This is a genomic window from Hymenobacter sp. FMD4 (assembly GCF_058932745.1).
In genome coordinates, this window is the sequence record NZ_JBZYWH010000003.1 from 57,672 (window position 1) to 113,500 (window position 55,829).

Here is a 55,829-nt window from a genome sequence, read left to right on the forward strand (position 1 = left end):
TAGTAGGGTCGGTGCGCTAATCAGCTACCAATAAAAAGCAGGACAGCTTTTCAGCGGTCCTGCTTTTTTTATTTTAATCAGGCAATTAGTCGCTTATCGCCGACGACGAAGTTGACGAACACCCAATGCACCGGCAGCAGCTAGTAGCAAGGAAGCACCGCCATCAATAGGAACTTCGGTAGGCGTGGTGGGCGTGCCTGGGGTGGGGCCACCGGTGCCAGGGTTGCCAGATCCTTGAGCCTGAGCTGATTGAGCTAGGGCAGTAAATGCGAGCAACGCAAGCAGGCAGAAGGTAGCCCGAGCAATTGAGTTAGAAAAATTCATACAAATTAAAAAGAGGAGACAACAACGGCAGCACTAAGGAAACAAGCCCAACGCGTTTGACCAAACGCGTGGGCTTATTTCTCTTCAGTTATTCTACTATCACGCGTTTGGTGACAGCACCTTCGGGCAGGTTAATGCGCAGCGAGTAAACACCCTTTGCCAAATTGGCCAGGGATAGTTGCTGGGCTTCGCTGCCGCGTCCGGCAGGCAAGGTACGGTGCAGTACCTGTTGGCCAAGAGAGTTGTAGAGCACTGCTTCCACCGCTTTATTGCTGGCCGGAATTGTCAGCCACAACTGCTCATGAGCTGGGTTCGGGTATACGTGTACCTGGGCGCTCAACTGCGCAGGAGCTGTAGCTAGTGCCCGAGCCGGATTCAGCACCAGTGTAAAGCGCGGACCACGCTGGGCAGCATCGGCAGTGAAAGTGTAGCTCGCTTGTGAGCGAAGATTAACCACGGCACCCGTTTGGGCATCATGAAGTTCTACTCCAACGCCCACTGGCAGGTTCAGCAGCTGATCGGCCTGCAGGGTGTAAGTGCCGGTACGGTCAACGGCTACCACCAGCGGCAAGGTGACGGTGGAGTTGCCGAGCAGCGGCAGGCCGTTGATGGACAATTGCTCGCCGGCATTGTCCAGAGCCAGTAGGAGGCCATGGCCAGCGGTTAGCTTGCCTGCGTCATATGCGCGGTCGAAGCCGGCGGTAGCGCCTTGCTGGAAGTACACGGCTACTTGGTCAGTCAGGCCATTGCCAGCTAGGCTGAGTTGAACCAACGGGCGCGTTTCCACGGTGCGATGCATCACTGCGTTGGTGTAGGAGGTAACACGGGCCGCATTGGTCAGGGCTAGGCTGCCGGTGGTTCCGGAGGAGCTGGTGCGCACGAAGAAGCCCTGAGCTACCGGAATGATATTCGAGCCGCCGTTGGTGCCCACGCCGTTCACGAAGCTGGCGTAGCCGCCTTGGTACTGGCCGCTCGATTTGTACACGTACACCGCATTTTCAAGGCCAGTAGCAGTTGCAAAGGCCTGGTTCCAATCCAGTGGGGCGGGGTATGGGTTGCCGATCAGGTGCCAGCCGGCTTGGGCTTGGGCGCTGCGGCCAAGGTTAGTAATGTTGATAGCCCCATTATTGAGTGTACCCACGAAGTCTACCACCTGGCCACCGGCCAGGTTCACGGTGTAGCCACGGCCGGGCGTCATGGTCTCCGCCGTGCTGGCGGGCGATACCCACCCTTGGTCGAAATTGGCGTTGGCATTGGCGCCACTAGCCGTTACCTGCGCCTGGTTGTAGAAGAAGATGTTCGGGAAAGGCGTTACCAGCGTCGGCGTCGGCGAGGTGTTGTAAGCCGGGTTTACCACCGGCGAGAAAGCCGCCGTGGTTAGGTCAGCCAGCGTGGTTGCCGTAACCGGGGAGGAGAAGTGACGATAACCAGCACCTGAGTTCAGGCTCGGATCAATAAAGCGTTGCACTGCCGAGGTGCCAGTAACGGCGGCGCTGCCGTTGTTTACCACCATGGCCGTGCCGCTGGCGTTGGAAATCAGCGTCAGGTTACCGTTCGAAGCCAGATTGCCATTAAGCGTAAGCAGGCGCGCCACAGCCAGCGGCTGGCTTAGTTGCAGTCCACTCGCCCCGACGGTCAAGTTGCTGATGCTTCCGCCGTTGGTACCGGCAAAGCTCTGGGCCGACGGTCCAGCCGTAAGCACAGTACCAGTTCCTGAGAAAGTACCGTTGTTAGTCAAGTTGCCATTGAGGCGCATGGTGCCGGCGGCAGCTACCCTCAGCGAGGCGCCACTAGCAATAGTGATGTTCCGGGCATCAGCATTATTGCTTAGCACCGGCATGTTCGGTACGCCACTTGGAATGACCACATCATCTGCAGCACCGGGCACTACGTTGTTGCTCCAGTTGCCCGGATTGATGTAGTCGCTGCTGATAGCGCCAGTCCACTGTCCGCCAGCTTGGCTGTTCACGACCACCGTAAGGGTAAAAGTCGCTTGGGCAGCGGGAGTACCGTTGTCGGTAGCGGTGAAAGTGATTTGGTTCGTGCCTACGTTGCAAGCTGCTCCCGTAATAGTGAGGTTAGCCTGAGCACGGTCGGTGCCATTCCCCAGCATGTTGACCGTGGTGTTGCACAGCCCACCGGTATTTGCCTGCACCGTTACCGTCTGGCCAGGTTCCGGACCGATAAACTCGGGAGCCGTTGCGCCAGCCAAGGTGATGGTTTGTCCTACGTTTAGCGTGATGGTGTTGCCAGCCGGGAAGTTGCTGACAGTGGGAGGGATATTGTTGCTGGTGCCCCCTACGGTAAAGCCCAAGCACTGGCCATCGAGCCAATCTACGCCACCCGGCGTAACGTTATTGACGCGTAGGGTACCAGGTTGATCAAAGCGACCGAACTGGATGAAGTTAGTCCCATTGCCTTTGTTGATGCCAACAGTAGCCGGAAAACCGCCAAACCCACCTACGCCGCCTGAGGCAGTGCCGGTGGTCCATTGCATATCGTCGTAGGCAAAGAGTACATCGTTGCCGGAAAAGCCCGGAGCGGTGTTGGCCCTGATAACGAGCTGAAACGTATTCTTTTTATCACTTGCGTTGCCTTGATTGAAGTAGCCTACCCGGCTCCATACAACCACCAACCGGTTGGGATAAAGCTTGTACCACGCACTGCCGCTATTGCTAGGCGCCGGGTCCAAATCGGCCCAGAAGGGGGCAATCATGGGAATAGAAATCGGGAACCCGTCCGGGTCAAATTGCCCCAGTGGATTGTCGAAAGTGACGTTGCCGTTGTTGTTGATGTACAGTGAGTTATACACCGTTCCGTACAGCGAGAAGTTGAAGCCCAGCTGTACTTCGCCGGTCGAGCTATCATCGATACGGGGCAATCGGACCCAACCTGAACCCGCAGTGGCAGTATCCCCGAAGGCTTCAAAGCAAGCTGGTAATGCTGCCGGGGCCGGCGGCGACACGATGTGAGCAAAGCGCGACGGCCGTGCTGCCTGCACGTGGGCCTGCGCCTTGGCCAACTTACGCGCATAGTATTGAGGGTCCGCAACGGAAGGGTCTGAGCCTCGAGTGGCCGGCACCCGGGTGTGCTGGGCCCAGGCCTGACTCATGACCAGCGTACCCAACAGCAGTGCCGTACCGGCACGCCTTAGTAATTGGGGAAAAGTGGGCATAGAAGTAGGGAAGAAGTAGATGAATTGAGGGTTTCCAAATGATGGTTCAGTACTCAGCAGGACAGGGCACGACAAAGGAACAGGCGAAAGTAGCAAGTGCTATCAGATCATCGATGATTACCACATCTATATGTGAGAGATGTAACCCAGGGCTAACATGGTCAGCAAGGGACCCAAACACCTGTTACTCGCGTCTTCAGAAGGTGCCTATCCCGGGACTAGAGCCCTAATAAGGCCATCCAAGCCGGCGGTACACGAAATGCAGCAGCCACAGAGGGCCGATGAGTAGGAACTGAACATCCTTCAGAAAGCTGGGCTTCTTGCCTTCCACCTTATGGCCCCAAAACTGACCAATCCACGCTAGGACAAAGATAATCAGGCTGATTCCCCAAAGCGGGAGCGAAGCCCGCTCATCCACAACCCGTAAAGCCAGAGCGATAAATGCGCTGACCAAGACCATACCGGCCGCCAATGGCACCGACAGGCGGAGGTAATAAAGCACTGCCAGCACCATCACGACTGTGGCCCAGTTCAGCCAGGGGCTAAGTTGGCGCAACGCTTCCGGAACGGGCGCCGACCACAGCAAGCCTAGCAAGGAGAACATGATGAGCGGTACACAAATCCAATGCACCAGCTTATTGGTGGGGTTTTGGTGACTTTCACCGTACTCCGCAAGCAATGATGATAGGGTAGCGGTGGGCATAAGGAACAGCGTTAGATCAAAGAGGAAGTATGGAGAAGCCAAGATACTTTAGGGCTTTTTGCTAACAAAAAAGCCGCCGCAACAAACGTTGCGGCGGCCTTACTTTGGCGAGGTTACCTATGACCTGAGCTTGAATTTTTTACGCAAATAACCCAGCGCCAAGGCATTAGCTTTGCCGGCTGCCGCAGCGTCGTATTGGGGGTTGCTGGGGTTGGCGAAGGCGTGTACCGCTTCAAAGTTGTGGATGGTAACCTTCTTGCCAGCCTGCTTCATATTGGCTTGAAACTGCTGTACCACTGCCGGGCTGATGCTCTGGTCCTGTGTGGCAAATATGCCAAGCACGTCGGTATTCAACGTTTTTAACCTGGCTACATCCTTTTCGGGCATGCCATAATAGATGACGCAGCCAGCAGCTTGCTTACCGGCCAGCAAGGCCGCCTGCAACGACCAACTGCCCCCAAAGCACCAGCCAATGGTGGCTACCTGCGCCGTGGGACCCGCGTGCTGCAGGGCTCCGCGAATGATGTTTGAAGCCCGGGTTTTGTCTACTCTTTGTACCAGGGTGCTGGCTTCCTGCGCGGTCGTAGCAAGTTTGCCGTCGTAGAGGTCGATGGCCAGCACGGTTACCCCTGGCAGAGCTGCCGCTAGGCGGTCGGTTTCGCGCTTGATGTAATCGTTGAGCCCCCACCATTCGTGAATCACGAAAAGGTATTTGCCGGAAGGCTGGGTAGGGCGTACTTCATAGCCGTAGCCGGTGCTGCTGTCGGGGGTGGTGAAGGTTATCGTTTGGCCGGCCGCTTGCTGCGTGTAATCAAAAGGCACAGGGGCTTCGTGGCCACGCATAAAGTCCGGGTCGGCCGCCAGATTGGCGAAAGCCAGAATAGCATCGGAGCTGGGCTTGACGCAGCAGGCCGCAGCTTTCTGGGCGTATGCTGCGGCGCTGGCCCACAAAAGAGCTACCAGCAGGGTAAAGGCGTTTTTCATGGATGTGTGAGTAGAAGCTACCCACCCTGAATCGTAAACCCATCCAATATGTTTCGGGCCTAGGCCTTGCAAACTTCAGTGCCCGGGCCCGAAACATTGATGGGAATATCAACCGTTCGCGCCAGTTTGAACCACGGCTTTCAGCTCTGTTAGCAGGGCATAGAGGCCTACGTAAGTGCGGTTCAGGTAAATAAAGTGCTCCGAACCACGAGGCTCACGCTGCTGTCGCAGCTCGGGCTGCTGCATCAGTTGGTCGCCGAGGGCGTAGAGGGCCTGCATAAAGGCCGGATTGCCGAAGTCAAAGGTCGGTTGGCGGAACGGCTGCCCCACCAGCGTTAGGGAATCGTGCAGGGTGCGCAGGTACAGCTGGCGCAGCATGGGTGGGTCGGAAGGGCGCAGCACGCCAGCTTCTTCCAGCAGCGCCAGCAGGCGGCCTTCGTCGTGCAGCGTTTCAGGAGCCAGCAGAGCAGTGAACAGACGGTGTACATCGGCCGGAATGTCTTTCACGCAGCCAAAATCCAGCACGCCTACCGTACCACCCGCTTCGGTGCTTAGCAGGAAGTTGCCCGGGTGCGGGTCGGCGTGCACCTGCCGCAACTCGTGCAGCTGAAACATGTAGAAGTCCCACAGGGCTTGGCCGAGCTGATTTCGAACCAGCTGGCTAGGCTCGGTCAGCAGGAATTCCTTCAGGTGCTGGCCGGGCAGCCAGTCCATGGTAAGCACCCGCGGGGCCGATAGCTCGGGGTAATAGCGCGCAAATTGCAGGTGCGGTAAGTGGGCACAGCGGCTGGCCATGGCTTCGCCGCGGCGAAGCTCCAGGGCGTAATCAGTTTCCTCGATCAGGCGTGTCTCTACCTCCTCCATGTATGGGCGGACCTGCTCTTCATCCAGGCCCAGCACGCGCAGTGCGATGGGCTTCACCAATCGGATGTCGGAACGAATGCTATCGGCCACGCCAGGATACTGCACTTTCACCGCCAGCGCGTGGCCACCGCGCCGGGCGTAGTGCACTTGCCCAATGCTGGCGGCCTGCCGGGCGGCCGAATCAAACTCATCAAACAATTCGTACGGCGACTTGCCAAAAGCATCGCGAAAGGCTTTGACCACCAGCGGCCCCGATAGCGGCGGCGTCTGATACTGGGCTTGAGCAAACTGCTCGGCGTAGGCCGCGGGCAGAATGTTCTTCTCCATGGCCAGCATCTGGGCCACTTTCAGCACCGAGCCCTTCATCTGGCTTAGTGTACCGTACAGCTCGGCGGCGTTGGCCGCGTGCAGATCTTCGGTGCTGACGTCGGCGCCGGCAGCGCGTTTGGCGTAGTGCTTTACGTAGTTGGCCCCTACTTTCAGGCCGGTCTTGGCAAAACGGGCCGCACGGGCCACTTTCGTAGTGGGCAGCGATACCTGCGACGGGCCAGCCACGGAATCCGCAGCGGAGCCATTGGGATGGTCATTCATTAGCGCGGGCGGGATTGGAACAGGAAGCGGGCCAGGTCCAGCGCCGAGTCCAGCGTATTAGGGCCAACTAAGTCAAAGCTCAGCCGTACCGCTTTTTCCACCGCGGCATCGGTGCGCTCAAAGTTTATGGAGTCGTCCTTGGCAAAGAAACCGAGTACGAACAGTGCCTGCTGCCAAAACAAGCGCGGATACTGATGCTGCAGTACCGGGCGCACCGCTATTTCATCCGTGTTTTGGCCGGCCCGTAAAATACCACCTACGAAAGCCTCAAAGTCTTGCCGAAAATCATCGAGCACGCGGGGCGTGAAGCCGGGTAGCTCAGGCATGTAGCGCCGCAACGACTGCAGGGCATAGCTGCGGTTTTGCTTTAAAATTTCGAGCAGAGTAAAGTAAAACCCGAGCAGCTTCTCCCGGGCGCTATACTCAGGCCATACCGGCTCTTTGCTAGCCTGCTCGCGGGCCTGACGGCCGAAATCAGCCCAGATTTCTCGGTCGATGGCCGCGAAGTTGGGGTAGAAGCGGTAGAACTCCGCCTCCGGAATGCCCAGCTTTTGGGTCAGCTTGAATACCGAGGCCGGCGGGGTGTTTTTTCGCAGCACGTAATCAAGGTACGCCTGCTTGATGCGGTCTTTCTCCATAGCAGTGAAATAACCACCGTCCGCATGGTTTAGTTACCTGCACTAGTAGTAGCATAAGCTCGTGCGGTAAAGCAAACGAAGCAAGACGATAAATTTGAATATTAGTTTAGTAGTATACTGTTAAGCGTTGGTATATTTGAACGATTCTGCCGCATTAGACATGATCCAATTTCTACCCGTGTTTCGCTTAATTTTATTTCTCTGTTTACTGCCTTTTGTTGATGCCGCTGCCCAGTCGGGGCGGGTCCGTATGAGCGGCAGCGTACAGTCCAATGACCACCACGTGGTAGCCAATGCTACGGTAACGGCCGTGCACGTGCCGAGCGGCACTCGCCGTAGTACGGTTAGTGACGCCGGCGGGAGCTTCGCCCTTACTAATCTGCCAGCCGGTGGTCCATACAATGTCCGTGTTGAACAGGAAGGCTATACTCCAAAGGCAGTGGAAGGCTTGACGCTTACGGCCGAGAAGCCTGCCGAATTCACCTTTATCTTAAATAAACCCGGGGCTACTGCGCCGGCTCCCAAGCCAGTAACGCCGCCGGCGGTGCGCCGTTCCTACGCGCCCTTGCGCGGTGGTGGAGCGCCAGAGTCGTCTTTTCCGGCCTCAGCCAGTGCAGCTCCAGTACCAGTAGCCACGGCTTACGCACCTAACCGCTATCCGCGTTACTACGCACATAAGCCAGCGGCAAAGGGAGCGGCGCCGGTAGTGGTGGGCCACTACGACCCCAAGAGCGGCAATTACATATACGAAACCGGAGCACCCACCACGCTGAAGCTGCCCAATGGGAGCCGCATCGAGGGTGTGGGCGTCAACTCTATAGAGAGCCACTTGCACCGGTTTCTGAGCGACCCAGCTGCGCAAGTGGATACTATCGACCTCACCCACGGCTGGTTGAATTTCGACCGCGTGTATTTCGATACCGGTAAGGCTACCCTCACCAAAGAATCGATGGCGCAGCTGCGCAACGTGGCTGCCCTGATGCGCGCCTTCCCGCAGGCCCGTGTGAAGCTGGGCGGCTACACCGACAGCCTCGGTACTTACAAAGTCAATAAGCAGCTAAGCGAGGCCCGCGCCCAGACGGCCTGGGCCATGCTCGTCGAAATGGGCATCAGCCCGCGCCGCATTGATGCGCGGGGCTATGGGCCGCGCTACGCTATTGCACCCAACACTACCGAGGAGGGCCGGGCTATGAACCGCCGCCTCAGCATCAAGGTGCTGGAAAAATAGAAAATTAGCTCAACGCAAAGCGCCGCCCTGTAATGGGCTTTACATGGGCGGCGCTTTGTCTTTTAGCCTTTTATACCGCAGCTTGATAGGCGGCCCGAAACGTAGCTATGGCCCGTTCACGGGCAAACTTATGGTCGACCATCGGGGCTGGGTAAGCCGGAGTGCCGTACTCCGGTACCCAGCGTCGCACGTATTCCAGCCTAGGGTCGTACTTCTGCAGCTGCGAGTCGGGGCTGAATACCCGAAACCACGGCGCCGCTACCACGCCGGTGCCCGCTACCCATTGCCAGTTGCCCACGTTCAGGGCCAAGTCGTAATCGAGGAGTTTTTCGCCAAAATACCGCTCGCCCCAGCGCCAGTCAATCAGCAAGTGCTTGGTCAGAAAGCTGGCCGTAGCAATGCGGGCCCGGTTGTGCAGAAAGCCCGTCTGGTTCAGCTCGCGCATGCCGGCATCGACCAAGGGGAAACCGGTTTGCCCCTCGCACCACCGCCGGAATTCATCTTCGTTGTTGCGAAAGGCTACGTGACGTAAGCGTGGGTTATAACTTTCTTCGGCTGTATCGGGGTAGTGCCAGAGCAACATCATGTAGTAGTCGCGCCACACCAGCTCGGCCAGCAGCTTCTCGTTGAACTCCTGGGCCTGCCGCATCAGCTCGCGTACGCTCAGGGTGCCAAAGCGCAGGTTTACCGAGCGGCGCGTGCTGCTGTTCACCAAGCCCAGCCGGTCGCGCGAGACGTGGTAATTGCGCACCAGCTCGGGTTCCGGCAGCTCGGCAACCGGGACGTACTGTTCATATCGTTCGAAACCCATGGCTGCCAGCGTCAGGCGCTCCGGCACCTCGGGCAACTTGCCCAAGCGCTCAGCCTTGACCAACGGGGCGGAAGGGTAGGAGCGCAACGATTCGGGCTTCAGCGCCGCCAGCCATGTGTCGCGGTACGGCCCGAAGCTTTTGTGGGTGGTGCCGGATTTGGTTAGGATTTCGTCCTTGGCGAAGATGACCTGATCTTTCACAGCCGTGAAGGTCACGCCAGCCTCTTGCAGAAAAGCTGCTATTTCCCCGTCGCGCCGCTTAGCGTAGGGCTCGTAGTCCTCGTTGGTAAATACCGCCCCGATGGCGAACTGGCTAAGCAACTGACGAAATACCTCGACCGGGCGGCCATAATATGCCAGAAAGGTGCCTCCAGCGGCTTCTGTCCGCTGAGCCAGGCGCTCTACTTCATCATATATGAAGGTGATGCGTGCATCGTGCGGCCGTGGCAAGTGGTCAAGAATATCGGTGTCGTAGATAAACAGCGGCACCACCGGCAGGCCACTTCGCAGGGCAGCCGCAAGGCCGGCGTTATCGTGCAGGCGCAGGTCGCGGCGGTGCCAGAACAGGGCTATGCTGCTAGACATGAGTTTCCAGGCAGGAGAAAGAAGTAAACAGCTTGATAGAAAACAGACCCAAAGGGTATAGTAGGTACAACAGGAGCGCTGAGGATATGAGGCTCGCAGCTCCTGCCTACCTGTTTTGCCACTTACTTCAGCGTAGAATAGCCTCCATCCACGCGAAGCACCTGCCCGGTCATGAAGCTGGCTGCATCGGAAAGCAGGAATGTGGCGGCTTCGGCAAGGTCGGTAGGTAAGCCTACGCGCTGCAATGGGTGGCGCTTGGCACCGGCCTCCTGCTTTTCGGGGGTATTGAGCAGGGCGGCGGCTAGGGGTGTGGCGGTAAGGGACGGCGCCAAAGCATTTACGCGCACACCACTGCCGGCATATTCGGCGGCTAAGGAGCGGGTAAGGCCCTCAACTGCGGCTTTGGCAGCGGCAATGCTGGCGTGAAAGGGCATACCGTTATAAGCAGCAACGGTGCTAAACAGCACTACCGAGGCTTGGTCGGCTTTTTTCAGGCGTTTGATGCAAGCTTGCAGCACCTGCACGGCGCCCACCACATTCACCTCGTAATCCTGCCGGAACTGCTCGGCGCCAAGGCGCTCAAACGGCCGAAGCAAAATGCTGCCGGGGCAGTAAACCACGCCGTGCAGCACCTCGGGCAGGGCTTCGAGGGCAGTAGCCTGAAATTGCGTGACATCCAAAGTAAAATGGGTGGCACCGAGGGCCTGCAGCTCATCGGTCTGCTGACGAGAGGCGGTAAAGAGTGTGGCGCCCTGCTTGTGCAGCAGGCGGGCCGTGGCCAGACCGATGCCCGACGAGGCACCAACGACCAGAATGGTTTTGCCGGAAAAATCCATGCCCTTGGGTTGAGTTGCGGAACGGGCAAACAACCCCGCCACTGCCGTAAGGTTTGTAGCGGCGTTAGAGGAGTAAAGGCGGGAAGAACCCTTTTGTTAATAAATATTTACTAGCGAGCGGCTTTGCTAGTCGATTTTGCAACAGGTGTCAGATTTTTTGATAGCATATAACTTGCTTTAAGTCAATATGCTCTTGCTTGATTAGTATATATTAAAGACGCAAAAATGGTGTGCGTGTCGAGGATCAAGCTCGACCTAAACACGGCCATTTCCGTAGCTTCGGACCAACCTGCCTCATTCCCCTCATTCCCACAACCGAGTTATGAACATCCGCAAACTACTCGTCGCCAACCGCGGTGAAATTGCGATTCGCGTGCTGCGCGCTGCCACCGAATTGGGCATCCAAACCGTCGCCATTTACACCTACGAGGACCGGTATTCGCTGCACCGCTACAAGGCCGACGAAGCCTATCAAGTGGGCCGTGACGAAGATCCGCTCAAGCCGTACCTGGACATCGAAGAAATTCTGCGGGTGGCCAAGGCCAACGGCATCGATGCTATTCACCCGGGCTATGGCTTTCTCTCGGAAAACGCCACGTTTGCCCGGCGCTGCGGCGAGGAAGGCATCACCTTCGTAGGCCCCCGCCCGGAGGTAATGGAAGCCCTCGGCGATAAAGTAGCGGCCAAGCGCGTAGCGGTGGAATGCAAAGTGCCCATCATCCAAAGCAGCGAGCAAGACCTGACGGATTTTGAAACGGCCCTGACCGAGGCGCACCGCATCGGCTACCCGGTGATGCTGAAGGCGGCCTCGGGCGGTGGCGGCCGCGGCATGCGCGTCATCCGCGACGATGAGCAGCTGGAAAAGGGATTTTTCGAGGCCCGGAATGAAGCCAAGAAGGCCTTCGGCGACGACACGGTATTTCTCGAAAAATTCGTGGAGCGGCCCAAGCATATCGAGGTGCAGATTGTGGCCGACATGCACGGCAGCATCGTGCACCTCTACGAGCGCGACTGTTCCGTGCAGCGGCGCTACCAAAAAGTGGTGGAAGTGGCCCCGTCGCTGAACCTGCCCAACCACATGCGGCACCTGCTTTACGACTATGCCTTGCGCATTTGCCGTGCCGTGAATTACAACAACGTGGGCACCGTGGAATTTCTCGTCAACCCCGAGGAAGACCGCATCTACTTTATCGAAGTAAATCCGCGCATTCAGGTAGAGCACACCGTAACCGAGATGATTACGGGGGTGGACCTGATCAAAACCCAGATCCACATTGCCGACGGCCGCAAGCTGTCCGACCCCGTAATCGGCATCGATAACGGCGAAAAGCCCCTGAAAGTCGGCTACGCCATTCAGTGCCGCATCACCACCGAAGACCCCGAAAACGACTTCAAGCCCGACTACGGCACCATCGTGGCGTACCGCTCGGCGGGTGGTTTCGGCATTCGTCTGGACCAGGGCTCGGTGTACCAGGGCGTGAAGATTTCGCCCTTCTTCGATTCGTTGCTGGTGAAAGTATCGGCGCACGCGCCCACGCTGGAAGGCGCCGCTCAGAAGATGCAGCGCACCCTGGATGAGTTCCGGGTGCGCGGGGTGCACACCAATATCCAGTTCCTGCAGAACATCATTTCTCACCCTGTATTCGTGGGCGGGGAGGCCAACGTGGACTTTATCAAAGACCACCAGGAATTGTTCCGCTTCAAGCCGCGCCTCGACCGCGGCACGCGTCTGCTGGAATTCCTCGGCGACTTGATCGTGAATGGCAATGTCGACGTGAAGGGCCTCGTTGATCCGAAACGGGAGCTGCCCAAGCCTACGCTGCCGCACTACGACCCCACCGGGCCCATGCCAGCCGGTACCAAGCAGAAGCTAACTGAGCTCGGGCCCGAGGGCTTTGCCCAGTGGCTGCGCGCCGACAAGCAGATTCACTATACCGATACCACGTTCCGCGACGCGCACCAGAGCCTGTTGGCTACCCGCATGCGCTCCTTCGACATGCTGAAGGTGGCCGACCGCTACGCCCGCATGCACCCCCAAACGTTCTCCATGGAGGTATGGGGTGGCGCCACGTTCGACGTGGCCATGCGCTTTTTGCACGAGGACCCCTGGGACCGACTGGCCAAAATCCGCGCCGCCGTGCCCAACATCCTGTTGCAGATGCTCATCCGTGGGGCCAACGGCGTAGGCTACAAAGCTTACCCCGACAACCTCACGGAGCGCTTTGTGCAACAAGCCTGGGAAACCGGCGTCGATGTGTTCCGCATTTTCGATTCGCTGAACTGGATGAAGGGCATGGAGTCCTGCATCAGTTTCGTGCGTAACAAAACCGAGGGCTTGGCCGAGGCTGCCATCTGCTACACGGGCGACATTCTGGATCCTAAACGCAACCAGAAGTACAACCTCGATTATTACCTGCGCTTGGCCAAGCAGATTGAGGAGGCCGGCGCGCACATTTTGTGCATCAAGGACATGGCCGGCCTGCTGAAGCCTTACGCCGCCACCGAACTGGTCACTGCCCTGCGCGACACCGTGGGCATTCCGATTCACCTGCACACCCACGACACGTCGTCGTTGCAGGCGGCTACTTACCTGAAGGCCGTAGAAGCGGGAGTTGATGTAATCGATGTGGCCCTGGGCTCATTGTCAGGCCTGACGTCGCAGCCCAATTTCAACTCCGTGGTAGAGATGCTGCGTGGCACCGAGCGCCACCGGGAGTACAACCAGGAGAGCCTAAACGAATTCTCAAACTACTTCGAGACCGTGCGGGATTACTACTACCCGTTTGAATCGGGCCTGAAGGCGGGCACTTCGGAGGTGTTTCAGCACGAGATTCCCGGCGGGCAGTACTCCAACCTTCGCCCGCAAGCCGCCGCGCTGGGCCTGCTCGATAAGTTCGAGCTGATCAAGAAGACCTTTGCCGACGTCAACGAGCTATTCGGTGACATCGTGAAGGTGACGCCTTCGTCGAAGGTAGTGGGCGACATGGCGCTGTTCCTCGTCTCCAACGGCCTAACTGCCCAAGACGTCCTGACCAAAGGCGACACCATCAGCTTCCCCGAATCGGTGCGCGACCTGCTGCGCGGCGACATCGGACAGCCCGAAGGCGGCTGGCCAGCAGAACTGCAGAAGGCTGTGCTCAAAGACGAGGCCCCCTTCACGGACCGTCCCAATGAGCATCTTGAGCCCATCGACTTTGAGAAGGAGTGGGAGCGGTTCCAGGAAAAGTTTGGCCCTGGCGCCCGCTTCACCGATCTGCTCTCGTGGCTGCTTTACCCGAAGGTATTTGAGCAGTACTGGAAGCACCTGCAGCAGTACGGGGATGTATCGGTGGTGCCTACGCGTGTATTCTTCTACGGCCTGAGACCCGGCGAAGAAACCATCATCGACATTGCCCGCGGCAAGAGCATCATCGTGCGCCTGCAGTCAGTGGGAACGGTGAATGACGATGGCTGCCGCACCATATTCTTCACGCTGAACGGGCAGACGCGCAACCTTGAAATCCGTGACCGGTCTGTGGAGGTAAAGACGGTATCAAACCCCAAAGTCGACAAGAACAACCCCCGGCAGATTGGAGCGCCGTTGCAAGGCTTGCTGTCCAAAGTGCTGGTAGAGAACGGTCAGAAGGTGAAGCGCAACATGCCTTTGTTTATCATCGAAGCCATGAAGATGGAAACAACCATTACGGCAACCGAAGATGCTAACGTGCTGGCTGTTAACTTAGGCGAGGGTACTTTGGTAAATACCGATGATTTGGTGTTGACTCTTAGTGAACTGGCTCCACAAAGTGTAAACTAACCTGCCGTTGTAGCGATGAAAACCGTCGGGCTCCTTGTACTGCTGCTGGGTACAGCACCGGCGCTGGCTCAGCAAACCGGCGCCCAGTCGGCTGTGCTTAGCAGTGGTCAGCCCGGGGCCGACAACCTGAGGTCATTGGGTAACCTAGGAAATTTCTCGACGGGCATGGCTTTCGACAACAGCTATGCCGAGCTCAAAGGAACTCCCTACACGGTGCCCCGTTGGCTCCCCGGCGTGGTGTACCTGCGCCGCGGCGTACAGGCCAACGATGCTTCGCTGAAGTATGATGCTTACGCGCAACGGCTGTTGGCTTTACGCTCCGCCAAGGACTCTATTATGGTGGACCTAAGTCAGGTAGACCGTTTTGTACTGATCGACACGCAACCGACAACCGGTGGTGGGACCACTCAGCGTGAACGGTTATACCAGCGCCTATCCGACGCTACTGTTGCCGTCAAAGAGGCTTTCGTGGAAGTGCTTTACACCCGTCCTGAAGGGAGCTATACATTGTATAAGCTACCGCGCAAGCGCCTGCTCAAAAAGCCTGCTACTCCGCGAGGTTTCGACACCGGTCGCAATTACGACGAGCTGATCGACGTATCGGAACTATACCTACGGGTGCCTGGGGGCAAGCTGGAGAAGGTGAAAGCCAATCAAAAAGCATTGGAGGCAGTATTGCCCTCCGCCGATGCGCAACGGCTGCAGCAGCTCAAGCTCAACATCAAAACGGAAAATGACCTGCGCGAAGCTATAGCAGCACTTGATGCTAAGCCGTGATAAAGCCACAGACGTTAGCCCCACAAAAGAACCGGCCACGTTGCTCACGTGGCCGGTTCTTTTGTGGAGTTAGCGCCAAGTGAGTGGCTGACTTCCTTGCTCACCGGGTTTGCAAAACGTTTGAATCTGGAATGGGCGGTGGCCGTGAGGTAGGCACCTAAAAGTTTGTATATAGGGCAACAGGTGCTAAGTTGCAGCGTTTCTCCATGCTATCAGGCCCTTACTCCAATGATTATTCCCTGCTCTGCTCGACTTACACTTTTGGTATCGGTGGGCTGTCTGCTACTAACCACCTCGGCCTTGGCTCAACAAGGCGGGCGAGTAGCACCTACTAATCCGGCTAACCTTAACAAGACCAACATCCACACCAACGAATTTCAAACTTTCTTCTCCTTTGACCACCGGTATGCGGGCGTGCAAGGCTCGCCATACCTTACTCAAGGCTGGACACCGGCCAACATTGTGCTGACGGACAAGCGCTACGTGGAGAACGTGCCGGCCCGCTACGATGTATACCGGCGTTACTTGATTATCCGGCCCAACGGAGGTAAAGATTCGCTGTGGCTGGATGCTACTCGGGTAACGGAATTTGTGCTGGCCCCCGCACTGCCCGGACAGGACAGCCGGGTGTTTCGTTTGTTTGTCGATGCGCCCGATGTTAGTCAACGCAGCGCATTTGTGGAGGTGCTACATCAAGGACCAAGCTACGCGTTGCTCAAACTGCCGCGCAAAAATTTGATTAAAGCCGATTATCAGGGCAGCTATTCCAGCGACCGTCGTTTCGATGAATTCGTGGACCGCTCGTCCTATTTCCTGCGCCGGCCGGATGGCAGCGTTGCCGAGCTGAAGCTTACCCGTAAAGGTTTGCTGTCGGCGGCTCCGGCTCTACAAGCTGAGCTTAGTTCGGTCAAGGGGGACGTCAAAACGGAGCAGGACGCAATTGATATGCTTCGTGCGGTTGATAAAGCGAAATAGCAGATTGCAAAAGCTTGCAATGAAAGCGCCGTTGCCGGGAGGTAGCGGCGCTTTTTAGTGTAGGTATACCGCTTGGAACCGGGCCACAACGCTGCCCTCCGTACTGCCAGAATAAAGTCGCAGGGTATCACCGCTTATTTGGAAATGACTGGCGCGGTTTAAGGCATCAAGGAAGCGGGTCTCCTGAGTCATTCGTGGACAAGCCATCCGCGTGGAAGCCAAGCCTGAAAAGCGAATTTGGGAAGGGCCCGATTGCTCAAAGGGGCCAAAAAAGCGGTTACAGCCTGCAAATCCTTCAACCCGGGTTTCATCGTTGCGCAGTAACAGAAACTGCTCCCGCTCATTGGCGGCGAGTGGGCTTACAGGCTCGTCGCCAAGTTGATGAAGCACCCAGCGCGTATTACGCAGAGGGGCATCGGGATACGCAGCCGTGGGTACCTGTTCGGGCGCCGAAGCAGAGCGGCAAGCACTGGCTAAGGCAAGCAGAAGCAAAGAAATACTCAGGCGCATGAGTTTAGGTAAGTTGAATTATTACCTGGCTAAACTCTGGCCATAAGCTTCGGGTTTGATTAAATCAGCTTTGTAATCATTCATAACGTGGTTATGGTACTGCTAGTATTGCTTCACCGCGTGCCGTGTCGTTGGGTGACCTTGTTGGACCAATACCCGCAACGATACGCTGCTTAACGGGGCCTACAGCTAATAACCACCAAACCGCTAAGAGTAGTAAGTATAACGTGGCTAGATGAGAGAGGGTATTCGGTCCAATCGGAAACCCTAAAAGCTGCCGGGCAGGGTGTGGGGAAGAGGAGTATCCTCGGGCTTGGCAGGTGCCGGCGGCACTACTGATTGGATCAGCTTCGATTCGTGCGAGTCCGTTCCCTGCTCCGAGGACTGAATGAATAACTTGCTGTACGCCTTAGCGAAGGACTGCGCTCGGGCCTCTGGCTCAGTGGCGCTTTGAGCCGCGGGGTAGCGCGGAGCCAATGGTTCAGGGTCGCCAAAGCCTGTTATGGTACGGCGGCTGATGGACGGAGCCGTTTGCGCATGTGCCGTGGCGTAACCTATCAGCAGGAGGGCAAATAACAGGGCAAAGCGAAGAAGAGTATAAGGCATGTAGCTGGATTAAGCTTTGTCGAGATGGGACAAAACTAGGTTTATTGTCTATTGCCCGTCAATCACACGATGATGTGAATTCGCTAAGGCCTCGTCAGAAGTCACCGAATTAGCGTGGCAAACGCATGCTGAATCCTGCGCCAAACGAATTGCCTCCAATACCGGATAGCGTGCGCCCAGCTGTTATATCCAGCCGCAGGCCAGGCATCGGAAGCCAATTTAGCCCCACGGCTGTGCCATGTGTGTAGGCCGAACGCCCTAAACCGTAACCCTCGGCAAAGAAGCCAAACCGTTTGCCTATTGGGCCATTGATGGCCAAGGTGTACAAAAACTGGCCTTGCTTGGTATCGGCAGCCCGAAAACCGCTCTGGCTGAAACCTAAATTACCCTCTAGGCCAAACCGCTGACCCAACTGCTGCGACACAAGCACGCGAGCTGCAGCTACAGGTTTGATGAGGTTCAAGGATTTGTCGCCGGTGTTAGGCAGTGTAAGCTCAGTAAGTGCTACCACTTGCGAGCGTGCATCCTGATTGGTAGAAGCTAGCCACTTGGCGCCCACAGTTAGGGGCATTAGCCCTGCCGGCATAGGTCGGTTGGCTTCGCCTACCGGGCGCGGCGAAGAGTGTTGGAAGGCCTGCGTGAGGCGCAGCTCCATGTGGTTGAAGAAGCCAATGCGCACTAAGCTGCTGGAGAGGGTGCGGGCTATACCGCTGGTGGGCAGTTGGCGTTGGGTGCCAAGCTCTACACCAAACTGTCCCGGCCGGAGCATGCTGGTGGTTATCGTCTGGCCGGGGCGGTCGGGCCGGATGTTGCGCACGAAGGGTGCGTCCTGATTGACGCTTGGGTCCGAGGTCTGAGCTAAAATGGGGCTAGTCCCGCCCGCTACAAGGGCACCGGTCAGCAAGAATGTGATGCGCATGCAGTTCCGACAGTAACTCCAGAGCTTCCGTTCAATAATAAGATCATCAAAAGGTTATTATTGTGATTCAAGTGATTAATGGTATTTATAATTGGTTTATTCAAAGAATATAGTTTGGGCTAGCAAGCTTTGCCGAGCTTTGGGCCGTGGCAAGCCTTTGTACTATTTGCCGCCCTCATCGCATGAAATCATTTTACTCGCTACTGGTAGCAGGCACGCTGTGGGCTGTGCTCATGCCGCCAGCCCAGGCACAAAGTGTCGCCGCTGATACGCTGTCCCCCTGGAAAACCAAGTTCAAAGCTTCGTTGAACGTCAGTCAGGCGCTGCTGTCAGATAACTGGAAGGGCGGAGGCGTCAGCTTCATTGGGCTGAACTCCTTGCTTAATAGCCAGGCCAACTACCGCTCCGGCCGCAACAGCTGGGACAATCAAGCCGATATGCTATTTGCCTTTGCCAACAACAAGGGTCAAGGCTACCGCAAAAACCAGGACCGAATCTTTCTCGACACGAAATACGGCTATGGCATTAGCTCCGACTGGAGTCTGTTTGCTTCGCTGAACCTGCTCACGCAGTTTGCGCCGGGGTACGAGTACGATAAAGACGCCGCTGGGAACGACCGGGCGCGCTTCGTGTCTTCTTGGTTTGCGCCGGCGTTTATCACTTCCGCTTACGGCTTCGAGTACCACCCCGCTACCTATTTCAAGCTGCGGCTAGCACCGTTTTCGCCGCGTATCACCATCGTCAACGACCCCGAACGATTCGTGGCGACGGTGGGCGAGAATCCCTATGGCGTGAGGCCGACTAGGCAAGTGCGCTACGAGATACTGGCGGCGCAGGTCTTGTCGGAATTAGATAAAGAAATCATGCAGAACGTCAACCTAAAAGCTCGCTACGTACTGTTTGCGAACTACGAAACGCTGGCATTTCGTAAAATAGACCACCGACTGGAGCTAGCCTTTACGGCTAAAGTCAACCGTTACGTGAACGTGGCTCTTACCGGCATAGGCCTGTACGACTACGACCAAGACCGAAAGATTCAGGCCAGCCAAGCGCTGTCGGTGGGCTTCCTCTATACTTTCCAAAACCACCCCGACGAAAAGAAATAAGCTAAAAAGGATAAAGAAAAGCGGCGTGCTCAGGTGCTTTTTACCTGGGCACGCCGCTGTGTTTCGTAGGGTATCGAAGCCCATAATGGGCCGGCTTCAAGGCATCGAAATGGTTCCGGTTTTGCCAGCGAAGCGTTGCAGGCTGAATTTGACGTCGGGGATATCTTTCTTGAAGCCGCATGGCAGTCTTGTCAAATGTGCAAGACGGTAAGATCGGAGCTGCTATTGCTAGTTGGCCGGGGCGAGCCGATAACTACTGATTTACTATGCTATGGCATTCGTGTAGGAGGGCGTATGCACCCAGCAACCGCCCGACTGGTGCGTTGGGCGGCTGCTGGGTGTCAGGCTAATCTAGCGGTAGCTGCGGTTGTGGCGGTCATCGTAATCGTTAGAGCCGCGGCCTTGGCCTTGATTGCGGTCGTCCTGGTCGTCGCGGTTGTCGTGGCCGCGGTTGGTGCGGTTACGGCTGTTGTCGTCGTAGAGCGAGCTGGAGTAGTCATTGCCGTAGCCAAACTCGCGGCGGCTGTTGCGCTGGTCCCGGTCGCCGCGACGATCATCCCGCTCTTGGTAACGCCGGTCGTCGCCTTGACGTCGGCGGTTTTGGTCTTCTTGATCGTAGCTGCCCTGGTACGGGTCGTGGCCGCGGTCAGAGTAGCCCCGTGAGTATTGGTCGCGGCCGCGGGAAGCTTCATGGCCGTGCACGCGGGCATCGTCGCGGTCATGGTCGCGCGGAGTGATGCCACCGGGGCGCTGGTGCTGGTAGTTGATGTAGCCCGGCGCGCTGTCGTCGCGGTAGGTAGCGTACTGGCGACGGTCGTTGTCGTCGGGGTAACCCCGAAACTGAGCGTTGTCGCGGCGGTAATACTCAAACTCGCCGGTTTGGGAGCGGCCACCACGGTTGCTGGCGTCGGCACCGGAATTGCCACGGTTGTCATTGTAGCTGCGGCGGTCCTGCTGGCCGTAGCGGTCCTCCTCGCGCGACTGGTGCGAACCGGGCCGGTGCTGGTTCAGGGCGCCGTGGCCGTCGTTTTGGCCGTAAGCCCCAATGCGGTCGGAAGCTGCGTACGTAGGGTGGCTTCGCTCACTGGGCTTGCTGCGCCCGTAGGTGCGCTCTTCGTACGATTCGTTAGTGTCGTCGCGGCGAATGTCGTGATGGTGCCGGTATTGGTTGCGGCCGCCTTCTTCGAAGTCGTCGGTGCGGAGTTTTTCGCGGTTGGGCATGGGAATATGGATTTTGGTTGATCCATTCTTTTACCCTGCTCCAAAGCCGTTTGTTACAGCTATCTGCAAGCTCGACAGCGCTTTAACTGAGTTGTGCCGGCATGGGTTGCGGTTCCAGGGCCAGTTGAATTTCAGCCGTAAACCGGGCGCGAAAAAGAGCATCGGCCGCCAGCTCAGGATGCTCTTGCAGGAAGGCATCGGCCAACAAATCAGCAATTTCATCGGCGGGCAACAGCTCCCACAGCACCGCCGGAAAACGCCGGGTCCAGCGTTCGGCGCCAGTAGCCCGGCAGCTCAGCGCTACCACCAAGTAGCCGGGCGCGGATTCGATGCAAACGGTAACGATGGAAGACGTCATGCGGCAGCAAATGAGCCACCAAGTAAGCAATTATATGGGAAGGTTGAGGGGCACGGTTTGAGCCCCGGCTTGGGGTAGCCGAAACAAAAAGCCCCCCGCGAAACGCGGAGGGTTTTCCTTCACTAACCAAACCAAAAATTATTAGGCCGTAGCCAGTTGTCGTTGTTGCGGCTCCAAGTCGTCAGATGGCGGGCCGTATTTGCTATGCTCGGCGCGGTAGGCGCGTTCGAAAATCAGAGGGAAGATGAACAGTGTGAGCAGAGTACCCGTGATAAGCCCGCCGATTACCACAATGGCCAGTGGCTTAGAGGTTTCGGACCCGATGCCGGTGCTCAGCGCTGCCGGTAATAGCCCAATGGTGGCCATAAGGGCCGTCATGACCACTGGCCGGATTCGGGTTTTCACTCCGTTGTAAAGGCTGTCGTCGAGGCTTGCCTTTTTCAACATGTTCTGCTTGAAAACCGAGATAAGAATCACGCCATTCTGAATACAGATACCAAACAAGGCGATGAAGCCAATGCCCGCCGAGATGCTGAAGTTGGTGTGCGTGATAAGCAGCGAGGCAATGCCGCCGATGATGGCAAAGGGAACGTTCAGCAGCACCAGCCCGGCGTCTTTTAGGTTGCCAAACAAGATGAAGAGGATGAAGAAGATCAGGCCGAGTGAGACGGGTACCACCTGCATGAGGCGCTGGGTGGCCCGGCGCTGGTTTTCAAAGTCCCCGGTCCACCTCATGGAGTAGCCCTTGGGCAGCGTTACTGCCTGCTCCACCTTTTTCTGGGCCTCTTCAATGGTCGAACCCATGTCACGGCCGCGTATTGAGAATTTCACGGCGGCGAAACGCTTGTTATCGTCGCGGTAGATAAGCGACGGACCGGTTACGGGTGACACGTGCGAGATTTCCGAAATAGGAATCGTTTTGCCCGCTTGCGTGGGCACCATCAGGCGGCTGATCTGGGCTGGCGTTTGGCGGTAGGGCGCTTCGTAGCGTACACGCACCGGGAATTTCCGCTCGCCCTCATACAGTTGGGTAGCTTGTTTGCCGCCCACGGCCATTTCCAGCACGGCGTTGGCGTCGGCTTTGCTCACACCGTAGCTGGCCATGCGCTGCTCATCCAGCTCCACGTGCAGCTCGGGCTGCCCGATGTTCCGCAGCAGGCCCAGATCGTCGATACCGGCTACGCTTTTTAGTACATTGTATACTTCTCGGGCCTTGCCCTCCATCAGCCCCAGATCAGTCCCGTAGATCTTTACCGCAATCGAGCCTTTTACGCCGGAAGCAGCCTCCTCCACGTTGTCCATGATGGGTTGGGAGAAGTTGAACACCACGCCCGGGTAGCGCGCCAACTTACGCTTCATGTCCTCGATGAGGGCCTCGCGGTAAGCGGCCTTCTTCATCTTGTTTTGAACTTCCTTGGTGTGCTTTATCTGCACCAGAAACTCATTGTTGTAAAAGCCCGTGGGGTCGGTGCCATCGTTGGGGCGGCCGGTTTGGCTGACCACGTCCGATACCTCGGGATAAGAAAGAAACACCCGGCGCATGTCGTTGCTGAGCTTGTTGGATTCGTCCAGCCCAATGCTCAAGGGCAGCTGCGCCCGCACGTAGATAGAGCCTTCGTTCAGCTCGGGCAGAAATTCGGAGCCTAGCAACTTAAAAGCACCTAAGCCTACCGCCACCACTATCGTCGCTACCAGAAGGCTCAGGGTTTTGTGACCATAAGTAAGCCGAAACATGCGTAAGGCGCCGCGGTTGATGCCGCGCACAAAGAAGTTCTCTTTTTCCACCACGTTTTTGCGCAGCAGAATACTGGTGAGCACCGGTACCAGCGTGAGGGTGAAGATGAGCGCGCCAAGCAGGGCGAAGCCCAGCGTCCAGGCCAGGGGCGAAAACATCTTGCCTTCCACCTTCTCGAAAGCGAAAATGGGCAGCAGAGCGGTGATGATGATGGCTTTGGAGAAGAAGATAGCCTTGCCCATCTCCCGGCCGGTCTTCTTGATGAGCCCCAGCTTGGCGACGTTGTTGAAGCGCTCCATGCCCATCTTATGAGCTTTGTGGTCGAGGGCCACGAAGAGGCCTTCCACCATCACCACGGCGCCGTCGATGATGATACCGAAGTCTATCGCCCCCATCGACAAGAGGTTGGCCGACATGCCCTTCAGGCGCAAGCAAATGAAGGCGAAGAGCAGGGCCAGCGGGATAATTACCGACACGATAACCGTGGTGCGCCAGTCGGCCATGAACAGAAACACAATCACTGTCACCAGCACAATGCCCTCGAGCAGGTTGTGAATCACCGTTTCGGTGGAGAAGTCGATGAGTTGCTGCCGGTCGTAGAAGGTCTTGATTTGCACACCGCGGGGCAGAATCTTTTCGTTAAGCTCCCGCACTTTCTCCTGCAGGCGGGCAATGACCTCCGAGGGGTTTTCGCCCTTGCGCATCACCACAATGCCTTCCACCTTGTCGTCCTCGAGGCCGCGACCCACCTTGCCTAGGCGGGGTAGGGCCGACTCTTGGACCCGGGCCACGTTCTGAATCAGAATGGGAGCCCCGTTCACGTTCTTGATGACGGTGTTGTTGATATCGGCAATGTTGTTTAGCAGGCCGATGCCGCGCACCACGAAATTTTGCTGACCGCTGTTGATGACGTCGCCGCCCACGTTGATATTAGACCGTTGGATGGCTTCGTACACTTCCAGCGGCGTAATGGCGTAAGTCTGCAGCCGGGTGGGGTCCACGCTGATTTCGTAGCTCTTCACCTCGCCGCCGAAGCTGTTCACATCGGCCACGCCGGGCACGGCCTTAAGGTTGCGCTCCACCACCCAATCCTGAATGGTTTTAAGCTCCCGCACGGTTTGCGTCTTGCTTTCCAGCGTGTAGCGGTAGATTTCGCCGGTAGGCCCGTAAGGAGGCTGCACCTCCGGGTCGATGCTATCCGGCAGGTCCACGGCCATCAGGAGGTTGTTTACCTGCTGACGGGCAAAGAAGTCTTCCACGCCATCGTCGAAAATGACCTTCACCACCGATAAGCCGAAAAGTGAAGTGGAGCGCACGCTCGACTTCTTCTGCACCGGGTTCAGTGCTATTTCGATGGGCGCCGTGACAAACTTCTCGATTTCTTCAGCGGAGCGTCCGGGCCACTGGGTAATGATGGTGATTTCCGTGTTGGTGACGTCCGGAAACGCCTCAATGGGCGTGTTGCGGTAGCTGACTACGCCGGCCACAATGGTCACCGCCGTCATCAGAAACACAAACCCGCGGTTTTTCAGAGAAAAGGCAATGATGCCTTGGATGAACTTATTCATGCTTTTCCGGCTGGCAAAGGCAGTGGGCGGGGTGTTTTAGCACCGGAGCAGGTTCGGTCGGCGACGAGGCTGGCAACGCAGCTTCGGCCGTGGCGGGCGCGGGGCTGGCAAGGCGCAAGCCCCATTCGGCCAGCGTAAAGGGGGCGGCCATTGCGGTGCTCAGGCGCAGTCCCCAGGCGTCCAAGTCTGAGCTAGTCATTCAACTCGTTGTAGACAAGCAACTGATTTTTGCTGATGATAACCTCGCCCTCCTTCACGCCCGACTCCACGTAGCTCGTGCCGGATACCGACTTGAGCACCTTCACCTCGCGCGTGTCCACGTGTTTCCGGTCGCGGTACACCATCAGGAAGTGGCGGTCCTTGTCGAAAAGGATGGCCTCGGCGGGCACCGCCAGCATGCGGCGGTTCTCGGTGTTGAGCACCTTTACCTGCGCGTACATCTGCGGCTTGAGCAGAAAATCGGGGTTCTTGAGCCGCACCCGCACTTTCATCACTTTCGCGTCGGGGTCGAGCACATTGAACACCTTGTCGATGTGGCCCTGGAAGTGCTTGTCGGGGTAGGCAAGGGTGGTCACGTCGGCGGTGTATCCCTCCTTGACCTTCGATATGTCCGATTCGAACACGTTGGCCATGATCCACACATCGTCCAGGTTGGCGATGGTGAAGAAGTGGTCCACGTTCTCGTTGGTATACTGCATGCTTTCGGTCACGTTTTTCTCCGTGATGAAGCCCGAGATGGGCGCCCGCACAGCGTATTTGCCATCAGCCGTCACGCCGTACACGCCCATCTGCTTGCGCGACTTGCCCACGTTGCTCTCGGCTTTCTGCAGCTCCTTCCGGGCCAGTACCACCTCGCGCTCCGAGGCTAAACCTGCCTGAAACTGATCCTCGGTGACGGCCAAGTTCTTGCGCGCAATGTCCAGGTCGGTTCCGGCGGTGCTGCTCTGGTTTTGCAGGTCGGCTATTTCGCCCGAACGCACGATGGCCAGCACCTGTCCCTTCTGCACGTAGTCGCCGAGCTCTACACGCAAGTCTTCCACCACACCGCCTACCAGTGGAAATACCTTGGCGGTACGGTCGCCGTTGGACAAGATCTGGCCCGAAAGCGTGAGTTCGGCGCGCACCGGCTGAGCGTGCACCGTGTCCAGCTTGATTTCGCGCAGCATGGTATCGGAAAGCGTGAAGCCTTCCTGAGATGCGGGCGCCGTGGCCCCGGAGTGGGTGCAGGCCGAGAAGCCCGTGAGCACACCGAGCAGCGCGACAGGGGAGAGGCAGGAAGCAAAGCGGTTCATGGTAGAGAAGTAGGTTGACACGGATGTCAATGGCGAAAAGCTGGTTTACTGGGCGGGTGTAAGCACCGGGCGGCCCACGGCGTAGTTCAGCTGCTCGTAGGCCCGGATGCGGTTGTTGGTGCGCTCGTTGCGCTGCAGCAGGTTTTCCTTGTAGCTCTCGTAGTAATCCAGAAACTCCGCGATGGTGATGTTGCGGCGGGCGTAGCTCTGCTCGATGCCCTCGATAAGGCGGTCGAAGTCGTTGACGCCCCGGTCAGTGCCCTCAGCCAGCTGCTCAGCCTGCCGGGCCAGTTCGTAAGCCTGCTGTACCTCGGCGCGCACCTGCAGCTGCTGTTGCTGGAGCTGCAGCTTGCTGCCTTCCAGCTGGGCTTGGGCGGTGCGCACGTTGCCCTGGTTGCGGTTGAAGATGGGCACGGCCACGCCCAGCGTCACGGCATTGTAGTTCTGGATGTAGGAGCCGGCGCGGTCATACACGTAGCCCAAGGCCAAATCGGGCGCAGCAAGGGCACGTTGCAGCCGTAGGTTCTCCTGCTGCTGCTGTTGATGGGCCTGGCGGGCGCGTACATCGGCCCGGAAAGCCTGAGCCGAGTCGGCCAGGGTGCTGATTTCTGGCGCCTGGCGCAGCGACAAGGCCCGGATGGCAGTTACTGACACCCGCGGCTGGTAGTAGGCAGCTGCGTTATCGGCCCGCAGCAGCACGTGCAGGTCGGTTTGGTCCTGGGCAATGTCGCGCAGCAGGTTTTGCCGTTCGGTTTCGAGGTCGAAAAGAAAGGCCTTCAGGCGCACCACGTCCTTTAGGGCAATGTTGCCCTTCTGGTGTTGCACTTCGTACAGGCCGACGGTGCGGCGGAAGGCCGCAATCTGCTGATCGTACACCCGCAACGACTGCTGCTTGAAGTACAGGTCGTAGAAAGTGGTGCGCAGCTGAAAGCGTAGTGTACGCAGCAGGTCCTGAAGCGTAAACTGCTCGGCCAGTGCCGCTTGTTGCGCCACGCGGGCGGCCGCTTTGCGCCGACCTGCAATGGCAAATAGCTGCTGCACCTGCACGATGCTCTGGCCGGTTTTGGTTACGTCGAAACGCTTGCCGGTCTGCGGGTTGTAGGTGTTCTGCTCCAGTGAAATCACCGGGTTGTCCCACAGCCGAGCCTGCAGAATCTGGGCTTCAGCCGCCGATACATTGTAGCGCTGGGCCAGCAACGTAAAGTTCTGATCGATGAACTGGCGCTCGGCCTGAGCTAACTCGAGCTGGACGGTATCGACCGGAGCGGCGGCGCGGGCCGTAGTGACCATCAGCAGCAGGCCCGCAGCTAATGAAAAGATGCGGAAAGGAGCGAAATGCATGCGTCGGAGAAATAGACGCTACAAGTCTAAGCCTACGCTATTAGGAGCGAATTAGAGTTGGATTAGAACACGATTAGAATCGGAAGTATTCTCAAAAAAGGCCCTTCGCAGCTGAAAAACAGGCTTGGGTTTGACTTCCTGTTATTGGCAAGAATCAATAAATGAAAAGTGCTATTGACTTGTCTGGTTGAATATTATCTCGGCCTGCGTGCCCCCGCCCGGTCTTGGCCGGAGCTCCAGACCACCGCCGTGCCGTTGCACGATGTTGCGGGCCAGTGGTAAGCCCACGCCGTGGCCAACTACATTGCGCGCATTATCACCGCGGAAAAACGGCTGAAACAGCCGGGCGTAATCCTTCTCTGTGATGCCAATGCCACGGTCGAGTACCCGCAGGTGCATGGCCCCTAATTCGTAATCAAACTGCAGTTGGACTGGCTCCTCGAGAGGCGAGTATTTCAAGGCATTCTCCACAAGATTGCTGATGGCTCGCAGCAGTAGCGGCCGGCTGCCGCGCACCACCAGCTGTTCAGCCTCGGCTGGCAGCTGACCCATGTGTACCTGCACCCGGGGGCGCTGGTCGGCGGGGAGGGCGTCGCGCACTTCCCATAGCAGCTCATCCACGCGCACTTCCTCCGCACTTGGTACATCCATGGTATCGGTTTGGGCGAGTTCCAGCAAGTTGTTAACCAGCACCCGAAACTGTTGAAGCTCCGTCAGCACCGAGGCCAGGGCCTCTCGGTACGCCGGGGCATCCCGCTCGCGGGCCATCAGTACTTGCAGCTCACCGATGGTGGCCGTGAGCGGTGTCCGTAGCTCGTGGGAAGCATTGCGCACGAAAGTGCCCTGGCTTTCAAAACGGTCTTCGAGCCGCTCCAGCATGCGGTTGAAGGTGCGGGCCAGGCGGGCTATTTCGTCGGGTTTGTCGGTGGTGCCTTCCTGCAGGCGCAGGTGCAGGTCGCGGGCCGTAATACGGTCCACATTGTCGTTGAGGTCGGCGATGGGAGCGAGGGCGCGACCGGCAAAGAATCGGCCGGCGGCGTACGTGATAATCAGCCCGATAACAAATAACGTAGCCAGCGAATACGCCATGTACCTCATACGGGCCTTGCCGAAGCCATTTTCAGCTGCCGCCACGATGATATAATCGCCTTGGTTGTCGCTGTAAAATAGGCCCACGGCCTGGCGAGAGCCGATGGTGAAAAACACCTCCTTCTCAGCCAGAATCTGAGCCAGAATCTTTTCTGACAACTGTATGCGGCGGTCTTCCTGCAAAAATCGGGGCTGCAGCCGGGCGTCGTAAACCTGCAGCACTTCGGTGGGCAAAGTCTGCAGGAAACGCTTTTCGAAGTCCCGAAAGGCACTGGCTCGCATTTCGTCGCGCTCCAGAAATATATAGCCAGTAATGTTGGCCCGGTCGCGCAGGCGCAGGTTGAATTGATCGTGCGTGTACTGCGCATGCAGCACCAGCGTGGCCGACAAGGTGCCCAGCAGAATGATAGCTACCAAGCCTAGGAACTGCCACGTGAGGCGGTTGCGAATGGTCAAGACGAAGGAGGCTGTGTGGATTCAAAAACACCAAGCCCGAGCCGCGAGAAGAAAAGCCGCAGGCAGGCGCGAGTAACTAAAGCTCGGAATTTCGGCCCAAAGGATGGCCTGTGCAGCGCTTATTTCAGGGCTCTTCCCGCATCACATAGCCCATGCCCACCACCGTGTGAATGAGCTTTTGATCGAAAGGCTTATCGACTTTGTTGCGCAAGTAGTTGACGTAGACGTCGATAATGTTTGAACCCGAGTCGAATGATTCTTCCCACGTATGCTCCGCAATTTCGGCCCGGCTCAGTACCCGGCCTTTGTTGCGTAAGAGCAGTTCCAACAGGTTGAATTCCCGCGCCGTAAGTTTCACGGGCTTCCCGGCTCGGCTTACGGTTTTGGCAGCGGTATCCATCGCCAGATCGGCCAGTTCCAGCGTGGCGCCTTTGGTTACTTGGCTGCGGCGCCGGGTTAGGGCACGTACCCGGGCCAGCAGTTCCGGAAAGTCAAACGGCTTGACTAGGTAATCGTCGGCGCCGGCATCAAAGCCCTCGAGCTTGTCGGTAGTGGTGCCCAAAGCAGTGAGCATCAGTACTGGAATGTGCTGATCGTGCGTCCTGATGGCCTTAAGTACCTCAAAGCCGCTCATGCCCGGCAAAATGACGTCGAGAATAATCAAATCATAGGCGTTTGCCAAAGCTAGTCGCCGCCCAAAGTTGCCATCGTAGGCAACTTCTACTTCGAAATGCTCTTCTTCCAACCCTTTGCGTATGAAAGCCGACACCTTCGGCTCGTCTTCGACGAGGAGAATTTTCATAAAGGAAATGAAGCGGGCTGAAGAAGCGTGATTGACTAAGCTCGGTGTGTTTTCTGGGCAAACAGCTCCTTAGCCGATGCACAAAATTGGCAAAGCTGTGGTTTATGGTGGCTCAACGAGTTCTGTCTGCTGACCGCCGAAGAGCTTGCCAACTGGTGTTGAATCCTGTCAAGGCCATTTCCATTTACGACGCGCCGTTGTGGCAGGCTTGCCGGTGATGCTTAGGGGGCATAGTGCCAAAGCTGCCGTAAAAGTGGCGTGCCAACAGTTTGGCTCGCTCGTTGTTAAAACTTTGCAAGCAACACGACCTTTCCTGCTTGCTTGATCCACAAGAAAAGGCCAGCACTAACGGCTAGCCTTTTCCACGCTATTGCAACTTCAGACGTAGCGTGACCGTTTAGTCGTCCTCGTAGTCCAATCCTAACAGCTGGTTTAGTGCCTGCTGCAACTCAGACGCCGCGTGCATCTGGCCGGCACGGCGCGCCACGGTGAGGCCCGAACGGAATATTTGTTCGGCTTCAGCAGCCTGCCCCAGTTCCTGCTGGAGCTTACCGGCGTGGTAATACGTTCCCACGTAGTCGGGGTGCACGGTGAGCAGCTGCTGGTAGTAGTGCCAAGCCTTTTCCCGGTCGCCAGCCGAGCGGTATTCCGTGGCAATGGCGTAAACCGTAAACGGGTCGTTAGGGTCTTCTTCGTAGAAGGCCAGCAGTTGTTGGAGGCGGCTAGGCGAGGTTTCCATCGGCAGGATTTTCCAGTATCTTCGGCCCGAAATTAGGGGCTTTCCCACATCTTTTGACCTATAAGCAGACCTGATGAAGTTCCTCGTTTGCATCAGCAACGTTCCCGACACGACAACTAAAATCACTTTCACGCCTGACAACAAAGAGTTGAACAAGGCGGGAGTGCAGTTCGTGATTAACCCGTGGGACGAATATGCGCTGACCCGCGCCATTGAGCTCAAAGAACAACTCGGCGGCACCGTAACGGTTCTGAACGTTGGCGAAGCCGACACCGAACCCAATATTCGCAAGGCACTAGCCATTGGCGCCGACGACGCCATCCGCGTCAACGCCAAGCCGACCGACGCTTTCTTCGTGGCGCAGCAAATCGCGGCCGTGGCCAAAGACGGCGGCTACGACCTCATTCTGATGGGCAAGGAAAGCATTGATTACAATGGTTTCCAAGTACACGGCATGGTGGGCGAACTGCTCGGCATTCCAACGGTGGCACCGGCCATGAAGCTGGATGTGAACGGCAACACCGCTACGCTGGAGCGCGAAATCGAAGGCGGCAAAGAAATCGTAGAGGTGCAGACGCCCTTCGTCGTTTCGTGCCAGGAGCCCATGTGCGAGCCCCGCATCCCGAACATGCGCGGCATCATGACGGCCCGCACCAAGCCTTTGAAAGTGGTGGAAGCCGCTGGCCAGGGTGCTGCTACAGAAGTTACGGAGTACGCTCTGCCGCCCAAAAAGCAAGGCGTGAAGCTTATCCCGGCCGAAAGTGCCGGCGACCTGATCAAGCTGCTCCGCAACGAAGCCAAGGTAATCTAACTCAGAACCGAGATTGTAGAGCTTAGAACTTAGCGCTTTGTCGCTAGTTCTTATTAAGCAGCTGAATAAGCCGGTTTTATCCTCCTTTCAGCTCCGAGCTCTTACTTCTAACCTCTCCGAAAATGTCCGTACTCGTAGTAGTAGAATGCGATAAAGGCGAAGTAAAAAAGTCTTCGCTGGAAGTGGCCTCTTACGGGGCACAAGTAGCTCAGGCCATGGGCACCACCGCCACGGCTATTGCCGTTGGCGAAGGCTCGGAGGCCAGCCTGGCTCAGCTAGGCGAGCAAGGCATCAGCAAAGTGCTGTATGACAACGATGCCCGCCTGAAAGATTTTGTAAACGGTGCTTACACCAAGCTCATCGCCGCGGCAGCTGAGCAGGAACAAGCTCAGGTGATTGTACTAGCCAACTCCAACGTAGGTACTTCGGTAGGCTCGCGCCTAGCCGTGCGCCTGCAGGCTTCGTTGGCCACCAACGTAGTGGATTTGCCCCGCATCGAGGGTGGCAAGTTCATTGTGAAGCGCGGTGCTTACTCCGGCAAAGCCTTCTCTGATGTAGTGCTGCTTAACGACCGGAAGATCATCGCGCTGAAGAAGAACAGCCTGGAAGCCACCGCCAATGGCGGTCAGACCGCTCAGGTACAATCTTTCTCAGCTCAGCTGACCGATCAGGACTTTGCCGACGCGCCGAAGCAGGTAATCATGCAGGAGCAAACCGGCGGTGTGCCCCTGCCCGAAGCTGATAAGGTCGTATCTGGTGGCCGAGGCATGAAAGGCCCCGAAAACTGGCACCTCATCGAGGAGCTGGCTAAGGCACTGGGCGCGGCTACGGCCTGCTCAAAGCCGGTGTCGGACGTAGATTGGCGCCCTCACCACGAGCACGTAGGCCAGACGGGCATCACCGTATCGCCGAACCTGTACATCGCCTGCGGTATCTCGGGTGCCATTCAGCACCTGGCCGGGGTTAACTCGTCGAAGGTAATCGTGGTCATCAACAAAGACCCGGAAGCGCCTTTCTTCAAAGCGGCCGACTACGGCATCGTGGGCGACGTATTCGAAGTACTGCCCAAGCTGACCCAAGCCGTCAAGGAATTGGGCTAAGGACCAACGGAAGCAGGGTCTTAGAAATCGGTTTGTTTGCAAACTGATTTTTAAGACCCTGCTTCTTTTCTTTCATTTTCGTGCCACTAGCTTGAAGCCTTTGCTTTCTTTGCACGTAGTACGACTAGTTTGAGTCCTCCAAAACCAACACGCAGGTCCGCGTAAGCTTAGTCCCCCCTGACCCTTGAAAAAAATCCAGCTCGAAATACTGGGCTTGTCATCCAGCCAGTCGCAGTCAGGCTCGTTTGCCCTGATTTTGGGCGAGCGGCATGGGAATCGGCGCCTGCCCATCATCATCGGCATGTTCGAAGCCCAGAGCATTGCTATTCAAATCGAGAAGATAAATCCGAATCGGCCCTTGACACACGACTTGTTCAAGTCGTTTGCCGAGCAGGTGCACGTCACCATTCTGGAAGTGCTCATCTCTGATCTGAAAGAAGGCGTTTTCTATTCCAAAATCATCTGCTCGGACGGGGCTACCACGTTTGAGCTTGATTCGCGGCCTTCCGATGCCATTGCCATTGGTCTGCGTTTTGGCGTGCCGATTTATACAGTGGAAAGCGTCATGAGCGAAGCCGGCATCATTCTTTCCGACCTTGATGAAGGTGCGGAAGCCGATGATGAAGATGATGAAGACGAGGACGAAGATACCCCGCGCACCAAGCCTGAGGCCACCGAGCCCCGGGACCCCAGTGGGCAAGTTTCGCTCGATGAGCTAACGAAAATGCTGGCTCAAGCCCTGGAGCGTGAAGACTACGAGAAAGCCGCCAAAATCCGCGACGAACTCAACAAGCGCAACAACAAAGAGTAGAAGTTCAGGCTGGGTCTCGTACGCTTAAACGAGGTTACCACTAACTTACTTGACACTACGGCCCGTTTCCAATGCTTTGGGAACGGGCCGTTCTGTTTTGAGCTGGGCTGGAATGGACCGAACCTCGGTTTTGGTTACTTGCGAGGAAGCTACCGGTCGTGACTCCACGTACCGATGGTCAAAGAAACGGCCTAGGCCAAGTGTAAATAGCACGATGCCATAAAGTGCATGTTCCAGCCACACTAGGCGCAGGGAGCGGGTGCGGGCGTACGTTTGGGCGAAAAACCATCCTCCGATAAAGGTCAGCAGTACGGCCACCCAGTTTTGGTACACGAGGTGGAGCAAGGCAAACATGGCAGCGCTAACCCATACGCGTAGCTGCTTGGAAGGAAAAAGGCAGCGGTAGCGACTGAAGAAGAAGGCCCGGTAAATCAGTTCCTGTGGATATACTGACAATAAGGGATACAGCAGCAGAAGCAGCAGCCACGTCCATGGCTGTTGGCGGGGCAAATCGAGCCAATACTCGGGGTAGCGCAGTAGCACTAGCCCAGCCAGTAGCAGTAGGCAAGGCAGGAAACGACGCAGTAACCGACGAAGCTGTTTTTTTTCGCGTCGCACATTGGTAGGGCGCCAAAAAGCCAACTGACCGAATTTGCGGTGCCGCAGCAGCCACCACGTCGCGGCTACCGTGACGAGTAGGAGCAGGGCAGCCAGTACCGTGGGCTGCCACCAGATAACCAAGGCAATAGGCGCCAATACAAACAGTACGGTCCATTCAATCCAGAGAAGCAGCGTACTGGGCGCGGCTGAAAGAGCACTCATCAATGTAGGACTATGGACAGCGCCGCCGCGTCGGGCGTACCGGCGAGGTTCTGCCCCTACGTGGCCGTAATTCAGTAGACTTGTACCATTGCTTACGTAGCCTTTTGCCCCACGTTCTATGCCTACTTCCGAAAACTCCGCTCCCGACTACGACCTGCGTTACCCCATCGGCCACTACACCTTGCCCGAGCAACCGCTTACGACTGAAGAGCGGCATGGCTATATTCAGCAACTGATGGCGCTGCCTACGGAGCTGCGCCAGGCACTGGATGGCCTTAATGCCTTGCAGTTTGATGCTGCTTACCGACCCGGCGGCTGGACGGTACGTCAGGTGCTGCATCATCTGCCCGATTCGCACCTGAATTCCTATACGCGCTTCCGCTTGGCCCTCACCGAGGATAACCCCACCATCAAGCCCTACGAAGAAGCCGCCTGGGCCGAACTGCCCGACATTGCCATCGTCCCGCCCGATGTGTCGCTTATTCTGCTCGACGCCCTGCACGCCCGCTGGGTGGTGCTGCTAAGCCAGCTTACCGACGAGCAGTGGCAGCGTACCTTCTTTCACCCCGGCATGCAGCAGGCTTTCCGGTTGGATCAGGCGTTGGTGATGTATGCCTGGCATGGGCGTCACCACGTGGCCCAAATTACCAGCCTACGCCAGCGCATGGGCTGGTAATTTGAGTAGTTCCCAACGCAACAGGGCCCGCGGCTGTAGTAGCTGCGGGCCCTGTTGCGTTGGAAGCCAGCGTAAAAACTATTCGCTTCCCGAAATCGGTTCGCCGATTGACGTATCAATCGTACCGCCTTCCTGTTCCACTTTTTTGGCTGCCCGCACCAGGCTGCTGCTGAAGATAAATTCTTTCAGCTCGGGCACCTGGGCGTTCAGGATTTCGTCTTTGGTGCCGTCCCAGAGCTTCTGTCCCTTGTGCAAGTACACGATATGGTCGCCGATTTCAACTACGGAGTTCATGTCGTGGGTGATGATAACGGTGGTGATGTTATACTCGTGGGTGATTTCGTAAATGAGTTCGTCGATCTTGATGCTAGTCAGCGGATCAAGGCCGGAGTTGGGCTCGTCGCAAAAGAGGTAGGTACAGTTCGGCGCAATGGCGCGCGCAATGCCCACGCGCTTTTTCATGCCACCCGATATTTCGGAAGGCATTTTGGGGCCGGCATTTTCCAAGCCTACGCGCTTTAAGCAGAACTCCACCCGGTCGCGGCGTTCCTCACGGGTCATTTCGGGCGTGAGCATACGCAGTGGGAATTCCACGTTCTCGAACACGTTCAGGCTGTCGAACAGCGCCGAAGCCTGAAACAGCATTCCGATCTGCTTCCGGATTTCCTGCCGGATTTCAATCTTGTTGTTGGTGAAGATGGTGCCATCGAAAGTGATGGAGCCGATATCGGGCTTCAGCAGCCCTACAATGCACTTGAGAAGCACCGATTTGCCGGTGCCGGAGCCGCCTAAAACCAGATTGCACTTTCCGGTTTCAAACACGCAGTTGATGCCCTTGAGCACCGGCGCATCGCCGAAGGACTTATGAATATTGTGGATTTCAATCATGGCACAAGTGGAGAAATTGTGAATTTGTGAGGTGATGAAAGCCGCATCGATGCGGGCCCATGTCGGAATTCACCACTTCACAATTTCGCCTTTACAAAAGGGTGTATGCCAGCACGAAGTCGCCTACCAAGATGGCAATGATGGAGTGGGTTACTGCAGTGGTGCTGCTGGCGCCCACTTCCAAAGCTCCACCTTCGGTGAAGTAGCCGCGGTAGGAGGAGATGGCCGACACAAGGAAGGCAAACACCACCGACTTGATAAGGGCAAACAGGATGTTGTAGGGCACAAAGTCAGAACGGATGCCCTCAATGTATTCTTGCCCCGTCATGGCGTTGGAAAGCGTACCTGCGAGGTAGCCACCCAAAATAGAAAGTACCATGGCCAGAATCACCAGCAGCGGAAAGGTGATGATGGCACCCAGGATGCGTGGCAGGACCAAGTAGTTGGCTGAATTGATGCCCATAACTTCCAACGCATCAACCTGCTCGGTGATGCGCATGGTGCCGAGCCCGCCCGCAATGCTGGAGCCTACTTTGCCGGCCAACACAATACTGGTGATGGTAGGGGCGAGTTCCAGAATGGTCATTTCGCGCACCATAAAGCCAATAGTAGAATTGGGGATGAGCGGGTTCGTCAGATTATAAGCAATTTGCACGCAGGTTACGGCCCCGATAAAAGCCGCCACAATGCTGACGATAAACACCGAATCGGTACCGATGAGCACGGCTTCATCGATGGTACGATTCCAGAGCACCCGAGGGCGCTCGGAGCGGACTAACATGCTCTGCATGAACAGCAGGAACTGGCCGAAAACTTGGACCATAGAATAGGTTGTCGAGAGAGAAAACAAGGCGGGGCCAGCGGCGGACAGACCCTCACCGGCACACATACGTACGAACCGGCAAACAATCTTACGGCTTATGAAGAAAACAATCGTGGTAACGGGCGGCACAAAAGGAATTGGCCGGGCTATTTTGGAGCGTTTTGCGCAAGACGACTTTCAACTAGTAACCTGTGCCCGCTCCGCCGACGACCTGGAAGCGATGCGCAAGGCCTTAGCAGAACAGCATCCACAAGTGGCGTTTCAGGCCTTGCCCGCTGATTTGAGCAAGCCCAACGAGTGCCGCCGCTTCGTTGATTTCGTGCTTGGGCTGGAGTGCCCCGTAGATGTGCTCGTGAACAATACCGGTTCCTTTATTCCCGGACGCCTGCAGGATGATGCTGCCGACGGCTCCACGCTGCGCGACATGCTGGCCGTAAATCTGCTTAGCGCCTACGACGTGACTCGGGGCTTGTTACCCCAGATTATTGAACAGCCGGCGGCCCATATTTTCAACATGTGCTCCACGGCTAGCATAACGGCCTATCCAAATGGCGGGGCTTACGGCGTGGCCAAATTTGCTTTGTACGGCTTCACCAAGAACCTGCGCGAGGAGCTAAAGCACACCAATGTGCGCGTAACTGCCGTGATTCCCGGCGCTACGCTCACAGCCAGCTGGGAAGGAGTGGAGCTACCCGCTGCTCGCTTTATGAAACCCGAAGACGTAGCCGAAGCCGTGTACGGCACTTGGCACCTGTCGCCGCAGACGGTAGTGGAAGAAATATTGCTTCGGCCGCAGCTGGGCGACATTTAGCTACTGCCGGTTGCGCTAAGGCAAAACGGCCCGCCGGCGCAGATACGTTACGTAGAAGAAATCCAGCAGCATGGCCCAAAAGGCCACGGTAACCAGCGCGGCCAAATAACGCGTGCCCGGCCAGTAAAAAGCCAGCCAAAATAAAGTGAAGGCTATGGCCGCTAGCCAGATCAGCTTCAGCCAGTCTAGTAGCTTTTTGGATGATTTGCGCACAAACCACACGGCATACGAGCCGCCCAGCAGCACCCCTGCCACCGCCAGCAGCAGGGTGCTGCCGGGCCAGTGCATTACACGGAACAGCACACCCGCGTTGGTGAGCAGCAAAGCTGCCAACACTGGTAAACTAAACAGCAGGCTGCGTCGCAGGCGGCTATGCATGAACAGTAACACGATTCCAACAGCACCAAGCGCCGGCAGCACCAGCTGGATGGGCTGGGATACAAACAGGTCGAAATCCATAACGGGCAGTGATTAGCAGCGGCCGCAGCGGCGCGCTACTCAGCTACGGCCCGACCCCTTCCGCCTATACGGATATCCCGCACGGCGGGTGCGCCGCTGTAATACAAGGTGCCAGCTCCATCCACGTCGGCTCCCAGAAAGTCGCTGACCCACACACGAGCATTGCCGTCGCCGAGGCGGTCCAGATGGAGATAGGCTTGCTCAGCCCGCATTTCCTGCGCGTATAGGCTGCCTAGGTCACCCACTACTGCCCGAAATTCTTTGGTGCGGCCGGAGAGGCGCATGTCACCCAGTTCGTACTGATCTACGCTGAGGTACTTACTGTCGACGTTGAACTCAATATCACCGGCGCGGGAGAGGTGCAGAAAGATCGTGTCTTGCCGAAATACGCCTTCGGTACGCAGGGTTTTCTCACCGATGTGGAAGACATCGGTAATGCGTGGCACGTGCAACGTTACCTGCCGCGGTACTTTGTAGCTACGCACCCAGTTGCAGCGGCTGCTGTTCCGGATGGTGAGCGTACCGTCTTCTACCTCCAGTTTCAGATCCTCCTGCAGGTTTCGGCCGGTACGCACTTCGGCATACGTCTCAGAGTCCTGCACGATGGTCACTTCCACATTATCGTAGAGGTAGAGCACGTGAAAGGGGGCTAGTTCGCGCCGCTCGGTTTCTACTTTGCCGCTGCTCTTAAAGCAATCCAGCTCTTGGTCTTTGCGGCAGCCAAGTAATGACAAGGCGCTGGCCAACAGCAGGACGTGGGCTGCGTATGCCCTTAGCTGCGGCCGTCGATTAGTTTGCGCGCCGTTAAAAAACCGGTTCATCAACACGTTTTCCACCAAGAAGCTATGGATCTGAACGGCAAGGTAGCCATTGTCACGGGCGTCAGCAAAGGAATCGGGCTAGCCACGGCCCAGTTGCTCATCGAACATGGAGCAATTGTAGCCGGGTGGGGCCGGCGCGCGCCCGAACAATTCAAGCACGAACGGTTTCAGTTTTTCGAGTGTGATGTTCGGGATGAAGTATCGGTGAAAGAAGCCTTTATCAACACCCAGCGCGAGCTAGGAAAAGAAGTGCATGTGCTCGTCAACAACGCTGGTCTGGGCATTGCGGGCGCCGTGGATGGCTTTAGCTCCGACGACTGGCACACCATGTTCGACACCAACGTGCACGGGCTGTTCTATTGCACCAAAGCCGTGTTGCCACAGATGCGCCGGCAGCAGCTTGGGCACATCATCAATATCTCATCCATTGCGGGCCTAAACGGCGTCGAAATGATGGCTGGCTACTGTGCCACTAAGTATGCTGTGCGCGGTTTTTCGCATTCTTTGTTCAAGGAAGTGCGCCAGCACGGTATCAAGGTTACCTGCATTTACCCCGGCTCCACGCAGACTAACTTCTTCGACGACATCCCCGGTACCAATGCCAACGAGCATATGATGCAGCCGCAGGATATAGCCAGCTCCATTCTGCACGCCATCCAGACGCCGTTCAACTACCACGTCGTTGACATCGAAATGCGGCCTTTGCAGCCCAAGAAAGGCTAAACGTCGATGCTGTGGATTTGGCTCACTTCCGTGCCGCTGCTGTGGTACACGCTCCGGCAGTGGCGGCTGGCCCGCCCGGCACGAAGGCGGGTGAAGGCACTGTTTGTGCTGCTGGCAGCGGCGTGGATGGTGCTACTGGGATTATGGGTAATCGTGCCGCTGGTGGCATCATGGATAGGGGAGGCTACCCTGCACCAGAAGTAACTCCCGAAAAGCTCGTGCATGCAATGCGCAACTAACGCCGTATTTTCGCCCCCTCTATGGTTGAAATCCAACATTTAACCAAGCTCTACGGCCCACAGGCCGCCGTCAACGACATCAGCTTCACGGCTGGTCGGGGCGAAATTCTGGGCTTCCTGGGCCCGAACGGCGCCGGCAAATCGACCACCATGAAAATAGCTACCGGCTACCTGCCGCCCAGCAGCGGCTCGGTGCGCGTGGCTGATTTCGACGTAGTGGATCATCCCCTGGAAGTACGCCGGCGCGTGGGCTACCTGCCTGAGCACAACCCGCTCTACCTCGATATGTACGTGCACGAATACCTTGATTTTATCGGGCGGGTGCATGGGTTGTCGGGTGGCACGCTGCGGCAGCGGGTAAAGGAGCTGGTCGGGCGTGTGGGCCTTACACGGGAGCAAAACAAGCAAATCGGGGCGCTTTCCAAAGGTTACCGCCAGCGCGTAGGACTGGCGCAGGCGTTGGTGCACGATCCGCAGGTGCTCATCCTCGACGAGCCTACCACTGGCCTTGACCCGAACCAGATCGGCGAAATCCGCACGCTCATCCGCGAGCTGGGGCAGGACAAAACGGTCATCTTCAGTACTCACATCCTGCCAGAGGTGCAGGCTCTCTGCGACCGGGTGGTAATCATCAGCCGCGGGCAGCTCGTAGCCGATTCACCGGTGCGTGAACTGGGTGCGTTGGCTAAAGGAGAGACGATTGTTCGGGCCGAGTTTGAAGGTCAGATCGATCCGGCGCCGCTGCGGCAGCTGCCCGGCGTGAAGTCGGTGGAGCAGGGTGCAGGTGGCGTTTGGCTGATTCGCACCGAGGCCAAAGGCGACCAGCGCCGTGCCATTTCGCAGTTGGCAGCTCAGCAAGGCTGGCTGCTGCTGGGGCTAAGGCAGGAAGAACAGTCTCTGGAGCAAGTGTTTCAGCAGCTGACGACGTCCAAAAAAGCAGAGAAATAAGAACGTCATGCTGAGCTTGTCGAAGCATCTCTACCGCTTCTCCGGTAAAGGTGCTTCGACAAGCTCAGCATGACGGCCTCAATTGATACGCGCAAGCAACAAATCAGCGGTTCATGTTCGCCGTCCTTCGCAAAGAATTTAACGCCTTCCTGAACTCGCCGGTAGCCTACGTGGTGCTGGGCGTTTTTTTGGTAGCCGCAGGCCTGTTCGTATGGGTCTTCCCCGACAGCTCGGTGCTCGACTACGGTTTTGCCGACCTGCAGACGCTGTTTAACCTCGCGCCGTGGATTTTCCTGTTCCTGATTCCGGCCATCACCATGCGCACGTTTGCGGAGGAGAAAAAGGCCGGCACCATCGAGTTGCTGCTCACCCGCCCGCTCACCGACGGACAGTTGGTGGGAGGGAAGTATCTGGCGTGTCTGCTGCTGGCCTTGCTGGCGTTGGTGCCCACGCTGCTCTACTACTATTCCGTGTACCAGCTGGGTAGCCCGGTCGGCAACATTGATTCTGCGGCTTTTGCCGGCTCGCTCATCGGCCTGGCTTTGCTGGCGGCGGTGTTTGCCGCCATTGGTGTGCTGGCCTCGGCCCTCACCCGCGACCAGATTATTGCTTTCCTCGTGGCGGTGGTCGGCTGCTTTCTGGTGTATTCCGGCTTCGATTCACTGGCCTCGCTTTTTGAAGGCGGCTTGGCTTACTACATCAGCCAACTGGGTATTGCGGCACACTACCGCGACCTGAGCAAAGGGCTCGTCGACTCGCGCGACCTGCTGTATTTCTTTTCCGTGGTAGCGGGCATGTTGCTCGCCACCCGCCTCGTGCTCCAAAGCCGCAACTGGTAATCCGGACCTCCTGACGCATGGAAACTACTCCCGCCGCCACGCCCGCCCCCGTTGCTCCCGCCGCTGCCCCTGCCTCGCGCAAGCAGCGCGATTTGCTGCGCTTTGGCCTCGTCATTCTCGGCCTCATCGTCCTGAACTTTGTTGCCCAGCAGTTCTTTTTTCGCCTTGATCTGACCGAAGACAAGCGCTACAGCATGTCGCCGGCTACCAAGCAGCTGCTCTCGACCATGCCCGAACCAGTAACGGTGACGGTGTACCTGGCCGGCGACTTTCCGCCCGCCTTCCGGCGGCTGTCGCAGGCTACCCGCGAGACGCTGGATGAAATGCAGATTCACGCTGGTTCCAAGCTGCGCTACGTGTTCGTCGACCCCTCGGCGGCTAGCTCCGAAGCCGACCGCAACAAGGAGTACCAGCGCCTGATCCAGAAAGGCCTGCGCCCCACTAACCTTGGCGCCAACGAGCAAGGCAAGCGGGTAGAGAAAATAATCTTCCCCTGGGCCACGATTACCGTGGGTAATCGTGAGGAAAATGTGCTGCTGCTGCGCGGCAACCAAGCCGCCCCGCCCGATGTGCGCCTCAACCAAAGCATCGAAGGGCTGGAGTACGAGCTGGCCAGCACCATTCGCCGGCTAGAGCCCACCAAGCGCCAGCTCATCGGCATCGTGGAAGGGCATAATGAACCCGACAACCTGCGCATCGCTGACCTGATCGGCACGCTGCAGCGCGACCACAACGTGTACCGCATCGACCTGAACAAGGTCACCGACCAGAACATGAAAGCCCTGTCGGCGGTCATCGTGGCAAAGCCTGAACGGGCCTACACGGAGGACGAGAAGTATAAGCTGGACAAGTTCATCACCGAAGGCGGTCGGGCACTGTTTTTTGTGGATGCCATGCGCGTCAATCTTGACAGCGCCAACCGCGGCGGCATGCTCTCATTTCCCGTCGATCTGAACCTGACGGACCTGCTGTTCACCTACGGCGCCCGCGTCAACGGTGACCTGATTCTGGATATCAACTCGGGTCTGATTCCGCTCGTGACCGGCGTCACTGGCAACAAGCCCACGGTTGAGCCTATGCCCTGGCAGTTTTATCCCATCGTGAACAGCTTCAGCCCGCACCCGATTACGCGCAACCTCGATGCGGTGTACCTGAAATTTGTCAGCACCATCGATACAGTGAAGGCCCAGGGCATCCGCAAAACGCCGCTGATGTTTACCTCGCGCTACACCCGCGTGCTGCCCGCCCCGGTACCCATCAACCTGAACGATGCGCGTTTGCCACCAGACCCCAAGCTCTACACCAGCGGCCCCCGGCCTGTAGGCTACCTGCTAGAGGGACAGTTCCGCTCGTTATTTGCCAACCGCACCAAGCCCGGCACCAACCAGTTTCAACCCGCCCAAAGCCCGCAGGCCCGGCCCAGCAAGGTTCTGGTCATTTCCGATGGGGACTTTATCCGCAACGACGTCGATCCGAAAACCAACCGCCCCCTGCGCTTGGGCTACGACCGCCTCGCCACCACCGAGTTTGCCAACCGTGAACTGGTGCAGAACGCCGTCGATTATTTGTTGGATGAAACTGGCCTGATAGCCGTGCGCGGCAAGCAAATCACGCTGCGCCCGCTCGATAAGGTGAAGATCAACGCCGAAAAGCGCCAGTGGCAACTGTTGAACATCGGCGTTCCGTTGGTACTGCTGGCCGCATTTGGGCTGGTACGTGCTTGGATGCGGAAACGCAAGTACGCGTCGTTCACTGTAGAATAGTAACATGAAAAAGCCCCTCATACGAGGGGCTTTTCCTTTTATATGGGTGCGATTAGGGGGAGGGTAGTCGTCATTATGACCCTGACTTCTGAGCCTCTGCTTTCTTGCGAGCATAAAGTTTAATAATGCTGGGAAGCTGCTCGTACAGCCCGATATTGATAGGGTTGGCAACATATTGACGCACTTCTTCCACGTCTTGGATCAGCGGCAGCAGGATTCCTCGAACGGTTTCCACGTTAGTACCTTGGATTAAGGGTTGAAAGGCTTTATCGCTAGTTCGGCGTAACAGGTAATACGATGTATAGTCAGTGCCACCTCCGGCCATGGTCATTTCACCGGAAGCATAAGTACGCATATGGGTGGGACTATCACTCCCTGACACGTATTGGTAAAGGTCTAGCCCTTCGCCTTGGGCACATACTTTAACAAATGCTTCCGCCACACGTTGCGGGCCATACAGGTTGAAGTCACTAAGCACCACAAATGAGTCGCGCCCTGCGACAAAATACTTGACCTGAGATGGTTCGTAGGTTTCAGTTTTGCCGGATGCATCCAAACGTACCTTTACTTTCGAACCTTCTTTGCAAGCAATTTTGCCCAACTGTACAGGGCCATCGAGTAACTGAATTCTGCCGGGCTTGAATTGTTGTGCAGAACTGGGCACTGATAGGAAGAGACCCAGCAAACCGAATATACTAATGGGGATGCCGACGCGTAGGCGCATAATACAGGAATAGGAGAGTGACGTGGAAAAGAGCTTCTTGCAGGTCAAAACCACTAACTATCCACCGAGATAAATAGCTGGGATGTTGAGGCCTCAAAGATAAGCGGCCAACGGGTGGCACCCAGAGGCCTCAGTTAGCAAAACGTTGCTCATTCAGCTTGCATGGCTAACACCGGGGCGGGGGTACTGTCTGATATGCACAAGTTTAGCGCGACGCGATTTGTGCGTAGCCATAATGTAGAAGTGGCGCCTAGGCCACCACCCTGGAAGAATGGCCGTGCCACCTTATTCAAACGGCCGAGCTGCTCTCCCTAAACCGCGCATAATTCCCCAGCAGCGCCTGGATATTCTCCGCCCCCACGGGATTAGCCGAGTGCACGTTGAAGCGCTTTACCAATATCTCCTGCTCCACCAACCACTTGGCGCAGTCGTAGCCGCTTTTTCGCTCGCAGTTGTAGGCTTCGTCCCAACCCAGGTCGTGGTCGAAGGAGATTTCCTCTGGCATGCCTAGCTGCTCGATGGTGGCCACAAACTCCTCGAAGCTGCGCACAACCACCCAGCCGCTACTGCGGGGCGTACGCAAGTCGTCGAGGTAAAGCTTGTAAGGAAGTGACATGTGGAAGGAGCTTAGAAGCTTCTAAGGTACGGTCGGTGGCTATTGGGCTACTGGTCCAACAAACTCCTTCAGCACTTGGCCTTCCTTTCGAGTTCTGCAATACGGCCCCTACCGCACCTGTTGTGAGTCGGAACGGAATTGTAATGGAGTGCCAAGCACGCGTCGTTCGCCTTTAAAGCGGGTGGGCATAAAGCGCAATCCAGCCTCTTGGTAAAGCTTTTTGCTCCTGCCAAGACGCTGAATTTTGAAAGAGGGCTTGCAGGTTATAAGCGAATAGGCTCGGTGCGCACAAAAGTGCTTAGCATAGCGTGCATCGATTCGTTGCTGTTTTCCGAATAGGTTCGCAAATAGTCAGGACTCAACGGATTTAGGTAACCAGTCAGGTGCTGATAATCGTCGGGATTGATAGCAATGAAGCCCATTGACCAATCCGAGAAGTTGCGTTCCTCAATGGCACCGTCAGCTAGCTTGGTGACGTTTTTGTGCCGACAATCCTGCTTGATGCGGGCAAAGATGTACTGCACTTCGTCGGTAGAGCCTTCGAGTACTTGCAGGATGTCGCCATCACTATAAAGGAGTACTCCGGTGAGGCCGTGTCTGGAGTTCCAGTCGCGGGATTGGGCGAGCAATGCTTGCAGTTCCTGTTCGCTTAGTGGATGGGTCACCGAACTCTGGTACACCAAATGGTAGAGAGAGGAGCGAATCATTGAAGAAGGAAAGAGAAGGAAAAAAGCACGCGGCAACGCTTATACGAGTATAGAAAAAAAAGTATACAGTTGATTAAATAAATTCTATGCTTGGCCGTTGCCGGTGTTTAACTGGTGGAAAGGTCAAATGCTTCTTGCTGAGCTAAGCCAGGGAAAGCCATGCTTCGTAACAACGGAACTGCTTTTTTGGAAGCCTGCTCAATCCTACGAGGTCAGCAGGTGCCACCTTGAAACACGTAGCTGCGTAGAAAAGGGCTTTTTGCGACGCTAGAAACTCCCGCCCGGCTTCCTATCTTTGCTTTCTACAGAAAGCCCTACTTCCCAACCCGTCTTTATGAAGTTCATCGTTTCGTCTTCGGCGCTGCTCAAGCAGCTCCAGAGCATCAACGGCGTCGTCACGAACAATCCCGTGGTGCCCATTCTCGAGAACTTTCTCTTCGAAATTGAGAACGGGAAACTGACCATCACGGCTTCCGATCTGGAAACCAGCATGATTACGGAGCTGCCAGTGGAAGCCCGCGAAAGCGGCCGCATTGCCGCTCCGGCCCGCATCCTGCTCGATACACTTAAGAACCTGCCCGATCAGCCCGTCACCTTCACTATCGACGAGGAAACGTACGGCATCGAAATCAGCTCGGCCAACGGCCGCTACAAGCTCGCCGGCGAAAACGCTACCGACTTTCCCCGCGTGCCGGTGGTGAAAGGTTCGGCTCCGGTCGAGATTCCATCTTCGTCGCTGCAGCGTGCTATCAACAAGACCATCTTCGCGGTGAGCACCGACGAGCTGCGCCCCGCCATGACCGGTATTCTGGTGCAGCTGGCTGATAACCAAGCGACCTTCGTGGCTACCGACGGGCACCGCCTGCTGCGCTACCGCCGTCAGGACGTAGCCGCCGGCCAAACCGCTAACCTGATCATCCCGCGCAAAGCCTTCAATCTGCTGAAAGGCGCGTTGCCATCTGAGGCCACGCCGGTACGCATGGAGTTCAACCAGTCGAACGCCTTCTTCTCGTTTAACCAGATGCGCCTCGTGTGCCGCCTCATCGATGAGCGGTACCCCGACTATGAGAACGTAATTCCGGTATCGAACCCGAACAAGCTCATCATCGACCGCGGTCAGCTGCTGAATTCGGTGAAGCGCATCGCCATCTATTCCAACAAGACCACGCACCAGGTGCGCTTGCGCTTGGCTGGTTCCGAACTGACCATTTCGGCTGAAGACCTGGACTTCTCCAACGAAGCCAACGAGAAGCTGCCGTGCCAGTACGACGGCGAAGACATGGAAATTGGCTTCAACGCCCGCTTCCTGATCGAGATGCTCTCTAACATCGACTCGGAGGAAATCACGCTGGAACTGAGCACCCCCAATCGGGCTGGTCTACTGATGCCCACGCTGGCCGAGGACAACGAGAACATCCTTATGCTGGTAATGCCAGTGATGCTCAATAACTACGTCTAAATTGCCTGATGGCTAAAGGGTTAAATGGCTGGTCGTTCACGCGGCCGGCCATTTCGCTTATTTATCCATCGACTTTTGGGTTGGACGGACCTGAAGGGTCAGCCATCCAGCCAGTCAACCACTTGACCATTCAAACCGATGAAAAAATCCGAAATCCGCTTCAGCATCGCCCTCGATGATCAAAAAATTCCCGAGGCTATCAGCTGGAGCGCAACCGATGCCGGCGCCGATATCCACTTCGCCAAGGCCATGAACATCAGCATTTGGGACCGGGAACAAACCGGCACCATGAAGATTGACCTGTGGACTAAGGACATGCCCGTAGACGAGATGAAGCGCTTTTACGTGGACATGATTGGCTCTTTGGCCGAGAGCATAGTGGCCGCTACCAACGATGAATTCATGGGCGCGAAGCTTCGCGCCGTGGGGCGGGAACTAGCCCAGCACGTGGAACAGGAAGAAAAAAACCAAAAGTAAGCTGCCACTAAGGCTAACGTACAAAAAAGCCTGCCCAGCAATTGCTAGGCAGGCTTTTTTATGTTGAATATGCCAGGCTATCGGGTACCCGATGAAGGCTTGTTATCCTCTTTGGTCTGAGTGATGGTAGCGCCTTTGGAACTAGCCGGCAGCGGGTTCTGCACCGACTTTACGAGCATGATGTTGGAGGCTTGCGCGGCGTAGTCCTTATCGAACTTATAATAAGCCGTGCGCCGGCCGTAATAGTCGCTGTACTGATCGGTGGTCAGGATGGTACGCAGTTCCTGGTCACGCTCGCGGCACACCCCTACGCATTGTTCATCGATGAGCTTATCGTTGCCAGCGTACTGGCTTTCGATGGCGGCCATTTTGGCCACTTTGTCCTCATTGATGGAGCGCAGTCGGGTCGTCTGAAAGTTATTCAAGCGCAACTCTCTGGCCATCTGATCGGAAAGCCGAGCAGCGCGTTGTTGAACTACAGGGTTCTTCTTATCAACGGAAGCTTGTTGCTTGGCGGCTGGTTGTTGTGCGTAAGCACCCAGGGCCACTCCCGTCGCCAGCACAGCCGTTGCAATTTTCTTTTTCATTGTCATGGCAAGTATCGTTGAGGGCCGAAGCCACTGAAACAAAATCGAAGTTGCTGAAGCAACCAACGTGCTATGTTAACGAAAAAGTATGCCAAGCAGTTCGACTAAATTAGCTGAAGGCAAGAAGCGAGCAAGTGGCTGCTGGTAGACGAAAAAGCCTACTCAAATCTCGAGCTTTCAGCCAATTAGAATTTATTCATCCACATCATCGATTCCACTGGCTTGTCGGTGCGGGCGTTGTACTTCGCGTTGGGCTTGCGGTTGTAGTAGTTCTGAATGGCACCTTCCACTGTGAAGTAGATGAGCTGTCCGATGGGCATTCCGCGGTAGATGCGCACGGGTTGGGTAACGGAAATTTCCAGCGTCCAGGTGTTAGAGAAGCCTACATCGCCTTTGCCAGCAGTGGCGTGAATATCAATGCCCAAGCGACCCACGGAGCTTTTGCCTTCCAGAAAGGGCACGTGGGCGTGGGTCTCGGTGTATTCTTCCGTCACGCCGAGATATAGAGTCTCAGGAGTCAGCACGAAGCCCTCCTCGGGTATTTCAAACACGTCGATTTCGTTGTGTTTGCGGGCGTCGAGGATATGGTCGCGGTAGGTGGCCAGGTAGCGGCCCAAGTGCACGTCGTAGGAATTGGTGCCGAGGCAGGCGCGGTTGTACGGCTCTATTACGATGGTGCCGCGTTCCATCTCGGCAAGAATTTGCTCGTCGGTGAGAATCATGAAAAAAAGCTAAGGGCCGCCGGAGGGCGGCCCGTTGGGGAGCATTAAAAGGAGTTAGACTTCTTCTTCGTCGTCTTCGTAGCGGTCGGCGGGCAGGGCCGCAGTGGCGCGTCGTTTGGGAGCCGGCGTTATTTCTTCCTCCTCGCTGATTTCCGCTTCGGCGGTTAAAGCTTCTATCTGAGCGCGCAGGCTGGGAATGACGGACATCGTTAGGTAAAGCACCAACAGCAGCGAAAAAACCGAAGAAAATACCGTGACATAGTCGACCCAGTCGTGGCGCGGGGCACTGTATTCACCAATGGGGCGCGGCCGCAAGCTACCGGATGGTGAAGCGGTTATGACTTCGGTCTGCGGTTCGGGGTCTTCCAACGGCTTGGCGATGGGCTCTTCAGCTTGGGCGTCTACGTCGGCGGGCGGCACATTGGCAGCATCAGCCAGCAACTCCTCAGGCTGGGGGTCTTCCGAAGCATTAAACTGCGCGCTGGCCTGCTTGATGTAGCGCTGCAGCGAGCGAATCAGGGCCACGCGTTCGTCGCGCGGCAGTACCCGAATAAAGAACTCGAAGTTGCGGTCAACGAGTATACCGCTCAACTGCTTATCGAACTCAACCAGATCGGTACGGCCCTGGCCGTATCGATTTTTGTAGCGTTCGGCCACGCCGTTGTAGTTGTGAAAGAGCGTTTTGATATCGTCGCGGCCAGAAAAGTCGTCGAACTCTTTGCGGGCTTTGGCCGTGCGCAAAGTCACGGGGAACTTGCGGCGAGTAAACGTCTTGTCATAGACGGTTTCCATGGTGCGAAAATTGATTTCGTCCACGGCACGGTCGAAGAGCTGCTTGTTTTGCGCGGCGGTCTTTTGGGGCTGAGCAAGCAAACCCAACGGCACAACCAACAGCACAATCAACAGGCTCCAAAACCCAAAACGGTAGCGGTAAGGCATAACGGGCAGGCAAACAGTTTGGACAAAGGTAAACCGCTGATTCTATTGATGACACTGATTTCGTGGATTGATTGCGGGCTCGGTTGGTTTCAAAAGTCAAAGCCGCTGCGAAAGTTGAGCTATTCCAAGATGAATGAGGGCTAATAGGTATAGAAGCAGAACGCCCGACTCATCTGAGCCGGGCGTTTTGTGAAGATTCGAAGACTGGCACTTTACAGGCTGTGGGCCTCGCGCATTGATTCGCGGCAGGCGCTGAGGTACAAATCAACCAAATCGGCGGTAACAGCCGTGCTAACAAACAAGGCCTCGTACTGCGACGGAGCAAGATAGATGCCGCGGTTGAGCATGGCGCGGAAGTAACGGCCGAAAGCCTCCAAGTCCGAGGTCTTGGCCGATGCCAGGTCCGTAACGGGCTGCTGGGTGAAGAACACGCTCCACATCGAACCGACGCGATTGACGGTGTAATTCAGGCCTAACTCGGCGGCAATTTCATAAGTGCCTTCGGCGAGGCGGGCGCTGGTTTGTTCGAGCTGCTCGTATACTTCAGGGTGCTCGTTCAGGTAGCGCAGCTGGGCCATACCGGCCGCAGTGGCAACGGGGTTGCCAGATAGCGTACCGGCTTGGTACACCTTGCCTGCGGGGGCCACGTTGTCCATGATGTCGGCCCGACCGCCGTAAGCGCCTACGGGCATACCACCACCAATGATTTTACCTAGCGTAGTCATGTCGGGCGTGATGCCGTAGAGCTCCTGCGCACCGCCGCGAGCAAGGCGGAAGCCAGTCATCACCTCATCAAAAATGAGTACGATGCCGTGCTGGGTGCACAACTCGCGCAGGCCTTGGAGGAAGCCTTCAGCTGGCGGCACCAGACCAATGTTGCCTACTACAGGCTCCAGAATAATGGCCGCAATCTGCTTTGGGTTGGCTTCGATGGCTTGACGTACGGCGTCGAGGTTGTTGAAAGGCACCGTGAGCGTGTCCTTAGCTACACCTTCGGTGACGCCGGGCGAGTCAGGCGTGCCAAGGGTAAGGGCACCTGAGCCGGCCGAAATCAGGAACGAGTCGCCGTGGCCGTGGTAGCAGCCCTCAAACTTCAGCACTTTGTCGCGGCCGGTATAGCCGCGCGCCACCCGAATAGCCGACATCGTGGCCTCGGTGCCTGAATTCACCAGCCGTACCTTTTCGATGCTGGGTACCATCTGACAGATCAGCTCGGCCATCTCCACCTCGCGGCGGGTAGGAGCCCCAAACGAAAGGGAATCGGGCAAAGCCTTCTGTACTGCCTCCAACACGATCTGCGGGGCATGACCCAGGATCATGGGCCCCCAGGAGTTGATAAAGTCCAAATAACGGTTGCCGTCCACGTCGGTCAGCCAGGCACCCTCCGCCGATTTCATGAACACGGGGTGGCCGCCCACGGCGCGAAAGGCGCGAACGGGCGAGTTTACACCGCCGGGAATCAAGTCTTTGGCGCGAGTGAATAGCTGGTCGCTGGTGGCGAGGTTGAGGTCAGTTACAGAAGTCTGTTGCATGTTTTTGTAACAATGGAAGGGGGCATTTTGTCCCGGCAGAACGTGGCAAAGATAGCCCTCAGATGGCGGCAGATTGCGTTAGCTGTACCATGGCTGGCTATTTAGGCCGATGCTTAAAAGCCTTTCGGCAGGTCAATGCCTTTGATGGTGCGGAACAGGCTAAGGGCATTTTGATCGGTGAGCGAACCAACATAGTCCGTCAGCAAAATGATTTGCTCGTAGGCCGACAGTCCGGCTTGCCGCTCAATGGCACGGAACTGCGGCGGCACCAGATCGAGCAGCTTGCTGGAGCGTGAACTAGCCGCCGGATCGAAGGTAGCGTGCAGGAAGGCGTCGAGCAGGCCGGCCAGCACTTCGAAGCCGGCTGCTTCGATCTGCAGCACCGGGCGGCTGCGGTACAGGTTGGTTACGGAGAGCTTCTGGACTTCCTGCAGTGCCTGCCAGCAGCTCAGCTCTTTGATCAGGCAGGCATCGTACTCACCCAGGAGCATGGCAGGAGCATGTTCTGCGAATAGCTGGGCGGTTTCGGCCACCAGCTTTCCGATCAGGCGGGCCCGTAAGTAACCGAGTTCCTCGCGCCAGTCGTACCACTGCACGCTACGGGGGCGGTCGGCGGGGTCGGCGAGCATCTCTCGTAGCAACCCCAGGCCCAACTCTTGCGGAATCAGGCCCAGCTTGAGTGCGTCTTCAAAATCAATAATACGGTAGCAAATATCGTCGGCGGCTTCTACCAAAAATGCCAGAGGGTGGCGGTGGTAAAAGCCGCTCTCGTCAGCCTTGGGCAGCAGGCCCAGATCATGCGCAACGTGCCGGAAGCGGGCTGCTTCGGTTTGGAAGTGGCCGTACTTTTTCTCGCTGGCGCCGCCCGTTTTAAGGCTTTCCTCCACCACCGAAGGACGTGGATACTTGGTAAAGGCACCGAGTACCGCGTAGGTAAGGCCCAGGCCAGCCGAGCCGGAGCTATGAGCCGCGTAGGTATGCGTAAGGACGCGGAAGCCGGCTGCATTGCCTTCGAAACGTTGCAGATCGGCGCGCTGGGCGCTGGTGAGCATGCGCACAAACGGTTCGGCGGTGGGACTGGCGAAATAAGCCGAAATAGCGTCCTCGCCGGAGTGCCCAAACGGCGGATTGCCGATGTCGTGGGCCAGGCAGGCCGCCGCCACGATGTCGCCGCAATCGGCATCGAAATAGGGGAGCTGCGCAGTCAGGTCCTCGTCCTGCTCCATTAGCAAGCGCCCGCCTAAGCGGCCCAGGGAGCGACCTACACAAGCCGTTTCGAGGGAGTGCGTAAGGCGGGTGTGCACGAAGTCGGTTTCGGGCAGCGGCATTACCTGGGTTTTGCGCTGCAGGCGGCGAAACGCGGAGCTGAACACCACGCGGTCGTAATCAGCCACAAAAGCGCCGCGCACGGGCGCCGCATCGGAGACGACGTGCAGCTGAGGTTGCTCGGGGTAGCGGCGGCGCGAGAGCAGTCGCGGCCAAGTCATGGGGGTGGGGGAGGAGGCGAGCTTCATGCAGCGGGCAAGATAAGGAAGCAGAGTCTTACCCCATGGGGAACAACTTATTCTGCTACCTGCAGCCGGCCCAAGGCGCGTAATGTTAGGTAACCCAGCAGCAAAAAGGCTCCAAAAAGCAGCGTCATGCCCCAAGCCCGTGGGTGTGCCGTGGGATGCAGTAACCGGTCGGCAATATCGTAAGCGAGGCTGAAGGGATTGGTGACGATGTCCCAGCTGTTCCAGCGCAAAAACCGGCCGAGGTAAATGCCAAAGGCACTCAGCCACAGCGCCACCACGCTAAATATCCAGCCTCCACCGCTGCCCAGACGCTCTTGCACAAAGCGTTGCATGTCAAACAAAGAAGCATATCCGAGCATTAAGCCGGTCCAGCCGGCGCTCAGGATCATGGCTAGGTCGTACCACAACGGCACGCCGGCGTACTTGCCGAGGTGCAGCAGATCGGTCAGGATGTAGGGTGCATTAGGAAAGAACAGCAGCCACAGCATACCGACCGGCAGCAGCAGGCGCTGGCGCCGGACCGGGGTCATAAGGCTCAGCATCAGCGAAAGGCCTAGCGGGATACCAGCCAAAAACAGATTCCACAGCAGAAACACGAACGTAATCTGGTGCGTCCAGAAGACACGAAACACCACCAACACTGTGCTCAGGGCTAGGGAGGCACCCAGCACTAGCACAAGGCTGAAACGTTGGCGCAGGGCCTCGGGAGTGGCGGCAGGTAAGCTTAGCATAGCAGAGGTAAATAGAGCGAAGCGGCTTAACGCACACGGACTGGACCTTCGTATATAATTAGCTGGATAAAGGCCGCGCAAAGCAGCAGCTGTATGCGCCTTTCGGACAAGCAAAGGCTGAATTTTACGGCGGCTATGCATCGACAATCCTTATAATAGTGGAGTGCTACCTACGCTCATTAACTGACAGCGGAGGTAAAACGAAGCGCCGCCAACCTGAAGGTTGGCGGCGCTCGGTAGAACGTACATCTTGGTTGCCCAAAGGCCAGGGCGCTTAATCCGCGTTAGGCGCGCTGCCAGCCGCGAAGCGCAGGCCGGCCAGCGTCTGAGCATATTTGGCTTGCAGCTCCGCCAGCTTGGTACGAGCCGATAGCAACGACGCGTCACGGGAGTTGAGCAGGAAAACGGAGCTTTCGCCGTTTTCGAACCGAATTTGCTCGCCGTTGCGCAAGCGTTCAGCGTTTTGCACCACTTGCTCCTGCACGCGCAGCTGCTCGCTGAGGGCGCGTTGGTCGTTGGCGGTAGCGCGTACGGCCGTGGCAATGTCGCGCGAGGTCTGATCCAAGCCGAGGTTGGTTTCCCGAATCTTGAGTTGCGTGACCTGTAGCTTTCCGCGCTCCTGGCGCAGGAAAAGCGGGTAGGCAAAGCTTACGCCCAGCTTGTAGTTATTGGAGTACAGCGGATCGGGGCCGTAGCCGGTTTCGGCATTGAAGGGCTGGCCGGTCAAGAGTAGGTTGTAGTCAACAGAAAGCTTGGGTAGCAGCTTGTTTTGGTACAGCCGGCGCTCCACGCCCAGCTGCTCCAACTTGGCGCGGGCCTTGAGCAGATCGGGGTGCTGCTGACGGGCCTGCTCCACCAATTGCTCCAGCGGTACGGACGGGGCAGCCGTCCAGGCCGAGGCGGCGGGCAGGGGCTGCGGGCGCACCGTGGTGGGCAACTCGCGGGGGCGTTGCTGCTCGTCCCAGAGGAAGTTGCTAAGGATGAGCGTGGCGTTTTGCCACTCCACTTCGCCTTGAATAAGCTGGGCGCGGCGGTTTTGCAACTCTGTCAGGGCTTCCACTGAATCGATGGCGGCCAGGTCACCAAGGCGTACCCGCTCACGTACGGCGCGGTACCGGATGTCGGCCAGTTCAAAATTACCCTGCAGCAGGCGCCGCCGTTCATAGGCCAGCGTCCAGTTCCAGTATTCTTTCACGGCCGAGAGCAGCAGTTTGTTTAGTGCCGCGATGCGCTCGGCTTCCGCTAGCGTCACCATGGCCTGAGCCGAGCGCACAGCGGCGCGGCGCTCATCCATCAGCAAGCCCTGGCCCAGCGGTAGCGAAAGACCTACATAGGTAAGGCCGGCGCCCGGCGTAGCATCTTGCTCGCTGATGCGCGGCCCTACGTTACGCTCGTAGCCGAGACGTACATCGGGGCCGTACCACGTAGGTACACGCAACGTATTGTCCCAGAGGTTCCAGTAATCCTTGCCTCCGAATTCCTTGCGGTAAAACTTGCTGGTAGCTAGCGGATCGAACATGCCGCGCGCCTGCCGTACTTCCTGGCGGGCACGTTCGGGCTGAATGGCAGCCTGCCGGGCCACCGGGTGCTGCTCGCCCACGATGGTGAGCAAGTCGCCGAGGGAGAATGTGGGTACTGAATCCTGTGGGGCGCGGTAAGCCTCCGACACCGGCGGCTGCGCGGTGGCCACCAACGGCGCGGCCCAGCTGCCTCCCAGCAGGAAGCAGCCCAGCAGCGTCGTCAGCCAGTAGCGGCGGGTGGTGGTCATAGTTCGGTTTCGTCGGAGCTTTCTTTGGAGCCCTTGTCCTTGCCTTTGCTGCCTTTGTCATCCTTGCCGGTGGCCATGCCGCCTTCATAGCCCACAAAGTCGGGCGGGAAGCCGTTGAGCTGCCGCCAGAGTTCGTACCAAATGGGCACATCGTCCAGCAAGGCCCAGCCATATACGCCCGAGCCCACGCGCAAAGGTTTGGGCCAGGGCTCGGCGTCTGGATCGGGGGTGACCAAGATGCGGTAGCGTCCTTGGCTATCCAGGTTGTCGATGACGGCGACGCGGCCGCCGAAGGTGCCGAAGCTGGAGCCGGGCCAGCCGGAAAACACCAGCGCCGGCCAGCCATCGAACTGCAGGCGCACCTTGCGGCCCACCTCCAGCAGCGGAATGTCCATGGGCTGTACATACAGCTCGGCGGCCAGCTGGGGCTTGGAGGGCATCACCGTCACGATGGCCTCGCCTTCTTTGATCATTTCGCCGATACCAGCTTTCAGGGCGCGCACCACGTAGCCGTCTTGCGGAGCCGTAATGCGGTAAAAGCCCGAACGAATGCTCAGGTTAGCATATTCGTTACGCATCTTGGCAATCTGTCCCTCAGTGTCAAACTGATAGGACAAAGTGGAGCGCCGGTCCGATTCGCTTTTGGCCAGCTTGTCCTGGTATTCAGCCCCGAGCGAAGCCAGCTCCAGGCGGGAGTTGATCAGCTCTTGGCGGCTGCCACCCAACTTGTTTTCCACCGATTGGAGTTTGGCCGTCACCTCCTGAAACTTCAGGCGGCGCTGCTCCAGCTCGGTCAGCGACTTCAGGCCCTGGTCGTACAGCTTCTGCTGACGATCCAGCTGCGCCTGCGCAATGGCGAAGTCAGCCCGCACGGCCACCAACTCAGCGGAGTCGGAGCGCACCTTGAGCTGCGACTGGCGCACCTTGTTGCGGGCCTTGTCGAGGCTCACGCGCAGCCCGGTGCGCAGCGCATCCTGCTGGTCACCGAGGGCGGCAGCTTTGGCTTCGTTTTCGCGCAAAGACGACTGCTTGGCCTCCAGCTGCTCCTGCGTACGGGCCAGTAATTCGGGGTCGAAGTACTTTTCTTTTACTTCGACGATGTCGACCAGTGTATCGCCTTTCTTCACGAGCTGGCCCTCCTGTACGCGCCACCGCTCAATGCGGCCGCCAATGGTGGTCGGCACGGTTTGAGGGCGGTCTTGCGGACGCAGCGTGGTGAGGGTACCGCTGGAACGGATGTTCTGCGTCCAGGGGAGAAAGCCCGCTACCAGAACAATCAAGCCGATACCTGCGCCCCATCGGGCGAGGTTATGGGCCGCGCGGGGCGTTTGTACCTGCGCAAAAGAGCGAAAACGTCCTATGTTAGGGTGCGTTTCGGAAAGGGGATGCTCAGCGAAGGGCATGATGGAATCTAATTGAGGTGCTCAGGGAGCAAAGAGCCGGGAATCACGAGGGAGGCAGGCCAGAATTAAGCGTTGGATACCTACCAC

The 55,829-nt window shown here is 57.3% G+C and carries 54 protein-coding genes (1 of these 54 only partly in view); 18 read left to right on the forward strand and 36 right to left on the reverse strand.

What is annotated here, in order from left to right; genetic code table 11:
- Positions 1-20, forward strand: the final stretch of a protein-coding gene (locus tag AC5FXY_RS04090) for a phenylalanine 4-monooxygenase (RefSeq protein WP_493555362.1). It extends 715 nt beyond the left edge of the window; only the last 20 of its 735 coding nucleotides appear in the window; its start codon lies off the left edge, out of view; the stop codon is at positions 18-20.
- Between the two features lie 73 nt (positions 21-93).
- On the opposite strand, the gene AC5FXY_RS04095 is transcribed toward AC5FXY_RS04090, so the two are convergent.
- The 6 genes from AC5FXY_RS04095 to AC5FXY_RS04120 all read right to left on the reverse strand — a co-directional run bounded on the left by AC5FXY_RS04095 (position 94) and on the right by AC5FXY_RS04120 (position 7,279).
- Positions 94-324: a PID-CTERM protein-sorting domain-containing protein gene (locus tag AC5FXY_RS04095; protein ID WP_493555363.1), complete on the reverse strand. Its 231-nt coding sequence runs from the start codon at positions 322-324 to the stop codon at positions 94-96.
- 88 nt (positions 325-412) lie between these two features.
- Entirely contained in the window at positions 413-3,499 is a 3,087-nt protein-coding gene (locus AC5FXY_RS04100; RefSeq protein ID WP_493555364.1) for a DUF8693 domain-containing protein, read from the reverse strand.
- A gap of 226 nt (positions 3,500-3,725) precedes the next feature.
- Positions 3,726-4,202, reverse strand: a complete 477-nt coding sequence (locus AC5FXY_RS04105; protein ID WP_493555365.1) for an Mpo1 family 2-hydroxy fatty acid dioxygenase — start codon at positions 4,200-4,202, stop codon at positions 3,726-3,728.
- A 117-nt stretch (positions 4,203-4,319) separates the two neighbouring features.
- Positions 4,320-5,186 carry a dienelactone hydrolase family protein gene (locus AC5FXY_RS04110; RefSeq protein ID WP_493555366.1) on the reverse strand — a complete coding sequence of 289 codons (867 nt, stop codon included), beginning with the start codon at positions 5,184-5,186 and terminating at the stop codon, positions 4,320-4,322.
- Positions 5,187-5,294: 108 nt separating this feature from the next.
- Positions 5,295-6,641, reverse strand: a complete 1,347-nt coding sequence (locus AC5FXY_RS04115) for an ABC1 kinase family protein (RefSeq protein WP_493555367.1) — start codon at positions 6,639-6,641, stop codon at positions 5,295-5,297.
- On the reverse strand, positions 6,641-7,279 hold the full coding sequence (locus AC5FXY_RS04120) for a TetR/AcrR family transcriptional regulator (protein ID WP_493555368.1): 639 nt from the start codon (positions 7,277-7,279) through the stop codon (positions 6,641-6,643). The genes AC5FXY_RS04115 and AC5FXY_RS04120 overlap by 1 nt, the downstream gene beginning before the upstream one ends.
- Positions 7,280-7,439: 160 nt before the next feature.
- On the opposite strand from AC5FXY_RS04120, the gene AC5FXY_RS04125 reads away from it, so the two are divergent.
- Positions 7,440-8,507 (forward strand): OmpA family protein, encoded by a 1,068-nt coding sequence (locus AC5FXY_RS04125; RefSeq protein ID WP_493555369.1) that lies wholly within the window; start codon positions 7,440-7,442, stop codon positions 8,505-8,507.
- A gap of 70 nt (positions 8,508-8,577) precedes the next feature.
- On the opposite strand, the gene AC5FXY_RS04130 is transcribed toward AC5FXY_RS04125, so the two are convergent.
- Both AC5FXY_RS04130 and AC5FXY_RS04135 read right to left on the reverse strand, forming a co-directional pair.
- Positions 8,578-9,903 (reverse strand): cryptochrome/photolyase family protein, encoded by a 1,326-nt coding sequence (locus tag AC5FXY_RS04130; protein ID WP_493555370.1) that lies wholly within the window; start codon positions 9,901-9,903, stop codon positions 8,578-8,580.
- Between the two features lie 122 nt (positions 9,904-10,025).
- Positions 10,026-10,739, reverse strand: a complete 714-nt coding sequence (locus tag AC5FXY_RS04135; RefSeq protein WP_493555371.1) for an SDR family NAD(P)-dependent oxidoreductase — start codon at positions 10,737-10,739, stop codon at positions 10,026-10,028.
- 322 nt (positions 10,740-11,061) lie between these two features.
- Between AC5FXY_RS04135 and AC5FXY_RS04140 the strand changes: the two genes are divergently transcribed.
- The 3 genes from AC5FXY_RS04140 (at position 11,062) to AC5FXY_RS04150 (ending at position 16,287) form a co-directional block, all read left to right on the forward strand.
- Positions 11,062-14,535 carry a pyruvate carboxylase gene (locus AC5FXY_RS04140; protein ID WP_493555372.1) on the forward strand — a complete coding sequence of 1,158 codons (3,474 nt, stop codon included), beginning with the start codon at positions 11,062-11,064 and terminating at the stop codon, positions 14,533-14,535.
- Between the two features lie 15 nt (positions 14,536-14,550).
- On the forward strand, positions 14,551-15,312 hold the full coding sequence (locus AC5FXY_RS04145) for a hypothetical protein (protein ID WP_493555373.1): 762 nt from the start codon (positions 14,551-14,553) through the stop codon (positions 15,310-15,312).
- A 228-nt stretch (positions 15,313-15,540) separates the two neighbouring features.
- Positions 15,541-16,287 carry a hypothetical protein gene (locus AC5FXY_RS04150; protein WP_493555374.1) on the forward strand — a complete coding sequence of 249 codons (747 nt, stop codon included), beginning with the start codon at positions 15,541-15,543 and terminating at the stop codon, positions 16,285-16,287.
- 54 nt (positions 16,288-16,341) lie between these two features.
- On the opposite strand, the gene AC5FXY_RS04155 is transcribed toward AC5FXY_RS04150, so the two are convergent.
- The 3 genes from AC5FXY_RS04155 to AC5FXY_RS04165 all read right to left on the reverse strand — a co-directional run bounded on the left by AC5FXY_RS04155 (position 16,342) and on the right by AC5FXY_RS04165 (position 18,322).
- The gene (locus AC5FXY_RS04155) at positions 16,342-16,797 is read right to left on the reverse strand and encodes an META domain-containing protein (RefSeq protein WP_493555375.1); all 456 of its coding nucleotides are present in this window, start codon (positions 16,795-16,797) and stop codon (positions 16,342-16,344) included.
- 267 nt (positions 16,798-17,064) lie between these two features.
- On the reverse strand, positions 17,065-17,403 hold the full coding sequence (locus AC5FXY_RS04160) for a hypothetical protein (protein ID WP_493555376.1): 339 nt from the start codon (positions 17,401-17,403) through the stop codon (positions 17,065-17,067).
- Between the two features lie 109 nt (positions 17,404-17,512).
- Complete coding sequence (locus AC5FXY_RS04165) at positions 17,513-18,322, reverse strand: transporter (protein ID WP_493555377.1); 810 nt, start codon at positions 18,320-18,322, stop codon at positions 17,513-17,515.
- Between the two features lie 182 nt (positions 18,323-18,504).
- Between AC5FXY_RS04165 and AC5FXY_RS04170 the strand changes: the two genes are divergently transcribed.
- Complete coding sequence (locus AC5FXY_RS04170; RefSeq protein ID WP_493555378.1) at positions 18,505-19,428, forward strand: DUF3078 domain-containing protein; 924 nt, start codon at positions 18,505-18,507, stop codon at positions 19,426-19,428.
- Positions 19,429-19,779: 351 nt separating this feature from the next.
- Here the strand turns inward: AC5FXY_RS04170 and AC5FXY_RS04175 are convergent, their stop codons facing one another.
- From AC5FXY_RS04175 to AC5FXY_RS04215, 9 genes are all read right to left on the reverse strand, one after another.
- Positions 19,780-20,649, reverse strand: coding sequence for a hypothetical protein (locus AC5FXY_RS04175; RefSeq protein ID WP_493555379.1), 870 nt, complete (start codon positions 20,647-20,649; stop codon positions 19,780-19,782).
- A gap of 82 nt (positions 20,650-20,731) precedes the next feature.
- Positions 20,732-21,007, reverse strand: a complete 276-nt coding sequence (locus tag AC5FXY_RS04180; RefSeq protein ID WP_493555380.1) for a hypothetical protein — start codon at positions 21,005-21,007, stop codon at positions 20,732-20,734.
- A 141-nt stretch (positions 21,008-21,148) separates the two neighbouring features.
- Positions 21,149-24,310 (reverse strand): efflux RND transporter permease subunit, encoded by a 3,162-nt coding sequence (locus AC5FXY_RS04185; RefSeq protein ID WP_493555381.1) that lies wholly within the window; start codon positions 24,308-24,310, stop codon positions 21,149-21,151.
- Positions 24,303-24,509: a hypothetical protein gene (locus AC5FXY_RS04190; RefSeq protein ID WP_493555382.1), complete on the reverse strand. Its 207-nt coding sequence runs from the start codon at positions 24,507-24,509 to the stop codon at positions 24,303-24,305. The genes AC5FXY_RS04185 and AC5FXY_RS04190 overlap by 8 nt, the downstream gene beginning before the upstream one ends.
- Positions 24,502-25,602 (reverse strand): efflux RND transporter periplasmic adaptor subunit, encoded by a 1,101-nt coding sequence (locus AC5FXY_RS04195; protein WP_493555383.1) that lies wholly within the window; start codon positions 25,600-25,602, stop codon positions 24,502-24,504. The genes AC5FXY_RS04190 and AC5FXY_RS04195 overlap by 8 nt, the downstream gene beginning before the upstream one ends.
- Before the next feature lie 45 nt (positions 25,603-25,647).
- On the reverse strand, positions 25,648-26,943 hold the full coding sequence (locus AC5FXY_RS04200) for a TolC family protein (RefSeq protein ID WP_493555384.1): 1,296 nt from the start codon (positions 26,941-26,943) through the stop codon (positions 25,648-25,650).
- Positions 26,944-27,114: 171 nt separating this feature from the next.
- Complete coding sequence (locus AC5FXY_RS04205) at positions 27,115-28,488, reverse strand: sensor histidine kinase (protein WP_493555385.1); 1,374 nt, start codon at positions 28,486-28,488, stop codon at positions 27,115-27,117.
- A 124-nt stretch (positions 28,489-28,612) separates the two neighbouring features.
- On the reverse strand, positions 28,613-29,290 hold the full coding sequence (locus AC5FXY_RS04210) for a response regulator transcription factor (RefSeq protein WP_493555386.1): 678 nt from the start codon (positions 29,288-29,290) through the stop codon (positions 28,613-28,615).
- 397 nt (positions 29,291-29,687) lie between these two features.
- The gene (locus AC5FXY_RS04215; protein WP_493555387.1) at positions 29,688-30,029 is read right to left on the reverse strand and encodes a tetratricopeptide repeat protein; all 342 of its coding nucleotides are present in this window, start codon (positions 30,027-30,029) and stop codon (positions 29,688-29,690) included.
- Between the two features lie 73 nt (positions 30,030-30,102).
- On the opposite strand from AC5FXY_RS04215, the gene AC5FXY_RS04220 reads away from it, so the two are divergent.
- The 3 genes from AC5FXY_RS04220 (at position 30,103) to AC5FXY_RS04230 (ending at position 32,751) form a co-directional block, all read left to right on the forward strand.
- Complete coding sequence (locus tag AC5FXY_RS04220) at positions 30,103-30,840, forward strand: electron transfer flavoprotein subunit beta/FixA family protein (RefSeq protein WP_493555388.1); 738 nt, start codon at positions 30,103-30,105, stop codon at positions 30,838-30,840.
- A gap of 122 nt (positions 30,841-30,962) precedes the next feature.
- Complete coding sequence (locus AC5FXY_RS04225; protein WP_493555389.1) at positions 30,963-31,940, forward strand: electron transfer flavoprotein subunit alpha/FixB family protein; 978 nt, start codon at positions 30,963-30,965, stop codon at positions 31,938-31,940.
- Positions 31,941-32,124: 184 nt separating this feature from the next.
- Positions 32,125-32,751, forward strand: a complete 627-nt coding sequence (locus AC5FXY_RS04230) for a bifunctional nuclease family protein (RefSeq protein WP_493555390.1) — start codon at positions 32,125-32,127, stop codon at positions 32,749-32,751.
- A gap of 45 nt (positions 32,752-32,796) precedes the next feature.
- Here AC5FXY_RS04230 and AC5FXY_RS04235 read toward each other — a convergent pair whose 3' ends face one another.
- Entirely contained in the window at positions 32,797-33,573 is a 777-nt protein-coding gene (locus tag AC5FXY_RS04235) for a CPBP family intramembrane glutamic endopeptidase (protein ID WP_493555391.1), read from the reverse strand.
- A 118-nt stretch (positions 33,574-33,691) separates the two neighbouring features.
- Between AC5FXY_RS04235 and AC5FXY_RS04240 the strand changes: the two genes are divergently transcribed.
- Positions 33,692-34,249, forward strand: a complete 558-nt coding sequence (locus AC5FXY_RS04240; RefSeq protein WP_493555392.1) for a YfiT family bacillithiol transferase — start codon at positions 33,692-33,694, stop codon at positions 34,247-34,249.
- A gap of 78 nt (positions 34,250-34,327) precedes the next feature.
- On the opposite strand, the gene AC5FXY_RS04245 is transcribed toward AC5FXY_RS04240, so the two are convergent.
- Entirely contained in the window at positions 34,328-35,137 is an 810-nt protein-coding gene (locus AC5FXY_RS04245) for an ABC transporter ATP-binding protein (protein ID WP_493555393.1), read from the reverse strand.
- A 91-nt stretch (positions 35,138-35,228) separates the two neighbouring features.
- The gene (locus tag AC5FXY_RS04250; RefSeq protein ID WP_493555394.1) at positions 35,229-35,960 is read right to left on the reverse strand and encodes an MlaE family ABC transporter permease; all 732 of its coding nucleotides are present in this window, start codon (positions 35,958-35,960) and stop codon (positions 35,229-35,231) included.
- Between the two features lie 97 nt (positions 35,961-36,057).
- Between AC5FXY_RS04250 and AC5FXY_RS04255 the strand changes: the two genes are divergently transcribed.
- Positions 36,058-36,771: an SDR family oxidoreductase gene (locus AC5FXY_RS04255; RefSeq protein ID WP_493555395.1), complete on the forward strand. Its 714-nt coding sequence runs from the start codon at positions 36,058-36,060 to the stop codon at positions 36,769-36,771.
- A 15-nt stretch (positions 36,772-36,786) separates the two neighbouring features.
- Here the strand turns inward: AC5FXY_RS04255 and AC5FXY_RS04260 are convergent, their stop codons facing one another.
- Both AC5FXY_RS04260 and AC5FXY_RS04265 read right to left on the reverse strand, forming a co-directional pair.
- On the reverse strand, positions 36,787-37,230 hold the full coding sequence (locus AC5FXY_RS04260; RefSeq protein ID WP_493555396.1) for a hypothetical protein: 444 nt from the start codon (positions 37,228-37,230) through the stop codon (positions 36,787-36,789).
- Between the two features lie 35 nt (positions 37,231-37,265).
- Positions 37,266-37,964 carry a head GIN domain-containing protein gene (locus tag AC5FXY_RS04265; RefSeq protein WP_493555397.1) on the reverse strand — a complete coding sequence of 233 codons (699 nt, stop codon included), beginning with the start codon at positions 37,962-37,964 and terminating at the stop codon, positions 37,266-37,268.
- A 111-nt stretch (positions 37,965-38,075) separates the two neighbouring features.
- Here AC5FXY_RS04265 and AC5FXY_RS04270 point away from each other — a divergent pair, with 111 nt between their 5' ends.
- The 5 genes from AC5FXY_RS04270 (at position 38,076) to gldG (ending at position 42,563) form a co-directional block, all read left to right on the forward strand.
- Entirely contained in the window at positions 38,076-38,774 is a 699-nt protein-coding gene (locus AC5FXY_RS04270) for an SDR family oxidoreductase (RefSeq protein ID WP_493555398.1), read from the forward strand.
- Positions 38,775-38,780: 6 nt separating this feature from the next.
- Positions 38,781-38,978 (forward strand): hypothetical protein, encoded by a 198-nt coding sequence (locus tag AC5FXY_RS04275; protein WP_493555399.1) that lies wholly within the window; start codon positions 38,781-38,783, stop codon positions 38,976-38,978.
- Positions 38,979-39,034: 56 nt separating this feature from the next.
- A complete protein-coding gene (gene gldA / locus AC5FXY_RS04280) occupies positions 39,035-39,961 on the forward strand; it encodes a gliding motility-associated ABC transporter ATP-binding subunit GldA (RefSeq protein ID WP_493555400.1) in 927 nt (308 codons plus the stop codon).
- Between the two features lie 113 nt (positions 39,962-40,074).
- Entirely contained in the window at positions 40,075-40,800 is a 726-nt protein-coding gene (gene gldF, locus AC5FXY_RS04285; protein ID WP_493555401.1) for a gliding motility-associated ABC transporter permease subunit GldF, read from the forward strand.
- 17 nt (positions 40,801-40,817) lie between these two features.
- Positions 40,818-42,563 carry a gliding motility-associated ABC transporter substrate-binding protein GldG gene (gldG, locus tag AC5FXY_RS04290; protein WP_493555402.1) on the forward strand — a complete coding sequence of 582 codons (1,746 nt, stop codon included), beginning with the start codon at positions 40,818-40,820 and terminating at the stop codon, positions 42,561-42,563.
- 73 nt (positions 42,564-42,636) lie between these two features.
- On the opposite strand, the gene AC5FXY_RS04295 is transcribed toward gldG, so the two are convergent.
- The 3 genes from AC5FXY_RS04295 to AC5FXY_RS04305 form a co-directional block, all read right to left on the reverse strand.
- Complete coding sequence (locus AC5FXY_RS04295; RefSeq protein WP_493555403.1) at positions 42,637-43,287, reverse strand: hypothetical protein; 651 nt, start codon at positions 43,285-43,287, stop codon at positions 42,637-42,639.
- Between the two features lie 289 nt (positions 43,288-43,576).
- On the reverse strand, positions 43,577-43,903 hold the full coding sequence (locus tag AC5FXY_RS04300) for a cyclic-phosphate processing receiver domain-containing protein (protein ID WP_493555404.1): 327 nt from the start codon (positions 43,901-43,903) through the stop codon (positions 43,577-43,579).
- 263 nt (positions 43,904-44,166) lie between these two features.
- Complete coding sequence (locus AC5FXY_RS04305; RefSeq protein ID WP_493555405.1) at positions 44,167-44,610, reverse strand: BLUF domain-containing protein; 444 nt, start codon at positions 44,608-44,610, stop codon at positions 44,167-44,169.
- 334 nt (positions 44,611-44,944) lie between these two features.
- Between AC5FXY_RS04305 and dnaN the strand changes: the two genes are divergently transcribed.
- Complete coding sequence (dnaN, locus tag AC5FXY_RS04310) at positions 44,945-46,069, forward strand: DNA polymerase III subunit beta (protein ID WP_493555406.1); 1,125 nt, start codon at positions 44,945-44,947, stop codon at positions 46,067-46,069.
- Between the two features lie 138 nt (positions 46,070-46,207).
- The gene (gene gldC, locus AC5FXY_RS04315; protein WP_493555407.1) at positions 46,208-46,546 is read left to right on the forward strand and encodes a gliding motility protein GldC; all 339 of its coding nucleotides are present in this window, start codon (positions 46,208-46,210) and stop codon (positions 46,544-46,546) included.
- Between the two features lie 77 nt (positions 46,547-46,623).
- Here the strand turns inward: gldC and AC5FXY_RS04320 are convergent, their stop codons facing one another.
- The 8 genes from AC5FXY_RS04320 to AC5FXY_RS04355 all read right to left on the reverse strand — a co-directional run bounded on the left by AC5FXY_RS04320 (position 46,624) and on the right by AC5FXY_RS04355 (position 55,742).
- On the reverse strand, positions 46,624-47,133 hold the full coding sequence (locus tag AC5FXY_RS04320; protein ID WP_493555408.1) for a DUF4890 domain-containing protein: 510 nt from the start codon (positions 47,131-47,133) through the stop codon (positions 46,624-46,626).
- Between the two features lie 185 nt (positions 47,134-47,318).
- Complete coding sequence (gene dcd / locus AC5FXY_RS04325) at positions 47,319-47,855, reverse strand: dCTP deaminase (protein WP_493555409.1); 537 nt, start codon at positions 47,853-47,855, stop codon at positions 47,319-47,321.
- Between the two features lie 54 nt (positions 47,856-47,909).
- On the reverse strand, positions 47,910-48,794 hold the full coding sequence (locus tag AC5FXY_RS04330; protein WP_493555410.1) for a hypothetical protein: 885 nt from the start codon (positions 48,792-48,794) through the stop codon (positions 47,910-47,912).
- A gap of 212 nt (positions 48,795-49,006) precedes the next feature.
- Positions 49,007-50,326 (reverse strand): glutamate-1-semialdehyde 2,1-aminomutase, encoded by a 1,320-nt coding sequence (hemL, locus tag AC5FXY_RS04335; protein WP_493555411.1) that lies wholly within the window; start codon positions 50,324-50,326, stop codon positions 49,007-49,009.
- Between the two features lie 113 nt (positions 50,327-50,439).
- Positions 50,440-51,813 (reverse strand): dGTP triphosphohydrolase, encoded by a 1,374-nt coding sequence (dgt, locus tag AC5FXY_RS04340; protein WP_493555412.1) that lies wholly within the window; start codon positions 51,811-51,813, stop codon positions 50,440-50,442.
- Between the two features lie 74 nt (positions 51,814-51,887).
- Positions 51,888-52,571: a DUF1361 domain-containing protein gene (locus AC5FXY_RS04345; protein ID WP_493555413.1), complete on the reverse strand. Its 684-nt coding sequence runs from the start codon at positions 52,569-52,571 to the stop codon at positions 51,888-51,890.
- Positions 52,572-52,845: 274 nt separating this feature from the next.
- The gene (locus AC5FXY_RS04350) at positions 52,846-54,339 is read right to left on the reverse strand and encodes a TolC family protein (protein ID WP_493555414.1); all 1,494 of its coding nucleotides are present in this window, start codon (positions 54,337-54,339) and stop codon (positions 52,846-52,848) included.
- On the reverse strand, positions 54,336-55,742 hold the full coding sequence (locus AC5FXY_RS04355) for an HlyD family secretion protein (protein WP_493555415.1): 1,407 nt from the start codon (positions 55,740-55,742) through the stop codon (positions 54,336-54,338). Before AC5FXY_RS04355 ends, AC5FXY_RS04350 begins: the two co-directional genes overlap by 4 nt.
- Positions 55,743-55,829: the final 87 nt, after the last annotated feature.

Bases quoted from the DNA above. Each gene is read 5' to 3' on its own strand.
- AC5FXY_RS04095 (WP_493555363.1), bottom strand. From the start codon at position 324: ATGAATTTTTCTAACTCAATTGCTCGGGCTACCTTCTGCCTGCTTGCG.
- AC5FXY_RS04100 (WP_493555364.1), bottom strand. From the start codon at position 3,499: ATGCCCACTTTTCCCCAATTACTAAGGCGTGCCGGTACGGCACTGCTG.
- AC5FXY_RS04105 (WP_493555365.1), bottom strand. From the start codon at position 4,202: ATGCCCACCGCTACCCTATCATCATTGCTTGCGGAGTACGGTGAAAGT.
- AC5FXY_RS04110 (WP_493555366.1), bottom strand. From the start codon at position 5,186: ATGAAAAACGCCTTTACCCTGCTGGTAGCTCTTTTGTGGGCCAGCGCC.
- AC5FXY_RS04115 (WP_493555367.1), bottom strand. From the start codon at position 6,641: ATGAATGACCATCCCAATGGCTCCGCTGCGGATTCCGTGGCTGGCCCG.
- AC5FXY_RS04120 (WP_493555368.1), bottom strand. From the start codon at position 7,279: ATGGAGAAAGACCGCATCAAGCAGGCGTACCTTGATTACGTGCTGCGA.
- AC5FXY_RS04125 (WP_493555369.1), top strand. From the start codon at position 7,440: ATGATCCAATTTCTACCCGTGTTTCGCTTAATTTTATTTCTCTGTTTA.
- AC5FXY_RS04130 (WP_493555370.1), bottom strand. From the start codon at position 9,903: ATGTCTAGCAGCATAGCCCTGTTCTGGCACCGCCGCGACCTGCGCCTG.
- AC5FXY_RS04135 (WP_493555371.1), bottom strand. From the start codon at position 10,739: ATGGATTTTTCCGGCAAAACCATTCTGGTCGTTGGTGCCTCGTCGGGC.
- AC5FXY_RS04140 (WP_493555372.1), top strand. From the start codon at position 11,062: ATGAACATCCGCAAACTACTCGTCGCCAACCGCGGTGAAATTGCGATT.
- AC5FXY_RS04145 (WP_493555373.1), top strand. From the start codon at position 14,551: ATGAAAACCGTCGGGCTCCTTGTACTGCTGCTGGGTACAGCACCGGCG.
- AC5FXY_RS04150 (WP_493555374.1), top strand. From the start codon at position 15,541: ATGATTATTCCCTGCTCTGCTCGACTTACACTTTTGGTATCGGTGGGC.
- AC5FXY_RS04155 (WP_493555375.1), bottom strand. From the start codon at position 16,797: ATGCGCCTGAGTATTTCTTTGCTTCTGCTTGCCTTAGCCAGTGCTTGC.
- AC5FXY_RS04160 (WP_493555376.1), bottom strand. From the start codon at position 17,403: ATGCCTTATACTCTTCTTCGCTTTGCCCTGTTATTTGCCCTCCTGCTG.
- AC5FXY_RS04165 (WP_493555377.1), bottom strand. From the start codon at position 18,322: ATGCGCATCACATTCTTGCTGACCGGTGCCCTTGTAGCGGGCGGGACT.
- AC5FXY_RS04170 (WP_493555378.1), top strand. From the start codon at position 18,505: ATGAAATCATTTTACTCGCTACTGGTAGCAGGCACGCTGTGGGCTGTG.
- AC5FXY_RS04175 (WP_493555379.1), bottom strand. From the start codon at position 20,649: ATGCCCAACCGCGAAAAACTCCGCACCGACGACTTCGAAGAAGGCGGC.
- AC5FXY_RS04180 (WP_493555380.1), bottom strand. From the start codon at position 21,007: ATGACGTCTTCCATCGTTACCGTTTGCATCGAATCCGCGCCCGGCTAC.
- AC5FXY_RS04185 (WP_493555381.1), bottom strand. From the start codon at position 24,310: ATGAATAAGTTCATCCAAGGCATCATTGCCTTTTCTCTGAAAAACCGC.
- AC5FXY_RS04190 (WP_493555382.1), bottom strand. From the start codon at position 24,509: ATGACTAGCTCAGACTTGGACGCCTGGGGACTGCGCCTGAGCACCGCA.
- AC5FXY_RS04195 (WP_493555383.1), bottom strand. From the start codon at position 25,602: ATGAACCGCTTTGCTTCCTGCCTCTCCCCTGTCGCGCTGCTCGGTGTG.
- AC5FXY_RS04200 (WP_493555384.1), bottom strand. From the start codon at position 26,943: ATGCATTTCGCTCCTTTCCGCATCTTTTCATTAGCTGCGGGCCTGCTG.
- AC5FXY_RS04210 (WP_493555386.1), bottom strand. From the start codon at position 29,290: ATGAAAATTCTCCTCGTCGAAGACGAGCCGAAGGTGTCGGCTTTCATA.
- AC5FXY_RS04215 (WP_493555387.1), bottom strand. From the start codon at position 30,029: ATGGAAACCTCGCCTAGCCGCCTCCAACAACTGCTGGCCTTCTACGAA.
- AC5FXY_RS04220 (WP_493555388.1), top strand. From the start codon at position 30,103: ATGAAGTTCCTCGTTTGCATCAGCAACGTTCCCGACACGACAACTAAA.
- AC5FXY_RS04225 (WP_493555389.1), top strand. From the start codon at position 30,963: ATGTCCGTACTCGTAGTAGTAGAATGCGATAAAGGCGAAGTAAAAAAG.
- AC5FXY_RS04235 (WP_493555391.1), bottom strand. From the start codon at position 33,573: ATGAGTGCTCTTTCAGCCGCGCCCAGTACGCTGCTTCTCTGGATTGAA.
- AC5FXY_RS04240 (WP_493555392.1), top strand. From the start codon at position 33,692: ATGCCTACTTCCGAAAACTCCGCTCCCGACTACGACCTGCGTTACCCC.
- AC5FXY_RS04245 (WP_493555393.1), bottom strand. From the start codon at position 35,137: ATGATTGAAATCCACAATATTCATAAGTCCTTCGGCGATGCGCCGGTG.
- AC5FXY_RS04250 (WP_493555394.1), bottom strand. From the start codon at position 35,960: ATGGTCCAAGTTTTCGGCCAGTTCCTGCTGTTCATGCAGAGCATGTTA.
- AC5FXY_RS04255 (WP_493555395.1), top strand. From the start codon at position 36,058: ATGAAGAAAACAATCGTGGTAACGGGCGGCACAAAAGGAATTGGCCGG.
- AC5FXY_RS04260 (WP_493555396.1), bottom strand. From the start codon at position 37,230: ATGGATTTCGACCTGTTTGTATCCCAGCCCATCCAGCTGGTGCTGCCG.
- AC5FXY_RS04270 (WP_493555398.1), top strand. From the start codon at position 38,076: ATGGATCTGAACGGCAAGGTAGCCATTGTCACGGGCGTCAGCAAAGGA.
- AC5FXY_RS04275 (WP_493555399.1), top strand. From the start codon at position 38,781: ATGCTGTGGATTTGGCTCACTTCCGTGCCGCTGCTGTGGTACACGCTC.
- gldA (WP_493555400.1), top strand. From the start codon at position 39,035: ATGGTTGAAATCCAACATTTAACCAAGCTCTACGGCCCACAGGCCGCC.
- gldF (WP_493555401.1), top strand. From the start codon at position 40,075: ATGTTCGCCGTCCTTCGCAAAGAATTTAACGCCTTCCTGAACTCGCCG.
- gldG (WP_493555402.1), top strand. From the start codon at position 40,818: ATGGAAACTACTCCCGCCGCCACGCCCGCCCCCGTTGCTCCCGCCGCT.
- AC5FXY_RS04295 (WP_493555403.1), bottom strand. From the start codon at position 43,287: ATGCGCCTACGCGTCGGCATCCCCATTAGTATATTCGGTTTGCTGGGT.
- AC5FXY_RS04300 (WP_493555404.1), bottom strand. From the start codon at position 43,903: ATGTCACTTCCTTACAAGCTTTACCTCGACGACTTGCGTACGCCCCGC.
- AC5FXY_RS04305 (WP_493555405.1), bottom strand. From the start codon at position 44,610: ATGATTCGCTCCTCTCTCTACCATTTGGTGTACCAGAGTTCGGTGACC.
- dnaN (WP_493555406.1), top strand. From the start codon at position 44,945: ATGAAGTTCATCGTTTCGTCTTCGGCGCTGCTCAAGCAGCTCCAGAGC.
- gldC (WP_493555407.1), top strand. From the start codon at position 46,208: ATGAAAAAATCCGAAATCCGCTTCAGCATCGCCCTCGATGATCAAAAA.
- AC5FXY_RS04320 (WP_493555408.1), bottom strand. From the start codon at position 47,133: ATGAAAAAGAAAATTGCAACGGCTGTGCTGGCGACGGGAGTGGCCCTG.
- dcd (WP_493555409.1), bottom strand. From the start codon at position 47,855: ATGATTCTCACCGACGAGCAAATTCTTGCCGAGATGGAACGCGGCACC.
- AC5FXY_RS04330 (WP_493555410.1), bottom strand. From the start codon at position 48,794: ATGCCTTACCGCTACCGTTTTGGGTTTTGGAGCCTGTTGATTGTGCTG.
- hemL (WP_493555411.1), bottom strand. From the start codon at position 50,326: ATGCAACAGACTTCTGTAACTGACCTCAACCTCGCCACCAGCGACCAG.
- dgt (WP_493555412.1), bottom strand. From the start codon at position 51,813: ATGACTTGGCCGCGACTGCTCTCGCGCCGCCGCTACCCCGAGCAACCT.
- AC5FXY_RS04345 (WP_493555413.1), bottom strand. From the start codon at position 52,571: ATGCTAAGCTTACCTGCCGCCACTCCCGAGGCCCTGCGCCAACGTTTC.
- AC5FXY_RS04350 (WP_493555414.1), bottom strand. From the start codon at position 54,339: ATGACCACCACCCGCCGCTACTGGCTGACGACGCTGCTGGGCTGCTTC.
- AC5FXY_RS04355 (WP_493555415.1), bottom strand. From the start codon at position 55,742: ATGCCCTTCGCTGAGCATCCCCTTTCCGAAACGCACCCTAACATAGGA.